The sequence below is a fragment of the Actinomycetota bacterium genome (assembly GCA_009923495.1).
In the GTDB taxonomy this organism is placed as follows: Bacteria; Actinomycetota; Actinomycetes; order S36-B12; family UBA5976; genus UBA5976.
This window is the reverse complement of sequence record RFTJ01000011.1, coordinates 1-41,709: the sequence shown is the minus strand read 5'-3', so window position 1 is coordinate 41,709 and position 41,709 is coordinate 1. Positions and strand designations below refer to the sequence as shown.

The following is a 41,709-nucleotide window of genomic DNA, read 5'->3' as shown; positions in this document are numbered from 1 at the left end:
GAAGCAGCCCATACCGATATTGATGTCTACTCGCCTACCAGCCCACTGGGTTCAGCAGTGCTTGGTCAAGAGGTCGGCGCTGAGATTTCTTACGAGACGCCAAACGGTAAAAGGTTAAACATAAAGATTGTCAGCGCTGAAGTTTATCGAGGTTAGGCTTTCAGGCCACCGACGTTTCGAGTTTTAAACGCACGAACGGCAAGTGGTGCAAAAATCGCTAGAATCAAGAAGGCGTAGCCGAAGGAAAGTTCAACAGCATGCTGTTCCGGGAAACTGTTGCCTGGAAATGGAATCGGATTTCCAAATAACTGGCGACAGGCTAACGCCAAACAAGACACTGGATTCCAAAGTGCAATCGGTTGCAGCCAAGTCGGCATCGTGGCAATCGGCGTAAATACATTTGAGCCAAAGGTAAGTGGAAAAATCCAGGCCAGACCAGCAGTTCCAGCTACCTCTGGACTGGGCATATGCAAGCCAATCCATGCACCTACCCAAGTCATTGCATAAGCAAATGTTGCTAGAAGTAGATAGCCCAAAATCGCATCTGAGGCGGAACTATGGATTCTCCAACCAACAAATAAGCCAGTGGTTGAAAGTACTACCAGAACTAGTGCATTTTGAATAAGTGAAGCAAGCGTATGTCCACCCAACACCGCACCTGGGCGCATGGGTAATGACCGGAAGCGATCCATAATTCCGCGATTTGCATCCTCTGTAATGCCGACTGTTATGCCACCAACAGCAAACATCACGGTCTGCGCAAAAATACCTGGAATCAAATATTCGCGATATGCCAAGGCACCGCCCGATGAACCAAGATTGATAGCGCCACCGAACACAAAGGCGAACAACAAAACAAACATCACTGGCTGGATAAGTGCGAAGAATAGTGACTCAGGTACGCGAGTGATTTTGATTACGTGCCGACGAGCCACGGCTAAGGTGTCATAGAAAAGCCAGCCGAATTTTGGCCGAAACTTTGTTGATGTACTGATGGCGTTCATCGACGACTTCCTTTTCTTGATTTTTTGGATGCTAATCCGGAATCGCTTACTTCATCTTGGGCAACTCGGCCAGTCAAACTTAGAAAGACATCGTCTAATGTCGGACGACGTAACGAAATATCTGCTATCGCTATTTTCGCTTCGTCTAGTAACCGGACTGCCTCGACAACGGCTCGCGAACCACCTGAAGTTGGCACGATAACTTTATGCTCTTGCACATTCAAATTTATTTCTCCTGAGGCAATTGGTGCTAGTGCCTGTTTTGCTGATTCAGTCTGATCTGGTGAGTCAACTACTAGTTCTACCCTGTCGCCGCCGACTTGTGACTTCAGTTCATCAGAAGTTCCCTGCGCGATAACAGAGCCATGATCTAAAACCACACTCCGTGATGCCAATTGGTCAGCTTCTTCTAGATATTGGGTTGTTAACAAAACTGTCGTACCGCCAGCAACAAGTGATTCGATGACTTCCCACATACCAAGTCGACTACGGGGATCTAAACCAGTTGTTGGTTCATCCAAAAATAAAACTTCGGGCCGACCAATTAGGCTGGCTGCCAAATCAAGGCGACGACGCATACCGCCTGAGTAGCCCTTAATTCCGCGATCGGCCGCATCTGCTAAATCGAATCGCTGTAACAGCTCATCGGCGCGTTCACTTGCCTGCTTTTTAGAAAGGTGAAACAGCTGGCCAAAGAGTTGCAAATTTTCACGACCAGTGAGGTACTCGTCTACAGCCGCATATTGTCCAGTAAGACCAATGGTTTCTTTTACTGCATCCGAATTTGTTGCCACATCAAAGCCACTAACTTTTGCTGAGCCACCGTCAGCCTTAAGCAAAGTTGCCAAAATTCGAACAGTTGTCGTTTTGCCTGAACCGTTTGGCCCGAGTAGGCCAACAATAGTTCCTTGCTCAACTGTGAAATCAATTCCGCGCAGCGCCTGCACTTCGCCAAAGTTCTTTTTAAGTCCCGAGACTTCAATTGCCAGTGTCAAAATTACTCACATTTCATTGATGATTTAAATTTAAACTAGCACAATTGCCTACTTCGGCTAGGGTTTAATGTGTCATTAAACCGATAGGCGCAACAGCATCAAAATGAACTTTGTGATTACTCGGCAATTCCGTGGGCTACCTCGGGAAGTTGCTGTAGTAACAGCAATTTCCTTCTGCGTTGCACTTGGCTACGGCATTGTTGCCCCCGTTTTGCCAGTATTTGCTGAATCCTTCGGGGTTTCTGCATTTGCGGCCAGCGCGGTCATTAGTTTGTTTGCCTTAATGCGCTTTGTAAGCGCTTCGCCGAGTGGTTGGCTGGTCAATAAATTCGGTGAGCGCTGGGTTCTGGGCGTAGGCCTAAGTATCGTCTCGGTTTCCAGCGCATTAGCCGGGAGTGCCCAAACCTATCCGCAACTCTTAATTTTGCGAGCCATTGGTGGAACTGGCTCTGCCATGTTTACTGTCGCCGCGATGTCACTGCTTTTGCACAAAGTCGACAGTGAAAGTCGTGGTCGCGCCACAAGTTTGTATCAAAGTGGATTCTTATTTGGCGGGCTAGCCGGACCAGCTGTGGGCGGAATAGTCGTGCACTTTAGTATCCGCGCACCATTTTTTGTTTACTCAGCTACGCTGCTGGCTGCCGTTATCACGGCGTTAAGCACTTTGGACAAATTGCCACGTTCTGAAGTGACATCAGCCGAGGAAAGGATCGATCAAGTTGAAGTGATGCCGGTAAGGCAGGCATTGCGGGAACATCCGTATCGCGCGGCACTAACGGTAAATCTAATTACCAGTCTGACAAGCTTCAGCTTGCGAATTTCTTTGATCCCACTCTTTGTCACTGAAGCTTTGAACCGCGATACCAAAACAGCAAGCATTAGCTTCCTAATTTCAAGTGTGATGCAAGCGGTGCTTCTGCCCACTTCTGGTCGTTTCATTGACACAAGGGGGCGAAAGCCGGCATTGATACTAGGTTCAACAATTTTGACCACTGCCTTAGTGGTGTTAGCAACCGGTGAATCTCTGGCGGCACTTTACTTGAGCATGTTGCTCTTCGGAATATCCGCCGCATATTTGGGAGCAGCTCCATCAGCGATTGTGGGCGATATGGTTAAAGATCGAAAAGGTGGCCAAGTTATTGGACTATTTCAAATGGTTGGTGATTTTGGGGTAATTATGGGTCCGCTAGTGGCTGGATACTTAAAAGATTCTTCTGGTGGCTACTTTGTTCCCTTTGCCACTGCCGCAGCAGCTTCACTGTTTGCCTTTTACATGTCAATTCGAACTCGCGAAACTCGCATCAAGCCTGAACAAACTGAGTCAAACTACAACTCGATTAAATCCTGACTTGGCAAGGCATAGCCGGTGTTAGCGTGGCAATCATAGCCGTTCGGATTCTTGATTAAGTACTGCTGGTGATATTCCTCGGCGTACCAAAATATTTTTCCCTCGGCAGCGGAAATCTCAGTTGTTATCTCAGGCAGACCCGCCAAGGATAATACTTCTCGGTAAGCAGCTTTAGTTTTTAAAACGAAGTCTCGCTGTGCATCGGTGGTCCAGTAAATTGCTGAGCGGTACTGAGTGCCAATGTCGTTGCCCTGGCGGTTGCCTTGGGTCGGGTCATGGTTCTCCCAAAAGACTTTCATGAGTTCATAAAAATCAACCTCTGCAGGATCGTAAACAACCAAAACAATCTCTGCGTGGCCAGTTTCGCCCGTACAAACCTGAGGATAAGTTGGATCCGATGCAGTTCCGCCCATATAACCAACTGCGGTAACTTTGACGCCTGGAACTGCCCAGAGTTTTTTCTCTGCTCCCCAGAAGCAGCCCATACCGAAATAAATTTTTTCAAACTCGGGTGCCCAAGGGCCATGAATATCAGATTTCAAAAACAAATGCTCAGCGTTCATCAAATGCCTCCTGACTGTACCCCCGGTGGGACTTGAACCCACACTGGCACGATTTTAAGTCGTGTGCCTCTAACCGATTGGGCTACGGGGGCGAGCATCTAATCCTGACACGAGCCAAGGTGTTTCGCCTAACTGGGGGACGATTTACATCAATCGGCAACTAAGTCATAAGCGATGCCATCCAAGATGTCGTGTTCAGAGACTATGACTTCTGGCAATCCAGTGGCCTGCATGATGCGATCAAGAACCAACGAGCCACCACCGATTACATCAACTCTGCCCTCATGCATCGCACCCAATCTGGCGCGATCACTTCGGGTCATCCTTAACAGATTGGAAGTGATTTCATGAACCTTGGTAGCAGATACTCGTGAGCCATGAATTTTCGTTGAATCATATTCTGCAAGCTCAAGAGCCAAGGCCGCAACCGTTGTCACAGATCCTGCCACTCCAATTAAAGTTTTTGCGGTTGAAAGGTGTACCTGCTGATCTGCGCTGGCAATTGCCGCATCAATATCAAGGGTTGCTGCCGCTACCTCTTCAGCTGTAGGTGGATCCTGCGTTAGGTGTCGTTCAGTCATTCGAACGCAGCCAATGTCCATGCTGATTGCTCGAAGGGGTTCGGTATTACCAATGACAAATTCAGTGCTGCCGCCGCCAATGTCGATAACTAAATACGGTGGTTCGAGGGTCGATGCTGAGCTGGCTAAACCCTTTGTTGCTCCGAGGAATGATAAACGAGCCTCCTCATCGCCAGAAATTACAGTTGGCTCTAGGCCCAGGCGACTCTTCACACCCGCAAAAAAATCTGCCCTATTTGAGACATCTCGCGAGGCACTAGTGGCGACGAAACGAATCAGATCCGGTTTATGTTCAAAGATTAACTGCGCGTAAACATCAACAGCCGAAAATGTGCGGGTCAATGCCGCTTGCGAAAATTCATGAGTTTGATCAACACCTTCCCCAAGGCGAACAATGATCATTGTCCGAAGGACATCACTCAACTTGCCAGCAACAATATCGGCAATCAGCAATCTGATTGAGTTTGTGCCACAGTCGATCGCTGCTACTCGCATTCAAGTTCCTTTGCACAAGTTCCTGATGACCGCCAATCACCGACAAGCTCGAGAACCCGATCTCCGAGCGGATTGACGCCTGGACCAGCAGCTAGTGAGTGGGCCGCCAGTACATGTAGGCACTTGACCCGATTGGGCATTCCACCTGCGCTTATTCCAGAAATTTGCGGGACATCTCCTAGCGTTTCTCTGACTGCTAGATAACTTTCGTGCGCTTTCAAATATTGTTCAGCTAATTCTGGATTTGTTTCCAATTCCGCTTGGAGGTCGCGCATGACACCGTTTGCCTCTAAGGTGCCTATTGCGCTATTTAACCGTGGGCAGGTCAGGTAGAAAGTAGTTGGAAATGGTGTTCCGTCTTCGAGTAGTGGAGAGGTAAGAACGACATTTGGCATTCCGCAGCCGCAGCGACTAGCTACCTCTAGTCCTCCGCGAATCGGTCGGTCTAATTGAGCCTCAATTACCTTCTGATCTTTGTTGGATAGCACTTGCGCTACTTCTGTTGGGCTTTGTCACGAATGACAAGTGGGTCGTTATGCGAACGCGGTTTGTCAGCAAGTTGAGTGCTTCGCCACAGCTTGCTGTACCAAGATGAAGTGTCATTTGGCACCAATGCGCCCGGCACTGTTTCGAGGGCAGTTGAAGTACCTTGGTCAATAACTACCAGTCCGATTTCGCCAGGAAATACATAGTTCAATCGAGTGCGTGCCAATGACTTTAAATAATTTTGGTCATCGAGTAGCTTGGCATCGGCTTGGAGCTGTGCAATCGTCTTTTGCTTATCTGCAATTTGTGACTTAAGTACCGAAATATCTCGCTTTTCTTTCACCAGAGAACGTAGCGGAACAGCCACACTCATGACAATAATGACTAATGCGCCTAAGACTACAAAAGTACGCAAATTAAATTTCGGTGAGGAAGTCACTTACCTAGTTTGCCGTGACTAGCCCTTGAAACGTGGGAACGCACCGCGTCCGGCATAACGTGCCGCATCATCCAAATCTTCCTCGATGCGAAGAAGCTGGTTGTATTTGGCTACTCGGTCGGTTCGCGCTGGAGCGCCACTCTTAATCTGGCCACAATTAAAGGCCACTGCCAAGTCGGCGATGGTGGTGTCTTCAGTTTCACCAGATCGATGGCTCATCATCGAGCGGAAGCCTGCACGATGCGCCATCTCAACAGCTTCTGCTGTTTCGGTGAGCGATCCAATCTGATTTACCTTAACCAGAAGCGCTGATGCAGAACTTTCATTAATTCCGCGGATTAAACGCTCAGTATTCGTAACAAAAAGGTCGTCTCCAACAATCTGCACACGCTCGCCAAGAGCTGCCGTAATTTGTTGCCAAGCGGACCATTCATCTTCAGCAAGTGGATCCTCGATGGACACAATTGGGAAGTCAGTCACTAGGCCGGTGTAGTAATCAATCATTTCTTGAGATGACATAGTTTTGCCTTCAACGACATAATTGCCATCTTTGAATAATTCATTGGCTGCAACATCGAGCGCAAGGGCTATTTCATCGCCAACTTTGAAGCCAGCCTTGCCAATCGCTTCAACGATTAACTCTAGGGCAGCACGGTTACTTGGCAGATTCGGTGCGAAGCCACCTTCATCGCCGAGCCCAGTTGAAAGTCCCTTTGACTTGAGCACTCCTTTGAGGGCGTGATATACCTCAGCACCCATGCGAAGTGCTTCACCAAATGTCTCGGCGCCAATTGGCGCAATCATGAATTCTTGAATGTCGACATCACTATCGGCGTGTGCACCACCGTTGATGATATTCATCATAGGCACTGGCAGAACGTGCGCATTTGGTCCGCCAACATATCGGTACAAAGGTAAACCAGCCGAGGAAGCAGCGGCCTTTGCAACTGCTAACGAAACGCCAAGGATGGCATTTGCGCCTAAGTTAGCTTTATTTGCGGTCCCATCAAGTTCAATCATGACTTGGTCAATCAGTCGCTGATCACTTGCATCCAGACCCAGGATCTCTGGCATGATTTTGTCTTCGACAGCTTCCACAGCTTTGATAACACCTTTGCCCAGATAGCGAGATTCGCCATCACGAAGTTCAACTGCCTCAAAGGCGCCGGTTGAAGCACCAGATGGGACAGCGGCACGACCGGTGGCTTCGTTGTCCAGAATAACTTCAACCTCTACGGTTGGATTTCCACGAGAATCAAGGATTTCACGGGCGCGTACGTCGGCAATACTGGACACGGGTCTACTCCATATTTCTGTCAGATTCGATTGTTGAGGCGAACGACTCTTGGCGTGCCTCATTGCACAACCAATAGCCTAGTGCATGGTTAATCTTTACCTTCAAAACGACTTACTCGTAAAATCCCTTGAGAAATGGGTAGTTATTGTGTCAGTCCCTCAGACTTGCTCACCAACGCTCGGTAATCCGCCATCGCAGCACGAAGGCAAGATTCCGGATCCAAGTCTTGAGTTCTCGCTAGTTGCACAACAGAAACTAGCAACTCGGAGATTGTGGTCTGATTAACCTCGCCAATCAACTGCGCTATCGAGTCGGTTAAGTGCGTATCTTCGAATTCGATGTCGAGTTTTCTTGATCGATAAAGCAACTGTGTTGCTAACTGAAGTGCAGGCAGCGCTTTGGGAACGCCATCAATAACTGATTCGCGCTGTTTTTCTGCGCGCTTAATCTGCGCCCAATTTTCCTCTAGCTCTTCCTGCGAAGTAACCTGCAGGTCAGAAAAAACATGTGGATGCCGTCGAACCAATTTGTTAACAACGCCATCGGCTATGGCATCTAACGTGAAATTCGCATCCTGTTCTTGAGCTATTCGCGCATGAAAAACCACTTGCAACAATAAATCGCCAAGTTCTTCACGCAATGCCGCCGTGTCACCATGGTCCATTGCCTCTAGTACTTCGTAAGTTTCTTCTAATAAGTACCGAGCAAGTGACTCATGTGTCTGTTCAGCATCCCACGGGCAGCCACCTGGTGATCGAAGTTGATCCATCACCGCGACAAGACGAGTTACGGATTCAGACATAAATTACTGTGTGGTGGATAGCGAGAACGATAAGGAGTTGTCTAGACCCATAGCCTGCATTTGCTGTGGATCCCAAGTGCCATATCTTGGGGAGACATTTACTCCCTCAGATGCTGCTAGCTGAGTCAAGTAGTTTGCTGCTGCCACACTTCGCTGTTTTTGGGTGCCTTTCGGTGCAAGGGCAGACCCAACATAACCTTGGCCGAGAATCGTTTTGAAAAAGCTATCAATCTGACTCTTTGGCACACCTTGGGTCGTAGCCAATTGCTGGATAACTGCATCCTGTCCGTACTGCAAAAATATTTGATCTCGCAGAGAAATCACTTCCGCATCAGTAACTTTTGTATCTAACTTAACTAGAGCCTCGTTAACTAAATCAGAGATCACTAACCTACTAACGACTAGCTGTCCAATAGTGCCAGCATCTGGAGCCGGTTGTTGAGAACTGTTTTCCGGCAGGTCATTAAGTATCTCAGCGAGTTGTTCATTTACAATTTTCTGCTTTATTACTCTGTTACCGATTGTTGCAGCAGAGCCAGTCTGATTAGCCTTGTCGGAGCAGCCAGCAATTAGCAGCAGAATTCCTACCAGCACACTTAGTTTTGCGAGTTTGCCCACGACACCATTCCTCAACTTGCAGTTCCAAATAAAGTATTTATTGCGTTGCTCACCCAGTCAACCAAATCCTCGCCCGCAATGCCACTTGCACTGCTGCCAAGTTTTTTAGATTGAGGCAACTGTAGGACAATCGTACGCGTTGCTGGCTGTATTCGACTGCCTGGGTAGAGTCTGTTAAGTCGCATCTGCTTCGACTCCGACAGTTCTGCGGGGAAGATTTTCAGGGCAGTTCCAGCGGCAATTAAGTCGCTGATGCCCAGGCCGTGCAACAGCACTCGAAGGCGGGCAATCTCTAAAAGCCGGTAAACCTCGCCAGGCAAAGGCCCATACCGATCAGCAAGTTCATGCTCAAGTTCAGTCACTGCCTCAGTTGTGCGCGCGTCCGACAATCTTTGATATGCCTCTAGGCGTAATCGCTCTTGTGGCACATAAGTGTGGGGAATGTGTGCTTCAATTGGGAGCTCAATTCGGATGACTGATTCTGATTCAGCAGATTCGCCATCACGAACTTCAGCGACTGCCTCACCGACTAATCGGACATATAAATCAAAACCCACTTCAGCAACGTGTCCGCTTTGTTCGCCACCAAGTAAATTGCCCGCTCCTCGAATTTCCAAGTCCTTCATTGCAACTGCCATTCCAGCACCTAGATCAGTATGAGCCGCAATAGTTGCCAGTCGATCATGTGCAGTCTGAGAAAGTGGGCGATCTGGCTGGTAGAGAAAGTAAGCGTAACCACGCTCTCGACTTCTTCCAACTCTTCCGCGCAGCTGATGAAGTTGTGCCAAACCAAAAGTGTCAGCTCGATCCACAATCAAAGTGTTGGCATTAGGGATGTCTAGTCCGCTTTCAATAATGGTTGTGCTGACTAGCACGTCAAATTTGTGTTCCCAGAAATCAACAATTACCCGCTCTAGTTCATGCTCGTTCATTTGCCCATGCGCAACGGCAATGCGAGCGTCAGGGACTAGTTGGGCCAACTTGACTGCAACCCGATTAATACTGGCTACCCGATTATGAACATAGTAGACCTGACCATCTCGGAGCAGCTCTCGATGAATCGCAGCAGCGATGTACTTGTCGTCGTACGGACCAACAGAAGTTAATACCGGCAATCGGTCTTCGGGCGGGGTTTGAATAGTGGACAGTTCTCGAATTCCCGTTACTGCCATTTCTAAAGTTCGAGGAATTGGCGTTGCTGACATGGTCAGCATGTCCACATTTGTTCTAAGCGCCTTCAGATGTTCTTTGTGCTCGACACCAAATCTTTGCTCTTCATCGACAATGACTAGGCCAAGATCTTTGAAGCGGACATCAGAGCTGAATAATCTGTGGGTACCAATTACTACATCTACGGATCCGTCAGAGATGCCGGCCAAATTTTTCTTAATTTGAGATTCACTTTGAAAGCGCGATAGTGGTGCAATTGAGATCGGAAACTGCGCATATCGCCTAGAGAAAGTTTCAAAGTGTTGTTGCACTAACAAGGTTGTTGGCACCACAATCGCAACTTGCTTTGCGTCCTGCACTGCCTTAAAAGCAGCTCTAACAGCAATTTCAGTCTTGCCATAGCCAACATCACCGCAAATTACTCGGTCCATTGGCGTCTCACGTTCCATATCGGCTTTCACGTCGTTAATGGTCGAAAGTTGGTCTGGGGTTTCGACAAAATCAAATGCGTCTTCAAGTTCCCGCTGCCAGGGACTGTCTGGACTAAAAGCAAAACCCTTGCTGGCCATACGAGCCGCGTACAGGCGGATGAGTTCAGCGGCTATTTGGCGAACAGCTTTCCGGGCACGCGATTTTGTGGCTGCCCAATCTCCGCCACCTAATTTATTCAAACTGGGGGCTTCGCCACCGATGTATCTAGTTACATGCTCAAGTTGATCAATGGGCACAAATAATCGGTCCGCGGGCTGACCACGCTTACTAGCTGCATACTCAATTACTAGATACTCGCGAGTTGCGCCTTGGACACTTCGAGAAACTAATTCAACATATTTGCCAACGCCATGTTGATCATGAACTACATAATCACCAGTTTGCAGGGTTAGTGGATCAATAGTCGTCCTGCGCCGAGCGGGCATACTGCGACTACCTCGATTGGACTCACGTGTTCCAAAAATGTCGAATTCGGTTACCACCGCTAATTTGGCGTCCTCAGAGATAAAGCCTTGGAGTTGGTGGCCAACTATTACCTCTACGACTCGAGGCTCAAACTTGAGCTCTGTTGCTAGCCGCGCTGCGATGTCTAGCTCAGAGAGCGTTGCAACTAGTCGATTCGCAGTTCCTGCGCCATTCATAACGATGACGACGCTTAAGTTCTTTGCCCACCAAGAACGAACGTCTGCAACAAGTTTGTTCATGTTGCCTCGATATTCCGATGGCACTACTAAATTCGTAGCGATTGAATCTGGTGCGCTCAAGTTGGAAATGGCACACCAGTTGAATTGTGGATTAACTAACTTAGCCTCTTGGTAATCGCGCAAACCGGTCTCAGTCTGCGCCAAGGGTACAGCATTGCCATCTGCTGCGTTATGCCAGGCAGCTGCTAAAAATTCCGCACTGGTGCTGACAATTTCATCGACTCGAGCGATTATGCGCTCCGGTTGTACTTCGACACCAAGCCACGAGCCTGGCAAAAGTTCACTAACTAATTTAAGGTCTGAAACTAGGTGTGCAGTTAAACTTTCCATACCTTCGACCCAAATGCCCTCTGAAATTTTCTCTAACATGGGAGCGAAGTTTGGCAATGAGTCGATAAGTTCTGTTGCCCTCTGCCGAACACTTTGGGTAAGCAGTAGTTCTCGGCAAGCGGTGATATTTAACGAATCAACTACCCCAGGCAGCGAACGTTGGTCTGCTACCGAAAATTCTCGTAGGTCATCGATCGTGTCTGCCCAAAACTCAATACGTTTTGGATGGTCCTCTGTTGGCAGGAATATGTCAACAATTCCGCCCCGAACCGCGAATTGACCACGCCGATCAATAATTTCGACTCGCTCAAAGCCCAGCTCAGTTAACTTTCTACCGAGGTCAGCAATGGAAATTTCATCTCCTTTTACCAATTTCAGCGGTGGGAGCGAAGTAAGTTCGGTCATTATCGGTGCAATAAACGAGCGAACCGACATTACCAATACCTGAATCGGTGTTGCCTCACCTGGATTGGTTAGTCGTTGAAGAATTGAAATTCGACGACCCACTGTTTCGCTACTAGGACTTAGCCGCTCATGCGGCAGCGTTTCCCATGCTGGGAAAAATGCAATGGCATCTTGAGTAATAAAGTCCGCTAAGCACTGGCAGATTTCCTGAGCTGATCGCTCGCTGGGAGTTACCACCAGAATTTGCTTGCCACTGATGGCCAGCGCGGCTATCACGTGCGGCGATGCACTACTGGGGGCACTGACCGTGGCCTCATCACCAGATTCGAGTGATTCAAAAATTTTTCGATAAAAATCTGCCTCGGTTAAGCTCTTAGAAATTTTAGGGAAGGTCATTGGCTATCTGTCAGTGCCTTCAAGACTGATGAGAAGTATTTTTGGCGACAGATAATGGCTCCTGGAACCGTGACGTCTTCCTGGTTGAAAGCAAAGTCGCCACCATCTGGTAAAGAGGCTGCGAGGCAATAATGTCTAGCAACTGCTAACGGTGCCGCGATGTCCCACTCGTTAAAGCCGGAGGTATTTACATAGATGTCAGCCTTGCCTGCAATTATGTGCGCTAACTTTGCCCCGACGGAACCACGCTTTTCAATAACTGCCTCTTGTGAAAAATCTTTGCTCAGTTGTGTGCAGATATCTGAGAGTCGATCTGGAGGATTGGTTGGCGAAGTAACTATTCGAATTCCATCGGCAGCAGACAACGCCCAGTCAACAGCTTGCATATGCAAATTGCTATGCACTCCTGAATCAAATGCTGGTTCAAAAATAACTCGATCGGCAGTCGAATAAGTTGCCGAAATCATTGGCACACATACTGCTGCGGCCGCTATTTGCGAAGGAGCGGTTGACTGCGCTTCCCATAGAGCTACGTGAACGGCAAAGCCTGGATACCCTCGAGAGAAACTTGAGGTCCCATCAAGTGGATCAATGATCCAAACACGCTCTGCGCCATGTCGAGCACTCGGATCTATTCCTTCTTCGCTCAGCACTACATCATCAGGTCTAAGTAGATTTAGTTGGCTTAGGAGGTACTCATTTGCTAACTTATCGCCCCGACTGCCGAGTTCGGCAACATCGTAATCTGGCATCTGGCCGGGAGTTAATGGAGAAATTTTACCCCGCACTGATAGCAAGATTTTGCCAGCCTCAGTAGCGAGTTTTCTGGCTAAGTTGTGATCGTTCATGAGTTGAAACGATTCTGCGTCTCTTCAAGACTCGTGGACACTAGCTGAATAACTGCATCTGATCCACGGGCAATTAAATCTTGAACAATAGCTTGTTCACTGGAAGCAAAGTTACGCAAGACAAAATCTGCTGGATCTTGCTGACCAGGCGGTCGCCCGATTCCCAGTCGCACTCGGTACCAATCACCAGTTCCTAATGACTTACGGATTGACTTAAGCCCATTGTGACCATTGTCCCCACCCGCGAATTTAATTCGAATTGCTCCTAGCTCAATGTCTAATTCGTCGTGCAGCACAATCAAGTGTTCAGGACTGACTTTGTAGAAATTTGCTAAGGCTTTTGTTGGACCGCCAGATTCGTTCATGAATGAAGTCGGTTGCGCAACAATAAGCTGATTCGCAGCAATCTTCAGTTCAGCAACTAAGGCCTGAGTTCGCTTATGTTTACTTAACTTCGCGTTTGCTTCGCTTGCCAAGGCTTCGATCACTCGAGCACCAATATTGTGTCGATTTAACGCGTAAGTGGGACCCGGATTTCCGAGTCCCACTACAAGCCATGTGTTTGCCACGGACTATTGCGCTGACTCTTGCGCCTCTACTGGTGCCTCAACGCTCTCACCACTAGGAGCAGCTTCATCTTCCTGACGGGCAGCTCGAGCGGCAGCTTTGGCGGCAGCAGCTTCGGCGGCAGCTAGTGCGGCAGCCTCAGCAGCCTCGCTAGCTTCGGCGGCAGCGCGGGCGATTGAAGCAGCTTCGGCGGCGGTTACCAGCACCAAGTCAACATGTTCGACATAGCGACGAACTGGTTCGATTTGGATATCTCGAGGTGCTACCGTCTCGGTTTTGCCGTTAAGAACGATCTCGATAGACGTGCCCTTCTTGCGAAGTGCAAGAGTGAATTCGTGTGAATCTAAGCTAACGTGCACCGGAGCAGTTCCGTGGCCGTAAATAACAGCTGGGGTCTGCCCTTCGCGACGAAGTTTGCGCGCGGCACCCTTGCCGAAATCTGTGCGGATATTTGCGACTAATGACATTTAGAACTCCTCTACTTAGGTCGCGGAAATGCTCCGCAGGAGACCTTCGTCGATAACGGCTGTCGCAGAATGCGAAGCCCTCGCCGAGGAGCAACTCAAGATTAAAGGTAAAAGAGAGATCCGGTCAAACTAACCGAATTTTAGACGCCAACATGGTCGAAAAGACCAGCAACCGAGCCTTCATCAAAGACTTCGCGAATCGCCCGGCCCAACAGTGGCGCAATAGGCAGAACTGTCAGCCCTGGGAATTGTTTCTCTGGCGCGATCGGCAAAGTGTCAGTAACAACAACCTCTTTAATTCGAGAATTCTGTAGTCGCTCGGCTGCCGGCGACGAAAGGATGCCGTGTGTTGCTGTGACGATAACGTCGGCCGCGCCATTTTCAAAAAGTGCCTCGGAAGCTTTGACGATTGTGCCACCGGTATCAATCATGTCATCGACGACGACACATATGCGGCCTTCAACATCACCGACTACTTCTAATACCTTGGCTTCGTTTGGCACGTCAGGGTCGCGACGCTTGTGAATTATTGCCAATGGCGAATCTAAGATGTCAGTCCATCTTTCAGCGACCCGAACTCGACCTGCATCAGGCGAAACGACTGTGATTTTGTTACGGTCAACTGTGCGACCAATGTGCGCAGCCAAAATTGGTAACGCAAAAAGGTGATCCACTGGGCCGTCAAAAAATCCTTGAATTTGAGCTGTGTGCAAGTCAACACTCATTAAGCGATCAGCGCCAGCTGCCGAAAAGAGATCTGCCATCAAGCGGGCTGAGATTGGCTCGCGTCCAGCATGTTTTTTATCTTGCCTTGCGTAACCATAGAAAGGAGCGACAACGGTAATGCGTTTTGCTGAAGCACGTTTTAGGGCATCGACCATTAGCAACTGTTCCATGATCCATTCATTCACCGGCGCAGTGTGGGTCTGCAATACAAATGCATCACAGCCGCGGATTGATTCTTCGAATCGCACAAAGATTTCACCGTTAGCAAAGTTGTAAGCCCGAGTCGGCACCAGTTCAACGCCGAGTTCGTTCGCTACTGCTTGAGCAAGTTCAGGATGTGACCGACCTGCCAGAAGAACCATTCGCTTTGCATTGCTCTGGGTGATTCCGGTCATGTTTATTACCCTTCCACGGATGAACTGTTATTACCTGAGTCTGCCACTGCCGCCTTAGCGGACTCACTACCGGGTCGGCGCCTTAGCACCCAATCCAAAATATTGCGTTGTCGAGACCGCCCAACACCAATTGCACCTGCAGGGACATCTTCGGTAATTACCGAGCCAGCGGCAGTGTAAGCACCATCACCAATGATTACGGGAGCTATCAGCATGGTGTCACTGCCGATTCGAACGTGCTTTCCAACTACCGTCTTATGTTTTTGCACTCCGTCATAATTCACAAAAATTGTGGCAGCTCCGATGTTTGTCCCCTCGCCGATCTCGGCATCGCCAACATAAGACAAGTGTGGGACTTTCGCTTGATCACCTAACTGAGCATTTTTCATCTCGACAAACCCACCAGCTTTTGCACCTGTGCCTAAAACCGTCCCCGGCCGTAAGTATGCATAGGGACCGACCTGTGCGGCTTCGCCAATAATGGAATCAATGGTTGTCGCTTTGATAACTTTGGCCCGGGGCAAAACTCTTGTGTCTTCCAATGTGCAGTCTGGGCCGATTACCGCTCCACTTTGCACAGAAGTGTGGCCAACAAGCCGCACATTAGGCAACAGTGTGACATCTTGATCCAGGCAAACGGTAGTTTCTATCCAAGTTGTGGCCGGATCTTCCATGGTGACGCCAGCAAGCATCCATTTGTCCAAAATGCGATGGCGAAGAATGTCTGTCACCTCGGCAAGCTGTTTGCGATCGTTGATGCCAAGAATGTTCTCACTACTCGTAAGCACTGCCTGGACAGGATGTCCCAGGTGCTTAATAATCTCGATCGCATCGGTTAGATAAATCTCACCTTGGGAATTGTTGCTACCAATACTGTCGATTGCATTTCGTAATTGCTCTAGGTCAAAGCAATAAATTCCCGAATTAACTTCAGTTATCAGCAACTCCTCATCTGAAGCATCACGATGTTCAACAATTTTCAGTACTTCGCCAGTAGCATCGCGAACTATGCGCCCGTAACCATCGGGCACAGTGAGTTCAGCCGACAGAATTGCTACCGCAGAGCTCTGCTTAGCAATCGCTAAGCGCTGGATATCTTCTTGGGTAACCAGTGGAGCATCGCCGGCTAAGACAAGTACCGAGCCCTGCAGTGAGTCGGGCAAACTTGCCAATGCCACGGCGACGGCATGTCCCGTTCCGTTTTGCGTTTCTTGGACAGCTATTTGTAGCCCAGAGTAAGTCGCTAGATGTTCAGTGACTGCCTCGCGCTGATGTCCCACGACTACAACTTTGTGTTTTGCCCCGACTTGTTCAACGGTATTTATTACATGATCGATGATTGGTAGACCTAGAACAGAATGCAGCACTTTAGATTTTGCAGACCGCATTCTCGTGCCTTGGCCAGCAGCCAAAATTATGGCTACTTGGATCGGATTGGGCTCATTGCTGTTTGACACAGATACAACCCTACTTAAGAAATGGCTCCCGGTAGAGGACTCGAACCTCTATTCAGTGCTCCAAAGGCACTTGTCCTGCCGTTAGACGAACCGGGAAAGTCCCTAGAAATCTTAGGCTCTTCACCTGCTTTTCCCAAACTCTGCCTAGATTTTGGCAGTGAACATTAGCGTTTGATTTCCTACGCTAGCCTTGAGTGAGTACGTTCCGTCCGGAAAAAGCAGGTTTAATCAGTACATGGCAGTCACAATTGACCACGAAGATGACCCACTGGAGTCTGCTCGGCCTCGCTTAGTCGATGCTGATCGTGTGCGAATGACCGGACACGAACGTCGAGCTCAGCTGATTGAAGTCGGGCGAGCACTATTTGCTGAGAAGGGTTTTGAGGCAGTAACCATCGAGGAGATTGCCCTTACTGCCAAAGTCTCCAAGCCCGTAGTCTACGAACACTTCGGTTCAAAAGATGGACTTTACGCAGTAGTGGTTGATCGGGAAATGAATTACCTCCTTGGCTCAATCACACAGGCTCTAACTGCTGAGCATCCTAGAGTGTTACTAGAGCAAGCATCTTTTGCCCTTTTTGATTACATCGAAACCCACACTGATGGATTTAGAATTTTGGTCCGAAACTCACCAGTGGCGACAGCTACTGGCAACTTTGCGAGTTTGCTTTCCGATGTAGCATCTCAGGTTGAAGCACGCCTTGGAAAAGAGTTTGCCAATCGAGGATTCCCGAAGCGAATGGCGCCAATGTATGCACACATGTTCGTTGGCATGGTCGCACTTACTGGGCAATGGTGGCTTGACGTTGGTGGCGCAAAGAAGGACGAAGTGATTGCCCATCTAGTCAATTTAGTTTGGAACGGTGCCAGTGATTTGCAGCGCGCTCCACGCCTGATATCTCGCCGTTAATCCACTTCGGGATGCGCTAAGTGATTATCGAGTGGCGAAACGATCTTTCGCAGCGCACTTACTAGTTCAGAGAACTCTTCATTAGACACATCCTTAAGCAACTCTTGTTCGCGCTTAAGTAAGTCCTGCAGCGCCAGATCCACTTTGCCTCGGCCAGTACTTGTGAGTGCGACCAAAACGCCACGACCATCGGATGGATCTGGACCGCGGTGAACAAAATCTTTCTCAACAAGTCGATCGATTCGATTGGTCATGGTTCCACTTGTGACCAATGTGGCCGTTACCAGTTGCGAAGGTGTTAGTGCGTATGGCCGACCAGATCTGCGCAGAGCAGCAAGGACATCAAATTCACCAGGTTCAAGATCATGCAGGGCAAAAGACTCGCGCCGAGCAATATCTAGGTGGCGAGCAAGCCTTGTTACTCGGGATAAAACTTCCAATGGATGAACATCGAGATCAGGTCGTTCTCGGCGCCAAGCTGCAATTAACTGATCTACTTCATCGGTGGTCACAAAGAAGATTCTAAGCGCTTAGGCTGGATAAGAATCGTGCATTGCTAATGATTAGTGACTATTCGAGCGCCATGAACTGGGCCATGCGCTCTGATGCATTGATCAACAAGCCCAGAGCTTGATAGCGCTACTGCCAGATCTATAGCCGCTTTCTCGTCCTCAACCAAGAAAGCACAGGTCGGGCCACTGCCGGACACTACTGCACCAAGTGCTGCATAATCTAAGCCAAAATCTAACGCTGCAGCCAAACTCGGTTTCATGGTCAACGCGGCAATCTGCAAATCATTTTTTAACAGCGGACCTAATGCGACACTGTCCCCTTGAGTAATTGCGGCTAACACCTCCGCTGGAACCTTGGGAAGTTCACTAAAATTTGGACCTCGCAAGTTGTCCGTTCTTTCGTAAACTGCAGAAGTAGCAAGACCTTGCTTGAAAGTCCCGAAAACCCAATGGAATGTTCCGCGGGTCATTACCGGCGCAAGTACATCGCCTCGATTAGTGCCAATCGCACATCCGCCATGCAACATGAACGGCACGTCTGAACCTAGTTCACGCGCCATTGCATCTAACTGGTCGCGACTAATTCCAACCTGCCAGAGTGCGTCGCAAGCAAGCAAGGTTGCTGCTGCATCAGCGCTACCACCAGCCATACCTGCAGCAACTGGAATTGTTTTATTGATTGTTATCCGAACATTTGGATCTTCACCACAAGCAGCAGCGATTAATTTGACAGCTGACCAGACTAGATTTGAAGAATCGGTAGGAATTTGATCTGCAAATGGACCCTCGGCGACTATCGAAAACTCATCGGCTTGGGTGGCCGTCACTTCGTCATAAATGTTTACTGACTGAAAAATTGTTGCTAGTTGGTGGTATCCGCTGAACTCTTTGGGTCCCACTCCCAAATAAATATTTACTTTGCCCGGTACTCGAACTGTTACAGATTTAGCCACAACGTCACTTTACTTCGCGAGCAGCCATCGCAATTGCCAAAAAACCTGAATAATCAAGTTGCTCACCTCGAAGTTTGGGGTCGATGTTTGCTAATCTCAACACTCGCTCGACTTGCTCAGTGCCGCCAAAGTGGTTGCTAAGTGCAGATCGAAGCGTCTTGCGTCGCTGACTAAATGCGCCATCAATGATGGGGAATAACTCGGTCTTGCTTATGGCAGTGCCCGAATTTTCGTGGCGTACTAGCCGGACCAATACCGAATCAACATTCGGAACGGGCCAGAAAATTTGGCGACTGATGTTTGCTACAAGTTTCGCTTCTGCGTAATACCTCGCCTTAACACTTGGCACTCCATAGACTTTTGAGCCGGCAGCGGCAGCTAATCGTTCACCGACTTCTGCTTGCACCATCACAAAAATCTGCGAAAGATCTGGAAATTTATCCAGAAAATGCAGGATTACAGGTACCGAAATGTTGTACGGCAAATTTGCCACGAGTTTGGTAGCCAAACTTGGAAGTTCGCTAACTTGTAATGCATCCTGATTAACTACTGTCAATTTAGGTAGCAACTCTGGATTAATTCCTGCAACTGTCCTTGATAGTTGGTCGGCCAACCTAGCGTCAATCTCGACAGCAATCACTGATTTAGCTGACTCCAGTAGTCCAAGAGTGAGCGAGCCTAAACCTGGTCCGATTTCAACGACAACATCGTTGCTATCAATTTGAGCCAAATCGACAATGCGGCGAACCGTATTTGGATCGATGACAAAATTTTGACCTAATTTTTTGGTCGGAATTAAATCTAGTTCGCTTGCGAGTTTGCGAATTTGAGCAGCACCAAGAAGGTTATCTGACATTACGCCCGATTAGTACCAACCAGTTGAATTGGAATGCTCCAGAGCTCCACATGGAGTGTTGTAGCGCTTCTCAATGTAATTAGCGCCCCACTTGATCTGCGTAATTGGATTGGTCTGCCAATCAGCGCCAAACTTGGACATCTTGTCGCCTGGCATTGCCTGTGGAATTCCATATGCGCCACTTCCACGGTTTCGTGCAGTGTGGCGCCAGTGGCTTTCCCTGTCCCAAAGTGAAACGAGGCAGCCGTACTGGGTCTGATTCCAATCATATTTTTTAGCGATGTACACCTGAGCAAACTTCATATTGCCCTCGGGTGTGCCCGTACCAGCTGCCGCTGCCTTGGCATCGAGTGTTAGAGCGACTGGCTTACCGGTGCCAACGATGTAGACCGCGGGCTTGCCTTTGTTCAGAACTTTTTTGGAAACTAGAGTCTTAGCAATCTGCTTACCCTGCAGGACTCGAACCTGGTAAACATATTTCACCGTCCCCTTAGTACCTTTACTGCGAAGCAGTTTGGTGCCGCGTTCTACTTCAGCAGAATGGATAATTTTGCTGGTGACCGCAACTTTCTTGACAGCAGTTACGGTTCGAGTGGTCCTGATTGCCCCAGGAGTGTTTGGCAATATCCGAGTTACCCCTGAAACACTTTTACTCGCGGCGGTCTCTGAGCCGGAATTTGCATTAGCAAATCCTGTTGTTCCAGTAGCAGCTGATCCACCCAAAACTAAAACTGCAACAACTGTTAAAGGCCCAATAAGACTCGAAATCGACCTGGGCTTGGCATGACGAGCTGGGGCGCGGCGACGTCCGCGTGAACTCATACAGGTCTCCAAGGCGTAGGCAACAAATCACTCGTTTGAGGAAGTACTCCTCTACCGTAGCCCAAACTAGGGGGGCAAAAGCAAGTCGAAAATCCCTAAAATGGGCCAAAAACCCTTGCGGCATTTGAAAAAAGTGCCTGACAAATTTCTTGCTCCGACTCGCCTCTGGTCGCCGAAATTGCCCGCACAGTCAGGGGAATTAGCGCCGAAGAATTAGGTCGGCCGCGATAGGGCGTGGGGGTTAAAAACGGAGAATCCGTCTCAACCAGCAACAGGTCAACCGGCATAAGGGCTGCGGCTTCGCGAAGGTGGGGGGCGTTTTTGAAAGTGACTGTGCCACTAAATGAGGTGTACCAGCCACGTTCCGCACAAATCTTGGCTAGTTCTACCCCGCCCGAAAAGCAGTGAAAAACAACAGTTGCCGGCGCCCCTTGTTCATCCAGAATTCGAACTACGTCATCGTGCGCATCCCGGTCATGGATTACAACCGGCTTTCCTACTGCTTTGGCGATCTCAATGTGTTCACGAAATGACTCCTCTTGGGCAGCAATGCCTTCAGGCCCAGTTCGGAAATAGTCAAGCCCAGTCTCACCAATAGCTCTAACTTGTGGCAACTTTGCCAGAGTGGCTATTTCGGCAAGTGAGTCTTGCAATGTGGGGTCATGGGCAGCTGCATTTGGATGTAACGCCACAGTTGCCCAAACATCAGGATAGGAGGCCGCAATATCGGCAGCCCAAATGGAACTCGCTAGGTCACAGCCAACCTGAATTACTTTTGCCACACCAGCGGCATTTGCGCTAGCTAGTGCCTCGGTCACGCTAGGTAAAACATGCTCATCGTCATATTGGACATCCATATGGCAATGCGTATCAACTACTGGCGAAACCAATGGCTCAACCGAGATAAGTACATCCACAATCTAAGGCTAGCGGGCGTTTAAGTTAGCCTTAGCAAAACCAACAGTGAACTTAAGTGCAGGCAGGATTAAGTGCGGTTACGATTTAGTGGGCTAGATGGGCTACGTGGTATTGCCGTACTTCTGGTGGTTTTGTACCACGCAGGTATTTGGCAGATTCCAGGCGGTTTTCTCGGCGTAGACATCTTCTTTGTACTTTCTGGATTTTTGATCACCTCACTGTTGCTCGACGAAGCAGATAGAACGCACCATATTGACCGGGCCAATTTTTACCTAAGGCGCCTACGGCGCCTCATGCCAGCACTTATTTGCGTCTTGATCTTTGCGGTAGTCGCCGCTGCACTTTGGGCGCCCGATTCCGGGTATGGCGTGCGAAGAGATTTACCATGGGCCTTGACCTCGGTGTTGAACTGGTCATACCTCTTCTTTAACCAGTCCTATTTCGTCAATATTTCGAGGCCACCACTTCTGGGACATCTATGGTCACTTTCAATTGAAGAACAGTACTACGTAATCTGGCCGCTCATAATAATCCTGTCTGTAAAGGTGCGTTGGCTAAAAAATCATTACCGATCTGCGATTTTTTTGCTGGCAGTTAGTGGCGCGGTTGCGAGCACGGCATGGATGCGCTGGTTGGCAATAAATGATGGCTATCCAATTCCACATGATCCAAGTCGTTTGTATTTCGGCTCTGATACCCACGCAATGGGGTTATTACTCGGCAGCGCGTTGGCAACTTTGATTAAGCCAGAGAAGCTTGCGGCAAAGTTAACTCCAGATAAGAAAACTGCTCTCAATGTGATTGCAGTTGGCTCGATTATTGGGTTGGCCTACTACATATTCTTCGTCGATGAATTGAATGAATCTTTATTCCGTAGTGGCTTTCTCGTTGTTTCTGCGCTAACTGCAGGATTGATAACTGCTTGCATCCACAAAGACTTAATCTGGGGAAGAATCATTGACTTTTCCATCCTGCGCTGGATTGGGCGTCGCTCATATGGAATTTATCTATGGCACTGGCCAGTTTTCCTGCTACTTAGACCGGGCATCGACATCAGTTGGCCCGAGCCAGCAGTATTTGCTCTGCGAATTACCTTGGTAACAATTATCAGCGCTCTCTCATATCGCTATTTGGAAGTTCCCATTAGAAATGGTGCCATCAAAAAGACATGGATCCGGTGGAAATCTTTGGGAATTCCAAGGCCATCAATACTTCGGGCTGGATTTTTCATAACGCTATGCATCAGTTTCATTTTTTGTTTTGTAATTGTCGGTAAGCAACCAATGCCTACCGCCGCTAACGATCCAGTTTTTAACGGTATTACTTCGGTAGACATTGATCCAACTGCTACGCCATCTCCAGCCCCATCTAGATCCGGGCCGGCACGTCCGCCTTCTACTGCTATGCCAATAAAACATGGACGAGTGGTGGTTTTTGGCGACTCGGTTGTGCTAAGTGGCAGATCAGCACTACAGGATTCGCTCAATAGTATTTCAATTGATGCAGCAGTCGGGCGCCAGCCATGGGAAATTGCCCAACGCATTTCACTTCGCCGATCACAAGGCAGACTTTCCAACTTTGTCGTCATCCATATGGGAACAAATGGATTAGTCACTCGAGAAAACCTCGCTCCGATACTTAATCAACTTCGAGACCGAAAGCGCGTTGTAGTGGTTGACGTTCAGGTACCTAGAGTTTGGATGAAGCAAACAAACAAAATGATTTATTCACTCATTGAGAAGTATCCGAATGTCCGACTAGCAAGTTGGCGATTAGCTTCAAAGGGGCACAGCAACTACTTCACGCCAGATGGGGTGCACTTGACTAAAACTGGTGGCAAAGTTTTTGCTCGAATTATCAAACAGGCCCTGCGCCAACCTTAGATATTCTCTGGTTCTTCAATTCTTGGGAATAGCGATTCACCCTTGGTTATCACAACCCCTGGCTTTAATTGCCCCCAAATACCCGCAGTAAGCAGTGATTCATCTAGGCCAGATTCAACAGCGCCAATGTCTTGCCAAAGTTGTGCCATTGCTTTTGGCATTAGTGGAGCGTACAAAGTTGCCACTGCTCGCAGAGATTCGCAGATAACATACAAGATCGTGTGCAACCGCTCAGTTTGTGCTGGATCTTTAGCGATTACCCATGGCTGCTGTTCGGTCACATAAAGATTGACTGCATCAATGAACTCTTTGACACCGACGATTGCCGTCTGAAAATCAAAATTACGCACTGCTTTATCAGCACTCATCGCCGTAACTTCCAAAAGGTTCTGGATCAGCAAATCATCATCAGTTAATGGTCCAGGAGCCGGTAAATTGCCCTCGCAGTACTTACCAACCATGGCCTGTACTCGACTAGCTAGGTTACCTAAACCATTAGCTAGCTCAGCAGTGTAGCGAGCGACTAAATCTTCCCAGGAGAATGAACCATCTTGGCCGAAAATAATGGCCCGCATGAAGTAGTAACGGAAAGCATCAGACCCTACTAAATTGACAATACTTTGTGGAGAAATTCCGGTGAGCTTGCTCTTGCTCATTTTTTCACCGCCGACCAACAGCCAGCCGTGAGCATAAACACACTTAGGAAGATCTAGATTCGCAGCCAGCAACATGGCTGGCCAAATTACAGCATGGAAACGCAGAATATCTTTACCTACCAAATGAACATCGGCTGGCCAAGTACGCGAGAATTTCTTTCCGCCGGCCGAATCTGGTGCATCGCCTAGTCCCACCGCAGTTGCATAATTCAAAAGAGCATCAAACCACACGTAAACAACTTGGTTTTCATCCCAAGGAACTTGAATGCCCCAATCAAATGTCGATCGAGAAATCGACAAGTCCTGTAAGCCTGAACGTAAAAACGACATGACCTCGTTGTAGGCAGATTCGGGCCGGATTGCTTGCGGATTCGCTTCATAATGTGCAATCAATTTTTCATTGAATTTTGAAAGTGTGAAAAACCAATTAGTTTCACTAACCTGCTCAACTGGCTTGCCATGAATTGGACAAACTAGTTCACCAGTTTCACTTTCTTCTAAATCACCAGGAAGTTTGAATTCTTCACAGCCGACACAGTATGGGCCTTCATACGACCCCTCAACTATGTGTCCTGCAGCTTTAAGTTGGGTCAAGAAGCGCTGCACCCGCTCTATGTGACGTGATTCTGTTGTGCGGATGAAGTCGTCATTCTTCACATCGATTACGTCAAGGACAGGATGCCAAGCATTCGCTACTAGTTGATCGGCCCACTGTTGCGGCGGGACATTATTTGCCTCGGCAGTGCGCAGGACCTTTTGTCCATGCTCGTCAGTTCCAGTCAAAAACCAAACCGACTCTCCAGCTAACCGGTGCCAACGAGTTACAAAATCCGCTGCAACGGTTGTGTAAGCGTGTCCGATGTGAGGTGCATCATTTACGTAGTAAATAGGGGTAGTCAAATAAAATGCTTTACCCAATGCTTCTGACATACCCATTAGTCTAGAGCCGTTTTACTGGCAGCTTAATCGGTTGTTTTTTGATGTTGAATTACCGCTTCGTAGACATCTCTTTTGGGCACATTAAGTTCGGATGCGACATCAGCTACTGCATCGCGAATCGATACTCCTAATTGAGTCCGCTGACTAACGAGTTTGATCCAGTCAGCACTAGTAGTTTCAGCTAATTCAGGCGAGCCAGAAACTACCAAAGTAATTTCACCAAGAATCTCCCTCTGGCACCACTGCTTTAATTGAGCTAAGGTTCCTCGAACTACTTCTTCATAAGTTTTTGTCAGTTCGCGACAGATTACCCCCTGGCGGTCGGCGCCAAAGTGCACCGCCATTGCAGATATTGTTTCCGAGAGTCGATGTGGTGCTTCAAAGAACACCATGGTTCTGGTTTCATGTTTCAGATCTTGAAGGTCTCGATCCCGTGCACCAGCCTTACGGTTTAGAAAACCTTCGAAAGCAAACCGGTCTGTTGGCAATCCACTTACTGCTAAGGCGGCTAGTACAGCCGACGGGCCGGGTAGCACTTGTATTTGAATTCCTGCGTTAATTGCATGTTGCATGAGGCGAAAGCCTGGGTCGCTTACTGTTGGCATGCCCGCATCAGAAATAACAAGCACCGTTTGACCCTGTTTTACTGCTGCAACGAGCTCGGCTGATTTGGCTTCTTCTACAGCATCATAAAAAGAAACAATTTTTCCTGGTGCGCTGATCCGCAGGTCTCGCAATAAACGAACAGCACGTCGTGAATCTTCGGCAGCAACTATGTCTGCCGTTTGCAGGATTTCGACCAACCTTGAGGTGGCATCACCAGGATTACCAATTGGAGTGGCTGCCAGAAAAAGTGTTCCAGACACGATACCTTCGCTCCCTATTGCGCCATGTACCCTGTAACTTTATTGCTATGGCAACAAAGCGTAAATCACATCCCGCAGTAAACAATTCATCAAACAAGAAGCAGGGTCAAGCTAGCGCTGCTGCGCGTACTGCTAAGGCTACGCCATACTCTTTGGAACGATCAGGAGAATTGGTTGGTGGCTGGCTAGGTTGGCTAGGTCCGATCCTTGCCACAATTCTGGCGGCGGCCCTTCGAATTCCAAGATTAGGTATTCCCAAATCTTTAGTATTCGATGAAACTTATTACGCTAAAGATTCTTTGTCCTTGCTCTACTACGGCTACGAACGAGCAACAATTCCCTCTCCAGAGCCCGTCATTATGCAAAACGCAGGCAAGGGACCAGTAAACATATTTATTGACGATCCAGCGTTTGTGGTCCATCCGCCAGTTGGCAAGTGGCTAATTGCGCTCGGTGAACATCTGTTTGGCATGACCCCTTTTGGCTGGCGAATTATGGTTGCAGTTCTGGCAATTGCAACCGTACTTGTCACTGCTCGGGTTACCAGGCGTCTGCTTAATTCAAACGTTGCCGGAACTTTGGCCGGTCTCTTCTTGGCATTAGACGGCTTACACATTGCTATGAGTCGTACGGCACTGCTCGACACCATTCTTACATTTTTTGTTGTTTGTGCCTTTGGCTTTTTGATCGTTGATCGTGAATTGCGAGATCGTGGATCTGAAAATATGAGGCAGGCATACTATGCGCGTGGTGGATTTGCCTTGATGCTGGGCTTGTCATGTGCAACAAAATGGAGTGGTTTGTATTTCACTGCTGCTTTTCTACTGCTGATGGTTAGTTGGGACATAGCTCGGCGAGACGAATATAGATTTAAGGACCGAATTCGTGGGTGGGCAAAAAGTGATTTGCTGGGAACGGCCCTAATTCCCGTAAGTGTCGTAGTCATCTACATCTTTAGTTGGATTGGCTGGTTCCGGTCAGATAATGCGTGGGACAGGAATTGGGCTACTCAGGAAAGCTCATTTAAATTCATTCCGAGTGCGTTGCGCAGTCTCTGGCACTACCACGATGAAATGCTGAATTTTCATACTGGTCTGCGACAAGCCCATAACTATCGGGCGAATCCTTGGGGTTGGCCAATCTTGGCTAGACCAACAAGTTTCTTTTATGAGAGTAAACCTACATGCGGCGCAACATCCTGTTCCCAAGAAGTTATTCCGCTGGGAAATCAACTGATTTGGTGGGGTGGCGCAATTGCCCTAATTGCAATTATTGTGTTTGCCATTCGTCGGCAACATCGAGGTGCTTTGCCAATCTTGATTGGATTCGCCGCTGGGTGGGTGCCCTGGCTGCCATTTGCCTACCGAACAACTTTCCAGTTCTATTCCGTGGTCTACCTACCATTTACCATCATGGCTTTAGTCCTATGTTTGCAATTGCTTGATCGAAGATTTGGATATGTTCGGATCACAAGAGCCAGAGGTTTTATGCATTTTAAAGATCAGACTCAGGACGGCTGGGGTGGATTTGCCATCGCATCCTTATTAATAGTTGGCATTTTGACCTACTATTTCTGGCCACTATTTGTCGCTCAATCAATTCCATACAGTGAATGGATTAGCAAGATGTGGTTTAAAGGTTGGATCTAAGATTGCGGCTGAAATTTTCGCAGTCTTAAACTGTTCGAAACAACAAAAACGCTTGAAAATGCCATGGCAGCAGCGGCAAGCATCGGATTCAAGTAGCCAGACATCGCGAGCGGGATTGCCGCGATATTGTATGCAAAAGCCCATGCCAAATTTGATTTGATTGTTCGCATTGTTGCTCGCGCAAGTTTTATTGCGTCAAGAGCTGCTTGCATATTTGACCGCAGCAGAACCACATCGGCTGCGCTCGCAGCCACTTCAGTACCGTCACCCATGGCAATACTTAGATGAGCTGCCGCTAGCGCTGCGGCATCGTTTACTCCATCACCTACCATTGCAACGATTTCGCCGGCATCGGTAGCACTTTTTATGTAATTAAGTTTTTCATTTGGTTGCACTTGTGCATGAAATTCAGGAATTCCTAGATCACTAGCTACTCGCGATACCCGGTCTACACTGTCACCTGAAATCACCACGGGAGTTATATTCAGGTTTCGAAGTGCACTGATTGCAGCCTGTGACTCTGGTGCAATTAGTTCAGACAAGCCAATAATTCCGATTGCTACCGCATCTTGGTACACAACAACACTGTTTAATAATTGCGCGGAATATTCCTGTGCTTCATGTGCCAACAGACCTTCTGGAAGGCCCAGCCAGTCAACCGAGCCGATTGCACAAGGGACTCCAAAAACTTCGCCCTGCACTCCCTTTCCGGCAAAAGTTCGCACATTTTTAGCAACGGGAATATCGCCCCCGAAACTCAGTGCGGTTTCACATAAACTCTGGGCCACCGGATGAAGCGCATTTTGCTCAAGTGAGCCAACAATCTGCCAGAACAGTAATTCGTCTGTAGTCGTCTTCCATCGATTGGAACTAAGACGGCCAAGCGTTAACGTTCCAGTTTTATCCAAAAAAATCTCGGTGATCTTTTCGCTAGTCTCGAGCGCTCGAGGGCCGCGGAATAAAATTCCAAGTTGGGCAGCACGTCCCGTACCAACAAGGATCGCAGTTGGTGTAGCCAATCCAAGAGCGCAGGGACAGGCTATTACCAGAACACTAATTCCGACCGCTATTGACTTGCTCAAGTCATGATTTAGAACCTGCCAAAAGAGTGTGGCAAGAAGGGCAAGTGCAAATACGACTGGGATAAAAATTGCTGACACTTTATCAACTAACTTTGTTACCTGTGCTTTGCCGGTTTGAGCCTGGTGCACGAGTCTAGAAATTGCAGAGAGAACCGTATCTTGACCGGTCGCGCTCACCCTGATGAAAAGTGCGCCATCGACCAGCGCAGTTCCACCTATTACTGAATCACCTGATTGCACAGATATTGGTTGAACTTCACCAGTGATTAGCGAAGAATCCACATGTCCTGTGCCGGATTCAACCTGTGCATCAACAGGTATCTGTGCACCTGCAGGAACGAAGACTAAGTCGCCCACAACCACTTCGGCAAGTGGCTTAACGACATTAAATGGACCCTGAACGACAGTTGCGGTTGTTGGATTCAATGCAGCTAATTGTGTTAAGGCTGCAGTAGATTTGGCGCGCGCCGACAATTCTAAAACTTTCCCAAGCAGCACTAGTGTCGTTATGGAGCAAGCGACCTCAAAATAGGTGCCATTTGGATCATTTGAAAAGAGCATCTGCAAAATCGATTTCGAAGTATGCATCTTTCGGTCGTATGTCAACAAATTGTAAGTTGACCAACCGAATGAAACTAAAATGCCAAGACTTACTAGGGAATCCATTGTGACTGCTCTGTGCTTAGCATTCAATATTGCAGCGCGATGTAATGGCCAAGCAGCCCAAGTTACTGCCGGCAGGGCAAGAATGGCGGTTGCTATTGGCCAATTGTGAAATTGAAGGTTCGGAATCATCGATACCAACATGATGGGAACTGCAATTGAAGCGCTTACCCAAAACCTGAAACGGAAATCACTGAACTCAAATAGTTCTGCTGCTTTACCAGAAAGCGATACCGAATAACCGGTTCCTTCTACCGCAGCCACCAACTGGTCGTTAGTCACTGAGCTTGGAACTTGCGCTGTTGCTTCCCCTGTTGCGTAGTTGACTGCAGCCTGCACGCCAGGAAGTTCAGTTAAAGCCCGCTCTACTCGACTGGCACAGGATGCACAAGTCATGCCCCCAATTCCGAGCTCCACAGTGCGACTACTCATAACTAAATCATCCCTTGGAATCTTGGTTAACGTGCTGGTTTAAGCATCTACTGACTTGGGACAAGAGTTCAAACACTTTTATTCCCTAGCACAAACGTGCTAGCGGATTTACCTTATTCGTTAACTGCTCGAGTTTGATCTTGAGGAGTTTCACCGGGTCTAACAGATAGTGCAGCCCGTCTAGCTTTCTCCATCGAAAGAGCCCTAGCTTCTTCAAGGCGCTTTTGCGCTTCTTTAATTCGCTCGGCATGTTGTTGACGCAAGCGAGTAGCGTGCTCCACCATGTCTTGACCTGTCCATGGCTTTTGCGAATCAAGTGCGCGAGGAACGGAAGTCGCACGTTCTGCTCGAACATAGGATGGCATTGGCGGTTCCACTGGTTGCCAAGTGGCACTCTGCTCGGTAACTGCATTGGGCTCTTCCAACTTCAGAGCGAGTGTTTCCTGATTCTGTCGGATTGCGCTGATTGGGGCAACCATGGTTGGAACGGGGACATCAGAAATTGCGGCGATTTTGTGGCCATTCTTAATGGCTGCGAATACGAAAAGGAGTAGAAAAGCAACCGGCACAGATGACCAAAGTAGCGAAAATATTCCAGAAAGCCCGGCCAATAGGCTCAAAATGGTTACAGTTAGCAAGCACATTAATACTCTGCGCCTTCGGATAAATGCCTGCTGCCGAGCGGTAGGAGCAACTCTTTGCTGCCAGCGCAATCCGGTTAGTTGCCGCTTAATTCCGACTGATTTCTGCAATTGAGCTTGATCGTGTTTTTTCAAGAAAATTGGAAATAACACTGCGGCCCACATTACGATCACAATCACATAAAGCAAGCCCGTCATGACTCAATACCGTACGCGGAAAAGTATTGAATCTTTGGGATTTATGTTGTGTGTCGCTCAAATTCAAATCAGATTGATTTGACGAAGCAAGGCGTCGGAAATTTCATCCTGAAACATTACGTAGACATTATGGTCGCGCCAAGCGCCATCAATATGAATGAAGGACTTACGAATTCCCTCTAGTTGAAACCCGAGTTTTTGCACAAGGCGATTACTGGGTGCATTCTCGGGACGAATTGCAATCTCGATTCGATGAATCGATCGCTCTGTGAATAGGTAGTGAGAAACCAGGGCGACTGCAGTTGTCATCAGGCCACGGTTAGCGACTCTTTCGTCAATCCAATATCCGATGTGACAGGACCAGAGTGAGCCTTGAGATATTGACGAAACATTTATCTGCCCGACGAATTCGCCCTGATAAATGAGGACAAATGGCAATCCTTGGCCTGCCTTAGCACCTCGTAATTGACTACGAGTGCTTTGCGAAAAGGAGGGGGCTTGCTCAAGTTCAGGGTAGGGCGAAGTGGCTTCCCAACGGCGCAGCCAATCTTGATTTCGGGACCGGACCAAGCGCCATGCGCGATAATCTCTCAATCGAAGTGGGCGCAAAATCAGGTCTTCATGTCGTAGTCGAACTGGCCAGGCAGTGGTCATTGATTGGCCTGTGGGTCAAGGAGCATTACTGCAACTTTTTCACCAGCACCTACTTGCTCAATTCCACTCGGAACAATGATTAGCGCATCAGCAGTTCCCAATCCAGCAAGCGGATGTGATTCGTCTGCCTCTAGCGATCGAACTTTAGCCGTTCCGCCAGAAGTGACGACCTGAGCGCGGATGTAGTGCGTATCTGCAAGACTGCTGCGGATTTCCGTTTCTAAAGTTGCTTCAATAACGCGGTGGTGAAGAGAAGTTTGCCCCATCATGGCTCGAATCAATGGGCGGACAAAGACATCAAAAGATAGCAAGGCCCCTACGGGGTTTCCGGGCAGTACGAAGACTGGTGTTGCGTCAGGCCCAATGCTCCCGAATCCCTGAGCGCCCCCTGGTTGCATTGAGACTTTAACGAACTCCATCCGACCGATGCTATTAAGTACTGATGTGAGTAGCTCATAGTCGTCGGCCGACATACCGCAGGCCGTGAGTATGACGTCAGCCCGAACCAATTGGTCTTCTAACGCACTTCGCAAAATTTCCTCGTTACTTGGCAAGGGTCCGACTTTAAAAGTCATAGCGCCAGATGCAGTGGCTGCACTCGTGAGAGCAACTCCATTTATGTCTGGAGTTCGCCCATCCTGCGAACCGGGGTCACTTAGATCAGCACCTACCGTCAATACAACTACTCGAGGCATTGGATGGACCAATACTCTTCCAAGTCCCGCTGCGGCTAGCAGAGCAACATGTCTGGGGGCAATTTGAGTTCCTTTATTGAGTAGCTTGTACTCAGACTCTTCATCTGCAATTGCCACATCTTGGGCGAGCACCAAACCAACGCTACCGAGCAGACCAACTTCTAGTGGCTCTAGAGCGCTGACCCCAGAAAGAACCGTTTCCAGATGTTCCGGCGCTGAACGCATCAGATTTCGCCAGCTAGATGATCTTTAATCCAATTTCGCAGTTCTGGTCCAAAATCATCCCGCTCAAGGGCTAAGGAAAAAATGCTCTTCAAATACGAAAGTTTGTCCCCAGTGTCATAGCGGCGCCCGCGGAATACAACACCGTGTACCCCGCCACCAGAATCTATTGGCTGATCAATGAGTTGAGCCAAGGCGTCTGTTAGTTGAATTTCGCCACCTGCTCCAGCAGCTAATGTGTCAAGTATTGGGAAAACAGCTGGTTGCAAAATGTACCTGCCAATAACCGCATAATTACTTGGCGCTTGACCAGGCTTTGGCTTTTCAACTAATCCAGTAACCCTGACTACATCCGGCACTTCAGTTTCAACAACTGCAGCGCAGCCATAAAGGTGAATATCCGATGGATTTACTTCCATCAAGCAGAGCACACTTCCACCAAACTGTTCCAATACTTCCAACATCTTCGGCAAGATTGGATCTCGCGCGTCAATTAAATCATCACCTAGCATCACCGCAAATGGTTCGTTGCCGATATGCCCTTTAGCCACATTTACTGCGTGGCCAAGTCCGAGTGGTTCACCTTGACGCACATAATGGATTGCTGCCATTTCTGCTAATTCGGCGATTCGCCGATTCATTTCAGTCGTACCTCGCTCAGCTAATTTCTGCTCAAGATACGGTGCGCGATCAAAATGGTCTTCAAGTGAGGTTTTGTTACGACCCGTGATAAAAAGTAGGTCAGATAATCCTGCGGCCACCGCTTCTTCAACTACATATTGAATTGCCGGCTTATCTACAACTGGCAACATTTCTTTCGGTGTTGCTTTGGTTGCAGGTAGAAATCTTGTCCCTAATCCAGCTACTGGCATAACTGCCTTGGTAACCAAATTTATTTTTGTCATACCCTGACTTTATTCCATCTATTGGCAGCGGTGTTGATTGCTCGCTAAAACGCGTAACAACCTACAGTAGAAGTGTGGTAACAGAAGAGAAACGGCAACTGCGGTCTCAGGTGGATCAACTTAGAACTAAACGCTCTGCGGCAGAATTGATTCAAGCGGACCAGAAGTTCGCCCAAATTGACTGGGATTCACTTCTTCCAGGAACAGCCGTTGGCTGCTACTTATCCATGACTAATGAGCCACCCACTGGTGGCCTAATCGACGCCATTTCAGCAAATGGGAAAACGGTCTACGTTCCTAAATTGACAGCGGATTCGAAATTGCGATGGGGACTGAATAAGCCACCAATGATTAAAAATAAGTTTGGGGTCTTAGAGCCAGAGCATGCGCTATGCGAAACCGAATCATTAACGGCGATAATTATTCCCGCGCTATGCGTAGACCGGGACGGAAACCGACTCGGCCGAGGGGCAGGCTATTTTGACCGCACGTTAGCAGCTGTTGAGCAATATGCCCTCGGCGGGCCCAAGCGCGTAGCTCTAGTTTTCGACGAAGAAGTTCTGGATGCAATTCCGCATGATGCCCTTGATCAATCCGTTGACTTAATAGTTACCCCAAAGCGAATCTTCGAAGTTGAAACTCGACATAGTTAGCAGCGGATCCGTTGGCCTAGAAGCTGTGGAAATCTAATTAGCCAATAGTCGAAAAGCGTTTATCGTGTACCAATGAATTTACCGAATTTTCCACCGATCGTAATTTTGTATCGCCGTTGGCTTGCGGCCATCTTGATAAGTGTGTCAATACTTGTAATGCTCAAGTTAATTGTCTTTAATGCCAGTGAGCGCCTTGTTGTAATTAATAAGAAAATTGCCGCTGGCGAAATGATTTCAGCAGCAGATGTCGAATCAATCCGTGTCAATTACATCTGGCCCGGCGCAGTTACCGAAAGCACTCAGATCATTGGTAAATGGACAGTAACTAATCTTGATGCTGGCCAACCTTTAAATCTTTCGTTGCTAAGTGCTCGTCAAACTTTTGACCCGAAGTTTCCAAACGCAGTCAAAGTAACATTGCCTGCCAATTCAACAGGGGTAGAACTTGAATGTGGGTCACGCGTCGATGTGTATGTGAAGGTAAATGCATCTTTGGCTAAAAAAGTTCTTTCGAGAGCGCTGGTTCTATCAGGTGGGCCAGCTAACTTGGCTGGCCTAGGAAAGCCTGCTCGTGGCATTGCGCTTGCTGTTCGCCCAAATCAAATAGCAAGTTTGGCAAACTTTGGCCAGGCCGCTACCTTCACCTTCGTAACTTTGCCATTGTAACTAAGAGTGATGTGGCGGAACTTCCTCAAGAAGTTCACTATCTCGCGAAATAGTTGGTGTCAGGTCATCACTTGTTTGCTCTGGTGTCAGCGCCAAATCGGCTAACACCTTGCGCAATTTAGTTTTGTCCGTGGATGCATCGATCTCATATTCCGAGAATTCTGATTGGGCTGATTCATTGGCACTCACTCCTATATGCTGTAACACTTACAGGAAATAAGCCAACCGGGAGTCGACATGCCATACATTGGTGCCGATACTTGGCTAGTCGCCCAAGATCATCACCGCGAAGTTGTTGCCCAGTGGACCTTCCCGAGACTAAACCGTCGCTCACTTGGACAGAAGCATCCGGTCGATGACTTCATGTTCGAGTACTACCCCATAAGTGTCAATAAACTTTCGCTTTGGCATCCTGGCACGGAATTCCAGCTTGAGGTGCGCGACGATTGCACAAATTCATTTGATTTAACTGTTTACGAAGTTACTGATGTTGTGCAGGTTAGGGCGCAGTGGCTGCTCGAAAAGGCGGAGGCAATTTCCAAAGATATTGACCTTCTGAAGAGCACACTTAAGCGAAGTGCTCGAACTGGATGTTTTGGTTTACACGAATGGGCGATGGTTCTTGGTCAAACCGAATACCGACACAATGATTGGAATTTGCGGATTAGTCAGGCACAAGTGGCAAAAACGATTGATGAGATTGGCCTTCGATGCACGCATTTTGATGCCTTCCGATTCTTTACCGAACAGGCTCGACCTATGAACCCACTTCAATTAACTCGCGCTGATCAAAACACTGTAGAGCAGCCAGGTTGCCTCCATGCAAATATGGACCTTTACAAAATCTCTATGCGCTGGGCTCCGGTAGTAGGTTCCAGTCTTGTTCGGCAGTGTTTTCGCCTAGCTAGAGAGATCCGCACTCTAGATATGCGAGGTGCTCCGTACGACTTAGCGGACTTAGGCGTTGCGCCGATAAAAATCGAGACCGCTGCTGGTCGGAAAGAGTTCACAAAAATGCAAAAGGCTTTTAGTGATCGTGCTCAAGTTTTGCGCTCAAAGATTCTGAGCAAACTGGAACAACAAAAATTTGCATCTGTCACGCAACTCTAGATTTGGGACTGATTCGCTAGACTTCACATCATGAGTGATGAACCAACTGGAAATGAGTCACGGCGTGGTCGTAGAAGCGCAAACCAATCTGTAACTCCGGTACTTGATAAATCCGAGCAGCCAATGGGGGTACTTTCGCACCGTGATCGCAGACTAATCGTAATCACAATTGCCTCAACTATTGCTGCCGGAATATTGCATAGTTCTGGTGGGAATCAGATTTTATCCTTTGTTGTTGCTGCCATTGCACTGGCCATGATGGCTAGTTTGGTTGGTCGAAGTGTAGAAGCACTTGGGGATCGGTTGGGACCAGGACCAACTGGTCTCTTGCAATCTTTTCTCGGGAATGTCCCTGAACTATTCGTAGTCCTATTCAGCCTTAAGGCAGGTTTGTACACGGTTGCCCAAGCCACCATTGTTGGATCAATATTGGCAAATGTGCTGCTTATCCTCGGCGCTGCATTTTTCGTCGGTGGGCTGAAGAATGGCCGACAATTTTTCAGTCAGACCGCAAGTAGGCAGTTAGCGATTTTGCTGATGCTCAGCGTCTTTGCTCTGGCGATTCCGACTCTGACACATGCACTTGATACGCCTGCGGCTAACCACGAACGTGGAATTACTATTGGCGTCTCAATTTTGCTCTTAATTTTATTTGCCAGCTCGCTGCCGGATACCTTGCGCAAAGATAATCCCGACAATGTAGTTTCAGGATCTGATGCCGCACTCGCTGCCAAAAGTGAGGCGCATGTACATGGCCAGTGGCCACTTGGTTTAGCAATCGGGATGCTGGCTTTAACCGGCATTGGCGCCGCATTTGTTTCTGAATGGTTTGTCTCTGCCTTAAGTCCCGCAATTACTGCGCTAAACATTAGCGAGGCTTTTGCTGGCCTAATCATTGTTGCTATCGCAGGTAACGCTGTTGAAAATGTCGTTGGTATCCGTCTTGCCGCTAAAGGTCAGGCAGACTACGCGCTGCAGGTAATCCTGCAATCACCAGTTCAAGTTGCGATGACTGTCGCGCCAATTGTTGCATTGGCCGCACCATTGGTTGGCGCTGGAGCGTTTACTTTGGTCCTAAGTCCACTATTGCTTGCGGTGCTCTTCATGGCTACGTTAACCACAACTATCATCGTGGTTGACGGTGATTACACCTGGTTTGAGGGTATCGCTCTATTAGTTTTGTATTTTGCAATTGCGCTTGCATTTTGGTGGGGCTAACCGACTATGTCGGTAATCATTGCTGATCCTGAAGCGGCAGTAACACTACTTGCTGGCGGAAATTTATGCGCAATTCCCACCGAAACTGTTTACGGATTAGCGGCAGATGCCAGCAATAGTAAAGCTGTCGCCCGCATATTTGCCGCCAAGAGAAGGCCACTTAATCATCCGCTGATTGTGCATGTTGCAGATCTACCTGCTGCACTTAAGTGGGTTCAATCATTGCCCGACTGGGCAGAGAAGTTAGCTCAGACTTGCTGGCCAGGACCATTAACTCTGGTTGCTAATCGCAGTGAGTTAGCCTCGGACCAGATAACGGGGGGACAAGACACAGTTGCTGTTCGGGTGCCGAACCATCCACTAACACTTGACTTGTTGAGAAAACTTCGCGAAAGAGGGATTTTGGGATTGGTCGCACCAAGTGCAAACCTGTTCGGACAGGTCTCCCCCACTAATGCCCAACACGTTGTTTCTGACTTAGGTAGCTACCTTGCAGAAAATGGCGATGCGGTTTTAGATGGCGGGTCATGTTCTGTAGGCATTGAATCGACCATTGTTTTGGCAACGGGCGAGCAGCCTGTCATCTTGCGACCTGGCGCAATTACCGGTGAAATTATTGAAACACTAACCGGTAAAAATGTAGTACTCGAACCTGGAAATACTCCCCGAGTCTCTGGAGCATTAGATTCCCATTATGCTCCATCGGCCGAGGTAAAGATTGTGGCAAGTTCGCATGCAGATAACTACCTGCCAAAATCTGGGTTTATTGCACTAGCACAGATTCCCACTCCAGAAGGTTTAGTGCGCTTGGCAAGCCCAGAAACTGCAAGCGATTTTGCATCTTGTTTATATCAATCTATGCGTTATGGCGATGAACTCAAATTAGTTAACATCTATTTGGTGCTGCCTGATGCAACGGGAATTGGTGAGGCGATAAAGGATCGAGCCAGTAAGGCTGCCCAGCCAAAAGTTCTGGGGAACTCATGAGCCCGATAGGCCAAGTGCTAATTGGCTTAGTCATGGCAGTTGGACTCATCGGCACCATAATTCCTGTTTTTCCTGGCATAACACTTATCTGGGTTGCTGGGCTAACCTGGACAATTTTGGATGGGCCTGACCGCGTCCACTGGGCATTGTTTACCGGGATGACTGTGTTTTTTATCCTCGGTATTGGAATTTCTATTTACCTGCCCACAAAAAATACGACGGGTGCGCAGAATCCGAAGTGGACTTTTTCACTGGCATCAATTTTCGCTATCGCGGGCTTCTTTCTAGTGCCCGTAGTTGGACTGCCACTTGGCTTTGTAATTGGTGTGTTTCTGCGCCACTTAATTGATAGTAAAGAGTTTCATCGGGCGCTACGTGTGACGGGCAAAACCTTAAAATCTTTAGGGTTGGCAGCTCTAGTGCAATGCCTGTTCGGTCTAGCTATGTGTATTACCTGGGCCCTTGGCCTTTTGATTGTCAAATAATTAACTTCGTTTTGCCACAGATTGAACCGCCGCTGCAACAGCCGGCGCTACATTTGAATCGAAAACACTAGGAACGATAAAACTACTATTTAGTTGTGCATCTGTTACACAACTCGCAATTGCCTTTGCTGCCGCAACCAAAATCTCTTCTGTAATCTGACTAGCACCAGAATCAAGAAGTCCTCTAAAAATGCCTGGGAAAGCTAACACATTATTTATCTGATTCGGGTAATCACTTCGACCAGTTGCCACAATTGCCGCGTGCTTACTAGCCAGGATTGGGTCTATTTCAGGATCAGGATTCGAAAGCGCAAAAACAATCGACTTATCGGCCATTGTACTTATGTCTTGCTCGGTCAATAAGTTTGGCGCACTTACGCCAATAAAGACATCGGCACCAACTAGGCCATCCGCCAAACTTCCTGAAATGCCTGATTCATTTGTGTTCTCAAGCATCCATTTACTAGTTCGTTCGCTGTCTGGCCGGCCCAAGTAAATAGCACCCTTGCTGTCATAAGCCACAATATTGCGAGCGCCACTGGCAACTAGCAACTGTGCAATTGCGGTACCAGCAGCACCTGCACCAGAAATAACGATGCGCAGGTCAGAAATGGACTTCTCTACTAACTTCAACGCATTCGTAAGTGCAGCCAGTACAACAATTGATGTGCCATGTTGATCGTCATGGAAAACAGGAATATCTAGAAGTTCGCGCAATCTCTGTTCAATTTCAAAACATCTTGGCGCAGAAATGTCTTCCAAATTAATCCCCCCATACGCAGGCGCGATAATTTGGACGGTTCGAACAATTTCATCAACATCTTGGGTGTCCAGACAAACTGGCCAAGCATCAATATTGGCGAAACGCTTAAAAAGCGCGGCTTTACCTTCCATTACGGGCATCGCAGCTAATGCGCCTATATTGCCAAGACCTAAGACTGCCGATCCATCGGTAACTACGGCAACCGTATTGCGCTTGATGGTCAGGCGACGGGCATCAGTTGGATCCTCAGCGATTGCCAAACAAACCCGAGCAACACCCGGAGTGTAAGCCCGGGATAGGTCATCACGAGTCTTAAGCGGCACTTTGGGGCGCACCTCGAGTTTGCCGCCGAGATGAAGTAAGAAAGTTCGATCGCTTACTTTACGCACCTGCGCATCTGGCAATAGCGAAATAGCTTGAGTGACCGCCTTTGCGTGCTCAGAGTCTCGAGTATTGCAAGTCACATCGACTGTTAGCACTTGATGATTAGAGTCAACAACATCTAAGGCAGTCAACGCAGCACCTTCACTGATAATTGCTTGAGTCAATCCTGAAGTTGCAGATGCATCTGGCAACAAATCGACACGCACAGTAATTGCATAGCCAGGACTGGTATTGACCATTACCGCCTCCAAGAGCGAAAGTCAGCCTAGATGAGCCGCATTAATTACTGTACTCGCAGAGCTTCGGAAAAATTGTCAAAGTAAATACAATCAGAGTGCTTTGGCATAGCTTGATCGGCAATCTCTAGACCGAAGCACCTATTTTTTCTTGAGTTTGGGTACTTATCGCGCATTTCTGCTGACACCCCAGTTTTGCCAATATCACTCGAGAGCGCCAGATCAATGTAGTCAGGAATCCAAATTGTGAGAATAGAAAAATACGCTCAACTAATCCCATAATTGGGGTCGATACCAACCAGTTAAACCAAAAACAGATACCCAACAGCGCCATCGGAATTACGCTCTTTAAAGTTTGTCGGATTGTCAGTGCCCACAAATGTGAGTCGCGTCCAAAATGTGCCGCTGCTGGCCAAAGACACATTGCAATCAGGAATACTGCCGCAAAAAATGTGTGTGGAGCGGAATTGGCATTAATTCCCGGTACTGGAAAGAGCGCCACACCAAGCATGCCGATACCCGCAATAGCCAAAAAGATACGGCCAGTGAATCCGCAATGATTCAAAGTGACCGCTATTGAGATAAGGCCAAGCGCACCTAATATTGTGATGGCCGTCATTGATTCTCGATTGGGAACACTAAGGGCGGATAATGAACTAACCGTTTCACTTACTGCTGAGTACCTGACCATCTGCGCTTGATGCCACAGTGTGCCCAAGATCAAAATTCCAGCGCTAACACCACTGAGCCAAACGGCCAATCTGTGGCAATTTGCACTGATTTGATTTTTGATATCGACCCCTACAGTAAACCGTATTTACTTAATAACTGTACTCTGCTTTGTCGACATAAGCAGTTTGCCGAGGTAGCCCAAAAAGTAGGCCCCGACGGGCTCGAACCGTCGACCCACGGATTAAAAGTCCGTTGCTCTACCAACTGAGCTAGAGGCCCACTGCCATTGCTGGCATCCCCTTACTTTAGCCGATGTGAATACCAGAAGCGATTTCGCCCGTTGGGTTTGGGAATGTGAATTGTGGAAATAAGGTTAAGAATAGAAGTAAAGCTACTTGAGAGAGGCCACCGTGTATCCACCTGGCGACTTGTACACACTTGTAGTTCCACCTGCTCACGAGTTTGATGATGGTGTTGCTTCGGGAATTGTTTTAGTCCACGGACTTACTGGTTTTATGGATGCCGGTTCCGGTGGCCGGCTGGCGATTAAACACATTCTAGAAAACCTTGAGAACCGACCAGTTGCCTATTTCCACATTGATGGCCTTTACGACTATCGGGCTCGCCGGCCTCGCACACTTTTCGACTCAGACCACTACGAGTCAATGGATCTCCCGCACTTGACTCTAAGTGAAGTAACCGATGCTGAGGGGCAAAAGTTTTTACTGCTGCACGGCGTTGAACCAGATTTAGGTTGGCAGAGTGTCGTGCGAAGTATTATCGAACTAATCCGAAAATACGGAGTTCGATTGACTGTCGGAATACATGCCATCCCTTGGCCAGCTCCACACACCCGGCCAGTTGAAATTACAGCTCATTCAAGTGATCCTGAATTACTTGGGCTTCATCAGCCTTGGGTTGGCCAAGTCGAAATCCCAGGGAGTATGTCGGGTCTGATTGAATTGAACTTGGGTCAACAAAAGCTACCTGCGGTTGGTTATGCCGCCCATGTGCCGCACTACCTAGCAAATAGCGATTATCCGAAAGCCGCGATTGCGCTAATCGATCAAATTGCCCTGAATACAGGACTTGTCATTCCTCGTGATGACTTACGACAGTCAGCCATAGAGATTGATGAACAAATCAATCAGCAGGTATCCGCAGTTGCTGAAAACCGAGAAGTCGTAGAATCGCTTGAACAGCAGCATGACGATGTAATGCAGAGCAGGCGTGAACTGACAGCTACACCAGAGGGAAACTTAATAAGTGGTGACGAATTAGCTGCGGCGCTTGAGCAATACTTGGCCGATCTTGACGAAAAAAAGTCTGAAGATTAATCAACCCACGCGGTTACTATCGAGCCATCTGCCACATCTTCACCAGGAAAAATTCGGGCGCCTGACTCAAGTGAGCAGCTAGAGCCTACAGTTACCGTCTCGGCTAAAACTGAATCAGTGACTGTGGAACTTTCGCCCACAACTGCACCGGAGCCAA

General features: G+C 48.3%; 42 protein-coding genes and 3 tRNA genes. 12 read left to right on the top strand and 33 right to left on the bottom strand.

Going from position 1 to position 41,709, the window contains the following annotated elements; genetic code table 11:
- Window positions 1–156: transcription elongation factor GreA (locus EBS36_05065; protein ID NBU32520.1), on the top strand; the 156-nt coding region annotated here is incomplete at its 5' end.
- On the opposite strand, the gene EBS36_05060 is transcribed toward EBS36_05065, so the two are convergent.
- Together EBS36_05060 and EBS36_05055 are read right to left on the bottom strand one after the other, a co-directional pair.
- Complete coding sequence (locus EBS36_05060) at window positions 153–1,004, bottom strand: ABC transporter permease (GenBank protein NBU32519.1); 852 nt, start codon at window positions 1,002–1,004, stop codon at window positions 153–155. The two genes, EBS36_05065 and EBS36_05060, sit on opposite strands and share 4 nt — an antisense overlap.
- Window positions 1,001–1,999: an ATP-binding cassette domain-containing protein gene (locus EBS36_05055; GenBank protein ID NBU32518.1), complete on the bottom strand. Its 999-nt coding sequence runs from the start codon at window positions 1,997–1,999 to the stop codon at window positions 1,001–1,003. The genes EBS36_05060 and EBS36_05055 overlap by 4 nt, the downstream gene beginning before the upstream one ends.
- Before the next feature lie 103 nt (window positions 2,000–2,102).
- Here EBS36_05055 and EBS36_05050 point away from each other — a divergent pair, with 103 nt between their 5' ends.
- On the top strand, window positions 2,103–3,347 hold the full coding sequence (locus EBS36_05050; GenBank protein NBU32517.1) for an MFS transporter: 1,245 nt from the start codon (window positions 2,103–2,105) through the stop codon (window positions 3,345–3,347).
- On the opposite strand, the gene msrA is transcribed toward EBS36_05050, so the two are convergent.
- The 15 genes from msrA to EBS36_04975 all read right to left on the bottom strand — a co-directional run bounded on the left by msrA (window position 3,326) and on the right by EBS36_04975 (window position 16,681).
- Entirely contained in the window at window positions 3,326–3,910 is a 585-nt protein-coding gene (msrA, locus tag EBS36_05045; protein ID NBU32516.1) for a peptide-methionine (S)-S-oxide reductase MsrA, read from the bottom strand. The two genes, EBS36_05050 and msrA, sit on opposite strands and share 22 nt — an antisense overlap.
- A gap of 17 nt (window positions 3,911–3,927) precedes the next feature.
- Window positions 3,928–4,002 (bottom strand) — tRNA-Leu (locus EBS36_05040).
- Between the two features lie 57 nt (window positions 4,003–4,059).
- A complete protein-coding gene (locus tag EBS36_05035; GenBank protein NBU32515.1) occupies window positions 4,060–4,986 on the bottom strand; it encodes a Ppx/GppA family phosphatase in 927 nt (308 codons plus the stop codon).
- Entirely contained in the window at window positions 4,977–5,474 is a 498-nt protein-coding gene (locus EBS36_05030) for a DUF501 domain-containing protein (GenBank protein ID NBU32514.1), read from the bottom strand. Before EBS36_05030 ends, EBS36_05035 begins: the two co-directional genes overlap by 10 nt.
- 5 nt (window positions 5,475–5,479) lie before the next feature.
- Window positions 5,480–5,911, bottom strand: coding sequence for a septum formation initiator family protein (locus EBS36_05025; GenBank protein NBU32513.1), 432 nt, complete (start codon window positions 5,909–5,911; stop codon window positions 5,480–5,482).
- Window positions 5,912–5,929: 18 nt separating this feature from the next.
- The gene (locus tag EBS36_05020) at window positions 5,930–7,207 is read right to left on the bottom strand and encodes a phosphopyruvate hydratase (GenBank protein ID NBU32512.1); all 1,278 of its coding nucleotides are present in this window, start codon (window positions 7,205–7,207) and stop codon (window positions 5,930–5,932) included.
- Window positions 7,208–7,350: 143 nt separating this feature from the next.
- A complete protein-coding gene (locus tag EBS36_05015) occupies window positions 7,351–8,010 on the bottom strand; it encodes a nucleoside triphosphate pyrophosphohydrolase (GenBank protein ID NBU32511.1) in 660 nt (219 codons plus the stop codon).
- A 3-nt stretch (window positions 8,011–8,013) separates the two neighbouring features.
- The gene (locus EBS36_05010) at window positions 8,014–8,685 is read right to left on the bottom strand and encodes a hypothetical protein (GenBank protein NBU32510.1); all 672 of its coding nucleotides are present in this window, start codon (window positions 8,683–8,685) and stop codon (window positions 8,014–8,016) included.
- On the bottom strand, window positions 8,640–12,125 hold the full coding sequence (gene mfd, locus EBS36_05005; GenBank protein NBU32509.1) for a transcription-repair coupling factor: 3,486 nt from the start codon (window positions 12,123–12,125) through the stop codon (window positions 8,640–8,642). The genes EBS36_05010 and mfd overlap by 46 nt, the downstream gene beginning before the upstream one ends.
- A complete protein-coding gene (locus EBS36_05000) occupies window positions 12,122–12,973 on the bottom strand; it encodes a 3'(2'),5'-bisphosphate nucleotidase CysQ (GenBank protein ID NBU32508.1) in 852 nt (283 codons plus the stop codon). Before EBS36_05000 ends, mfd begins: the two co-directional genes overlap by 4 nt.
- Window positions 12,970–13,542, bottom strand: a complete 573-nt coding sequence (locus tag EBS36_04995; GenBank protein NBU32507.1) for an aminoacyl-tRNA hydrolase — start codon at window positions 13,540–13,542, stop codon at window positions 12,970–12,972. The genes EBS36_05000 and EBS36_04995 overlap by 4 nt, the downstream gene beginning before the upstream one ends.
- 3 nt (window positions 13,543–13,545) lie before the next feature.
- Entirely contained in the window at window positions 13,546–14,007 is a 462-nt protein-coding gene (locus EBS36_04990) for a 50S ribosomal protein L25 (protein NBU32506.1), read from the bottom strand.
- A gap of 140 nt (window positions 14,008–14,147) precedes the next feature.
- A complete protein-coding gene (locus EBS36_04985) occupies window positions 14,148–15,128 on the bottom strand; it encodes a ribose-phosphate diphosphokinase (protein NBU32505.1) in 981 nt (326 codons plus the stop codon).
- Between the two features lie 5 nt (window positions 15,129–15,133).
- Complete coding sequence (glmU, locus tag EBS36_04980; GenBank protein NBU32504.1) at window positions 15,134–16,516, bottom strand: UDP-N-acetylglucosamine diphosphorylase/glucosamine-1-phosphate N-acetyltransferase; 1,383 nt, start codon at window positions 16,514–16,516, stop codon at window positions 15,134–15,136.
- Between the two features lie 91 nt (window positions 16,517–16,607).
- Window positions 16,608–16,681 (bottom strand) — tRNA-Gln (locus EBS36_04975).
- Between the two features lie 139 nt (window positions 16,682–16,820).
- Here EBS36_04975 and EBS36_04970 point away from each other — a divergent pair.
- A complete protein-coding gene (locus EBS36_04970; protein ID NBU32503.1) occupies window positions 16,821–17,495 on the top strand; it encodes a TetR/AcrR family transcriptional regulator in 675 nt (224 codons plus the stop codon).
- On the opposite strand, the gene EBS36_04965 is transcribed toward EBS36_04970, so the two are convergent.
- The 5 genes from EBS36_04965 to EBS36_04945 all read right to left on the bottom strand — a co-directional run bounded on the left by EBS36_04965 (window position 17,492) and on the right by EBS36_04945 (window position 21,495).
- Window positions 17,492–18,007, bottom strand: a complete 516-nt coding sequence (locus tag EBS36_04965; GenBank protein NBU32502.1) for a MarR family transcriptional regulator — start codon at window positions 18,005–18,007, stop codon at window positions 17,492–17,494. The two genes, EBS36_04970 and EBS36_04965, sit on opposite strands and share 4 nt — an antisense overlap.
- 44 nt (window positions 18,008–18,051) lie before the next feature.
- A complete protein-coding gene (locus EBS36_04960; protein NBU32501.1) occupies window positions 18,052–18,960 on the bottom strand; it encodes a 4-(cytidine 5'-diphospho)-2-C-methyl-D-erythritol kinase in 909 nt (302 codons plus the stop codon).
- Window positions 18,961–18,964: 4 nt separating this feature from the next.
- Window positions 18,965–19,816, bottom strand: coding sequence for a 16S rRNA (adenine(1518)-N(6)/adenine(1519)-N(6))-dimethyltransferase RsmA (gene rsmA / locus EBS36_04955; GenBank protein ID NBU32500.1), 852 nt, complete (start codon window positions 19,814–19,816; stop codon window positions 18,965–18,967).
- 9 nt (window positions 19,817–19,825) lie between these two features.
- Window positions 19,826–20,638: a hypothetical protein gene (locus EBS36_04950; protein ID NBU32499.1), complete on the bottom strand. Its 813-nt coding sequence runs from the start codon at window positions 20,636–20,638 to the stop codon at window positions 19,826–19,828.
- 95 nt (window positions 20,639–20,733) lie between these two features.
- Window positions 20,734–21,495, bottom strand: coding sequence for a TatD family deoxyribonuclease (locus EBS36_04945; GenBank protein NBU32498.1), 762 nt, complete (start codon window positions 21,493–21,495; stop codon window positions 20,734–20,736).
- A gap of 132 nt (window positions 21,496–21,627) precedes the next feature.
- Between EBS36_04945 and EBS36_04940 the strand changes: the two genes are divergently transcribed.
- Window positions 21,628–23,439, top strand: a complete 1,812-nt coding sequence (locus EBS36_04940) for an acyltransferase (GenBank protein ID NBU32497.1) — start codon at window positions 21,628–21,630, stop codon at window positions 23,437–23,439.
- On the opposite strand, the gene EBS36_04935 is transcribed toward EBS36_04940, so the two are convergent.
- Window positions 23,436–25,025 (bottom strand): methionine--tRNA ligase, encoded by a 1,590-nt coding sequence (locus EBS36_04935; protein ID NBU32496.1) that lies wholly within the window; start codon window positions 25,023–25,025, stop codon window positions 23,436–23,438. The genes EBS36_04940 and EBS36_04935 overlap by 4 nt on opposite strands.
- A 32-nt stretch (window positions 25,026–25,057) precedes the next feature.
- On the bottom strand, window positions 25,058–25,918 hold the full coding sequence (gene rsmI / locus EBS36_04930; protein ID NBU32495.1) for a 16S rRNA (cytidine(1402)-2'-O)-methyltransferase: 861 nt from the start codon (window positions 25,916–25,918) through the stop codon (window positions 25,058–25,060).
- A 29-nt stretch (window positions 25,919–25,947) separates the two neighbouring features.
- Between rsmI and EBS36_04925 the strand changes: the two genes are divergently transcribed.
- Window positions 25,948–27,549, top strand: a complete 1,602-nt coding sequence (locus tag EBS36_04925; GenBank protein NBU32494.1) for a phospholipid carrier-dependent glycosyltransferase — start codon at window positions 25,948–25,950, stop codon at window positions 27,547–27,549.
- Here the strand turns inward: EBS36_04925 and EBS36_04920 are convergent.
- The 5 genes from EBS36_04920 to EBS36_04900 form a co-directional block, all read right to left on the bottom strand.
- Window positions 27,546–29,726, bottom strand: a complete 2,181-nt coding sequence (locus EBS36_04920) for a cation-translocating P-type ATPase (GenBank protein ID NBU32493.1) — start codon at window positions 29,724–29,726, stop codon at window positions 27,546–27,548. The genes EBS36_04925 and EBS36_04920 overlap by 4 nt on opposite strands.
- 113 nt (window positions 29,727–29,839) lie before the next feature.
- On the bottom strand, window positions 29,840–30,565 hold the full coding sequence (locus EBS36_04915) for a hypothetical protein (protein NBU32492.1): 726 nt from the start codon (window positions 30,563–30,565) through the stop codon (window positions 29,840–29,842).
- Window positions 30,566–30,628: 63 nt separating this feature from the next.
- On the bottom strand, window positions 30,629–31,219 hold the full coding sequence (locus EBS36_04910) for an N-acetyltransferase (protein NBU32491.1): 591 nt from the start codon (window positions 31,217–31,219) through the stop codon (window positions 30,629–30,631).
- Entirely contained in the window at window positions 31,216–32,139 is a 924-nt protein-coding gene (locus EBS36_04905) for a hypothetical protein (GenBank protein NBU32490.1), read from the bottom strand. The genes EBS36_04910 and EBS36_04905 overlap by 4 nt, the downstream gene beginning before the upstream one ends.
- A complete protein-coding gene (locus EBS36_04900; protein NBU32489.1) occupies window positions 32,139–33,041 on the bottom strand; it encodes a UTP--glucose-1-phosphate uridylyltransferase in 903 nt (300 codons plus the stop codon). Before EBS36_04900 ends, EBS36_04905 begins: the two co-directional genes overlap by 1 nt.
- On the opposite strand from EBS36_04900, the gene EBS36_04895 reads away from it, so the two are divergent.
- A complete protein-coding gene (locus tag EBS36_04895; protein ID NBU32488.1) occupies window positions 33,035–33,694 on the top strand; it encodes a 5-formyltetrahydrofolate cyclo-ligase in 660 nt (219 codons plus the stop codon). The two genes, EBS36_04900 and EBS36_04895, sit on opposite strands and share 7 nt — an antisense overlap.
- Before the next feature lie 72 nt (window positions 33,695–33,766).
- Entirely contained in the window at window positions 33,767–34,360 is a 594-nt protein-coding gene (locus tag EBS36_04890) for a hypothetical protein (GenBank protein ID NBU32487.1), read from the top strand.
- Here EBS36_04890 and EBS36_04885 read toward each other — a convergent pair whose 3' ends face one another.
- Window positions 34,361–34,549, bottom strand: a complete 189-nt coding sequence (locus EBS36_04885) for a hypothetical protein (GenBank protein NBU32486.1) — start codon at window positions 34,547–34,549, stop codon at window positions 34,361–34,363. It abuts the gene before it with no gap.
- Window positions 34,550–34,597: 48 nt separating this feature from the next.
- On the opposite strand from EBS36_04885, the gene EBS36_04880 reads away from it, so the two are divergent.
- The 4 genes from EBS36_04880 (at window position 34,598) to EBS36_04865 (ending at window position 38,160) form a co-directional block, all read left to right on the top strand.
- The gene (locus EBS36_04880) at window positions 34,598–35,470 is read left to right on the top strand and encodes a 3-methyladenine DNA glycosylase (protein NBU32485.1); all 873 of its coding nucleotides are present in this window, start codon (window positions 34,598–34,600) and stop codon (window positions 35,468–35,470) included.
- Window positions 35,471–35,593: 123 nt separating this feature from the next.
- Complete coding sequence (locus EBS36_04875; GenBank protein NBU32484.1) at window positions 35,594–36,688, top strand: sodium:proton exchanger; 1,095 nt, start codon at window positions 35,594–35,596, stop codon at window positions 36,686–36,688.
- A 6-nt stretch (window positions 36,689–36,694) separates the two neighbouring features.
- Window positions 36,695–37,675 carry a threonylcarbamoyl-AMP synthase gene (locus tag EBS36_04870; protein NBU32483.1) on the top strand — a complete coding sequence of 327 codons (981 nt, stop codon included), beginning with the start codon at window positions 36,695–36,697 and terminating at the stop codon, window positions 37,673–37,675.
- Window positions 37,672–38,160 carry a DUF456 domain-containing protein gene (locus EBS36_04865; protein ID NBU32482.1) on the top strand — a complete coding sequence of 163 codons (489 nt, stop codon included), beginning with the start codon at window positions 37,672–37,674 and terminating at the stop codon, window positions 38,158–38,160. Before EBS36_04870 ends, EBS36_04865 begins: the two co-directional genes overlap by 4 nt.
- Here EBS36_04865 and EBS36_04860 read toward each other — a convergent pair whose 3' ends face one another.
- From EBS36_04860 to EBS36_04850, 3 genes are all read right to left on the bottom strand, one after another.
- Window positions 38,161–39,546: an NAD-dependent malic enzyme gene (locus tag EBS36_04860; protein ID NBU32481.1), complete on the bottom strand. Its 1,386-nt coding sequence runs from the start codon at window positions 39,544–39,546 to the stop codon at window positions 38,161–38,163. It lies immediately after the preceding gene.
- Between the two features lie 124 nt (window positions 39,547–39,670).
- On the bottom strand, window positions 39,671–40,303 hold the full coding sequence (locus tag EBS36_04855) for a DUF998 domain-containing protein (GenBank protein NBU32480.1): 633 nt from the start codon (window positions 40,301–40,303) through the stop codon (window positions 39,671–39,673).
- A 118-nt stretch (window positions 40,304–40,421) separates the two neighbouring features.
- Window positions 40,422–40,494 (bottom strand) — tRNA-Lys (locus EBS36_04850).
- Between the two features lie 131 nt (window positions 40,495–40,625).
- On the opposite strand from EBS36_04850, the gene EBS36_04845 reads away from it, so the two are divergent.
- The gene (locus tag EBS36_04845) at window positions 40,626–41,552 is read left to right on the top strand and encodes a PAC2 family protein (GenBank protein NBU32479.1); all 927 of its coding nucleotides are present in this window, start codon (window positions 40,626–40,628) and stop codon (window positions 41,550–41,552) included.
- Window positions 41,553–41,709 lie beyond the last annotated feature (157 nt).

What these genes read in the sequence shown, in the direction of transcription:
- EBS36_04910 (NBU32491.1), bottom strand. Translation starts at nt 31,219, where the DNA reads ATGACCACTGCCTGGCCAGTTCGACTACGACATGAAGACCTGATTTTG.
- EBS36_04990 (NBU32506.1), bottom strand. Translation starts at nt 14,007, where the DNA reads ATGTCATTAGTCGCAAATATCCGCACAGATTTCGGCAAGGGTGCCGCG.
- EBS36_04925 (NBU32494.1), top strand. Translation starts at nt 25,948, where the DNA reads ATGGCAACAAAGCGTAAATCACATCCCGCAGTAAACAATTCATCAAAC.
- rsmA (NBU32500.1), bottom strand. Translation starts at nt 19,816, where the DNA reads ATGTCAGATAACCTTCTTGGTGCTGCTCAAATTCGCAAACTCGCAAGC.
- EBS36_04970 (NBU32503.1), top strand. Translation starts at nt 16,821, where the DNA reads ATGGCAGTCACAATTGACCACGAAGATGACCCACTGGAGTCTGCTCGG.
- glmU (NBU32504.1), bottom strand. Translation starts at nt 16,516, where the DNA reads ATGCGGTCTGCAAAATCTAAAGTGCTGCATTCTGTTCTAGGTCTACCA.
- EBS36_05000 (NBU32508.1), bottom strand. Translation starts at nt 12,973, where the DNA reads ATGAACGATCACAACTTAGCCAGAAAACTCGCTACTGAGGCTGGCAAA.
- EBS36_04860 (NBU32481.1), bottom strand. Translation starts at nt 39,546, where the DNA reads ATGGTCAATACCAGTCCTGGCTATGCAATTACTGTGCGTGTCGATTTG.
- EBS36_04865 (NBU32482.1), top strand. Translation starts at nt 37,672, where the DNA reads ATGAGCCCGATAGGCCAAGTGCTAATTGGCTTAGTCATGGCAGTTGGA.
- EBS36_04880 (NBU32485.1), top strand. Translation starts at nt 34,598, where the DNA reads ATGCCATACATTGGTGCCGATACTTGGCTAGTCGCCCAAGATCATCAC.
- EBS36_04935 (NBU32496.1), bottom strand. Translation starts at nt 25,025, where the DNA reads ATGTCAGAAGCATTGGGTAAAGCATTTTATTTGACTACCCCTATTTAC.
- EBS36_04920 (NBU32493.1), bottom strand. Translation starts at nt 29,726, where the DNA reads ATGAGTAGTCGCACTGTGGAGCTCGGAATTGGGGGCATGACTTGTGCA.
- EBS36_04900 (NBU32489.1), bottom strand. Translation starts at nt 33,041, where the DNA reads ATGACAAAAATAAATTTGGTTACCAAGGCAGTTATGCCAGTAGCTGGA.
- mfd (NBU32509.1), bottom strand. Translation starts at nt 12,125, where the DNA reads ATGACCTTCCCTAAAATTTCTAAGAGCTTAACCGAGGCAGATTTTTAT.
- EBS36_04890 (NBU32487.1), top strand. Translation starts at nt 33,767, where the DNA reads ATGAATTTACCGAATTTTCCACCGATCGTAATTTTGTATCGCCGTTGG.
- EBS36_04950 (NBU32499.1), bottom strand. Translation starts at nt 20,638, where the DNA reads ATGAGTTCACGCGGACGTCGCCGCGCCCCAGCTCGTCATGCCAAGCCC.
- EBS36_05050 (NBU32517.1), top strand. Translation starts at nt 2,103, where the DNA reads ATGAACTTTGTGATTACTCGGCAATTCCGTGGGCTACCTCGGGAAGTT.
- EBS36_04875 (NBU32484.1), top strand. Translation starts at nt 35,594, where the DNA reads ATGGGGGTACTTTCGCACCGTGATCGCAGACTAATCGTAATCACAATT.
- EBS36_04945 (NBU32498.1), bottom strand. Translation starts at nt 21,495, where the DNA reads ATGGATGTCCAATATGACGATGAGCATGTTTTACCTAGCGTGACCGAG.
- EBS36_04915 (NBU32492.1), bottom strand. Translation starts at nt 30,565, where the DNA reads ATGACGGGCTTGCTTTATGTGATTGTGATCGTAATGTGGGCCGCAGTG.
- EBS36_04905 (NBU32490.1), bottom strand. Translation starts at nt 32,139, where the DNA reads ATGCGTTCAGCGCCGGAACATCTGGAAACGGTTCTTTCTGGGGTCAGC.
- msrA (NBU32516.1), bottom strand. Translation starts at nt 3,910, where the DNA reads ATGAACGCTGAGCATTTGTTTTTGAAATCTGATATTCATGGCCCTTGG.
- EBS36_04870 (NBU32483.1), top strand. Translation starts at nt 36,695, where the DNA reads ATGTCGGTAATCATTGCTGATCCTGAAGCGGCAGTAACACTACTTGCT.
- EBS36_05035 (NBU32515.1), bottom strand. Translation starts at nt 4,986, where the DNA reads ATGCGAGTAGCAGCGATCGACTGTGGCACAAACTCAATCAGATTGCTG.
- EBS36_05015 (NBU32511.1), bottom strand. Translation starts at nt 8,010, where the DNA reads ATGTCTGAATCCGTAACTCGTCTTGTCGCGGTGATGGATCAACTTCGA.
- EBS36_04985 (NBU32505.1), bottom strand. Translation starts at nt 15,128, where the DNA reads ATGACCGGAATCACCCAGAGCAATGCAAAGCGAATGGTTCTTCTGGCA.
- EBS36_05060 (NBU32519.1), bottom strand. Translation starts at nt 1,004, where the DNA reads ATGAACGCCATCAGTACATCAACAAAGTTTCGGCCAAAATTCGGCTGG.